The following is a 57,671-nucleotide window of genomic DNA, read 5'->3' as shown; positions in this document are numbered from 1 at the left end:
TTCATCTTCTATTTTCTCTCCTTTATGATTGGCAAGGATCTCATCCAGAATTGCAATGGCAGCTTCATTTTTCCCCTGAAAGGCCAAAAGATCGGCCCTGGCGTATTTTTTTAATGCCACCTGAGCTGTATCTTCAATAGAATTATCTTCGATCAATAAACTAAGTTCCATTGCATCGTTAGCGATTAGCTGAGATGTAGAAGATTTAAGAACGTCCAACTGGGTTTTAGCCCACTTAAAATCTCCTTTAAAATAACTGGTTTTAGCTACTTTAAAACGGGCCTGTTGGGACATCGCGTCATTCTTCATAAGGTTTTGTACCTGGGAGTAATAGATAAGAGCTTCATTGAATTTCTCTTCCAGAACCAGCACATCTGCCAGTTCCATTTTTACCCGGGCTTTATCGAAATTGGATCGGGTTATTTCTGATAGTTCCCTGAGTTGTTCAATTGCCTGCTCCCGCTCCCCAGCCTTAAAAGCAAGAAAGCCTGCATAATCCAACTGAAGATCGAGTGTTTTTAGATCGAGTCCAAATTCTTCAAAAAGCGCCTGATATTCCTTTTCGATCTCTTTAAAATTTGTAGTGGCATCCTTGCCAGCCAGGTTCAGTAGAAATCGCTTTCCCTGTAAGACGATATTTTCTGAAGGCGCTTCTTCTATGGCATAGGCCACGATTTCTTTGGCCGCCTGCGAATCACCCGCTCTTTCAGCGAGAACAGCAAGGTTAAGAATATCCTGCAAACCCGCTTCTCCGCGGCGATAGACCGCCTTTTGTTGAGCAAAGGCTTTATCAAAATCTTTCTGCTGAATGAATAACCACGCCAGCATTTCATTATAAAAAACCTGCGGATTCTCCTGAAGTTTTTTCAGCAATAATTTACGAAAGATCATATTCGCTTCAGCTCCGGAATCTTCTGAAATATAGCGACCAAATTCCCGGTTGGCCACGTGGAACAGATTTGGATTTTCATCAATAAGATCAAGATAATTATCAAACATCTCTTCGATCTTCCCCTGTTCGCCATAGATCCTTGCTAACTGAAGATTGAAATTATGATCGCTGTGAAGCGCCATGCCTTTTTCGTAAGCCTGGGCCGCTTCATCCAGTAAATTATATTTCTCAAAACCCCTGGCTATGCCGTAGGCGAAATTGGGCCGGGCATTTATAGCATCCAGGGCCTCTTTGTAAAATTCATCAGCTTTTTTGGGATCTTCCCTTAATTCGAAATTATGACCAAGTTCTATAAGGAGATTGGGGTTATTGGCCGTGTTTTCAAGCTTTTCCCGAAGCAATTCCTCTGCAGCATCGAAGTTTTCCAATTGCTGGAAAGAAGATATCACGCCATAGAAAAAAACAGGATTCCCCGGGTTTTCTTTCGCTAATTGCTGGTAAATCTTCAGGGCTTTTTCGAATTCTCCCTGGTCAAAGAAATTGCGCGCAAGTTCTTGAGACTGGGCATTCAATTGAAAGACCCCGCATAAAAAAGCGACTATAAAAAGCAAATTCCGCATCTTGTAAAGATAAGGATTTGACTCGTTTTCCGGTGAAATCCAGGAGTTTAATCTATAAGATCAAAGCCGGTATAAGGAACTAGAACTTCAGGGATTTTAATCCCGTTATCGGTTTGGTAGTTCTCAAGAATTCCGGCAAGAACACGAGGCAGAGCCAGAGCGCTACCGTTTAGGGTGTGAACCAGTTCTTTTTTCCCTTCCTTATTTTTATATCTAAGTTTTAAGCGATTAGCCTGGAATGTTTCAAAATTTGACACCGAACTTATTTCTAACCAGCGATCCTGAGCAGTTGAAAAGACCTCAAAATCATAGGTTAGAGCCGAAGTAAACCCAAGATCACCACCACATAAACGTAAAATACGATAAGGCAATTTGAGATCCCGAAGCAACTCTTTTACGTGCTCTACCATTTTATCTAAAGCCACATAAGAATCTGAAGGCTTTTCAATTCTTACCAATTCCACCTTGTCAAACTGGTGAAGGCGGTTTAGTCCGCGAACGTGAGCTCCGTAAGAACCGGCTTCTCTTCTAAAACAGGGAGTATAACCGGTACACGATATGGGGAAATCCTTATCGGTTAAAAGATTGTCGCGAAACATATTGGTGATAGGAACCTCGGCGGTTGGGATCATATAAAGGTTATCCTCAGCCATATGGTACATCTGGCCTTCCTTGTCTGGAAGTTGACCTGTTCCAAAACCTGATGCTTCATTTATCATTAAAGGCACCTGGAATTCGGTATATCCGGCTTCAGTAGCCTTGTCAAGGAAATATGTGATGAGTGCGCGTTGCAATCTGGCGCCTTTACCTTTATAAACAGGAAAACCAGCCCCGGTAATCTTATTCCCGAGTTCAAAATCTATAATATCATATTTTTTAGCAAGCTCCCAGTGAGGCAGAGCTGTTTTCTCCAGCACCGGAATTTCTCCTTCTTTGAAAATCTCTTGATTATCTTCTTCAGAAACTCCTGCCGGCACAGATTCGTGAGGCACATTTGGAATGGTATAAAGCAATTGCTCCAGTTCCTGAATAGTGGCGGTAAGCTTTTCTGAAAGCTCTTTAGAATCTTCTTTTAATTTACCGGTCTTTTCTTTGATCAAATTGGCTTTTTGATGTTCGCCATTTTTGAACATTTTTCCAATCTCTTTTGAAAGCCTGTTAGATTCTGCCAGGATATCATCGAGCCTGGTTTGGGTATTTCGGCGGGTTTCATCGAGTTCTAAAACCTCCTCAAAAACAGCTTTGGCCTCAAAATTTCTTTTTGCCAATGCTTGAATGTATTGTTCTTTGTGATCCCTGATATTATTGACTTGTAACATAGCTTCGTTTCTACCGGTTTGAACCAGCAAATGTAACAAAAGCCCCGAAAAGTTTTAGTCTAATTTAGAAGGTAAAATCCAGTCTTTATGTTTAAAATGCTGCCATTTTTCCGCAGCCATATCAACTTTGGGATCAATAAACTGTCGCGAAGGCCGGCCATTCACCCTCACCCGGGAATCAATATAGACTTCAATCTCTTTTCCTCGTTCTGCATATTCTTCTTTTAAGCGTTGTGCGAATTGCCATATCATATCTGGTTTGGAGTTAATCGCCCGAAGTTGTTTTCGCGAGAGATAGTCAGATTTTTTCACGTATATAGTATCGGTTGTGCCTTTTTCTACCAACTTAAAAGTGCTCCTTCCGCTCTTGGAGCGCAGCATCATACGCCAGCTTAATCGGTGTCCTTCCTCCGTCCAAAGCACATTATCCTTAAAAAACCAGTGACGTAAAGGCAAAGAGATCTGCACTATGAACCAGCCTGAAATAAGGGAAACGATCAGGTTTCGGTATTTAGGCACGATGACCTCATCGCCATCATAATACGGTTTTCTGCGGAAGAGAAACCACTTATTGATCTTTTCTGAAGGAAAAAAGAAAAGACTAAAAGCCAGGGAGAGATAAGGAAATATCCCGATATGAAAAATAAGGCTGTTAAAGAGGTGAAAGAAGATCGCGGCCAGAAAAGCCGGAAGCCTTGTTTTTTTCCATAACAAGGCTGGAATAATGAGCAAATCGAATAATAAGCCGAAATAAGCAATGGCATAACGTACCCATCCCTGCTGAAGGAACTCACCAACAAGCCAGTAATCCTGCTTGCTTTTCATTAAAATTGCCGGAAGCGTCCCATCCAGCCAGTCGGGATACATTTTTGCTATTGCAGCGTAAGTAAAAACGATCCATAGCTGAAGCACGATCACCAGCCATACCCAGCGCGGCATAGATATACTCCTAAGATTTTTATTCCGCCAGGCATCTATGGAGAAGTAGCGATGGGCCGGCAGAAAGACAAAGATCATACAAAGCAACATCAACAAATAGTAATGGTTGTTGTAAGAGGATTTTTGCATCAGGTAAACCGAAGCCCACATAATTCCGAAAGCAAACATACTCAGCCGGTATTTGAAACCGAGCATCACAAAAATCCCAAAAAGCCCCATTACACCATAATACCAAAGCATCCCGTCTCCGGGCAAAGGTTGGAGAAATTCAAAACCTATAAAGTTAAAAGTGAATTGTGGCTCAATAAGGGTACGGCTTATCCAACCCGTCCAGATAGAGCCCCAGGCTTCGATGGTGATAAGCAGACCAAAAAACACCCTGAAAACAATGAGTGCCGAATTATCTATCCGCTTAAAAAGCCATCTATTCAGCATAGTTGTCTTTGATGTACTGCTTTGAAAAAGCCTCGTCCTGTTTCATTGCGTTTTTAAGCGCATTCACAGAATCGAATTTCTTTTCGTCTCTTATTCTAATAAGCATATCAATGGTAAGCCTCTTTCCATAAAGATCTTTGTCGAGATTAAAAAAGAAGGTTTCAATAGTTCTTTCTTCTCCACCCACGGTAGGGTTGGTTCCAATATTCATCATTCCGAAAAATATTTCTCCGTCAATTTCGGCTCTTGCTACGTAAACCCCATTTTTAGGGATGAGTTTATACTCTTCAGCGATATGAAGATTTGCCGTGGGATAATTAAAATCTTTTCCCAGGCCACGACCTTTAACTATGGTCCCAGACAGAGAGAACGGCTGTTGTAGATAGCTATTAGCGCGTTCTACACGGCCTTCCTGCAAAGCTTTTCTTATTTTGGTAGAACTCACCGCTACCTGGTCTACTTCTTCCTTGGTGATCTCTTCAACTTCGAAACCAAACTGCTCGCCAAACTCTTTCAGGTTTGTGATATCGGCGGTGCGGTTTCGTCCAAAACGATGATCGTAACCAATGATTACCCGGCGGGCTTTAAGCTTGTTTACCAGGATGTCTCTCACAAATTCCAGCGCAGTAAGCCGCGAAAACTGATGAGTAAAAGGATGCACTACAAGGTGATCTATTCCCGTTTCAGAAAGTATCTGTTTTCGTTCTTCGATGGTTTGGATAAGCTTAATATCAGACTCCTGCTGCAGAACCATCCGTGGATGCGGGAAAAAGGTAAGAATTACCGATTCCAGGTTCCCGGCTTCGGCAGCATTAACTAAACGTTCTATTATTTTTCGGTGACCAGCATGCACCCCATCAAAGGTACCGATGGTAACTACTGTTTGTCGCTCGCTGCTAAAGGCGTTAGCTCCATTGTGTATTTTCACAGCCTGATTATTTTCCGTTAAAAGTATTCATAGTGTTGTTCACTCCGGCAGTTCCGAAAGATTTTATAAGCTCACGCGATTTTTCAAGTCTTTCGGGAAGTTTCTTAAGTTCGTCTTCCCCCCATTCTCCCAACACATAATCCACCTGCTGCCCTTTGGAGAATTCATCGCTTATTCCAAACCTGAACCGATTATATTTGGTGGTATTCAGAGTATTCTGAATATCTTTCAAGCCATTATGGCCGCCATCGCTGCCTTTGGTCTTCAACCTAATGGTTCCAAAAGGGAGATTAAGATCATCGGTAATAACCAGCAAATTTTCCAACGGAACTTTTTCCTTCTGAAGCCAGTAGTTAACAGCTTTCCCGCTAAGATTCATATAGGTGGAAGGCTTCAAGAGCACAAAGGTTCTTCCCTTATATTTAAAGCGGGCGATATCGCCGAGTTTATCGGTGCTAAAACTGATCTCTTCCTTTTCTGCCAGGAAATCAAGAATTTTGAATCCTATATTATGGCGGGTCTTTTCATATTTTGGGCCAATATTCCCGAGGCCAACGATCAAAAATTTCTTCATGGGGTCCGTTTCTTCTTCCCGGGGCTTTTTGGTACTGAGTAATCTTCCGAAGAAAGAAAGCATAGTTTTGTTTTGGTAAAGATAAAATTATTAAAATTCTTTACAACGAAGCCTTCAAAAAGCACAGGCTGTTCCTAAATAAAAAAAGCACCCCGTTTGGGATGCTTTTATGTTTTTGTTGAAAATGGAAAGATTAATTCTCTCCTCCTTCTTTCACTGCAGCTTCATCTTCAGATTCAGTTGCTGGTACTTCGTCTGCTGGCACTTCATCTTCCTCTTCGTCTTCAATAGCAACGATGTTACGAGATGTTCTTACCTGACAAATTACCGTGTTATCCGGATGTTGAATTTCAAAACTTTCATCGGCTACTTCAGTAACGTATAGTTTCTGACCAATTTTAAGCTTGGTTACGTCTGCAGTAATATAATCTGGCAATTCGTTAGCCAAACCTCTTACCTTCAAACGACGCAAGTTATAACGTAAAACACCTCCATTTTTAACTCCTCTCGCTACACCTTCGGTATGGATAGGAATTTCCATAGTGATTGGTTTATCCTGACTAATCTGGTAGAAATCTACGTGCAAAATAGCATCGGTAACCGGGTGAAATTGAATGTCCTGAAGAATGGCGTTAAATTTATCACCATCATCAAACTTAATTTTCACAGTATGCACATCGGCGGTGTACACAAGCTTATTAAACGAAATTTCTTCTGTTGCAAAATGCAACGGCTTGGCATCTCCCCCGTATAATACGCAAGGAACCTGTCCAGCATTACGCAGGGCCTTAGTGGCTTTCTTTCCTACGCTTTCTCTTTTAGATCCGTTGATCGTAATTGATTTCATTGTTGAAAAATTTTAGGCTGCAAAAGTAAACTTTTTTGCGGCTATTAAAAACTTAAAAATGAATTATTTGGGAAAGCCTTTATTCTTTCGACAAATATTGAACTACATTATAAATTTTGAGCTAATAGACTCATTCTCATGAACCCGTTTCATCACATCTGCCACAAGATCGGCACAGGTTACTACTTTAATCTTCTTGCTTTTCTTTTTAAGAGGAATAGAATCGGTGACGATCAATTCCTGCAGTTTAGAGTTTTCAATACGTTCGTAGGCCTCGCCAGAAAGCACCGGGTGGGTACAAATAGCACGAACGCTTATTGCGCCGCGCTCCATCATCACATCGGCGGCTTTAGTCAGGGTTCCTGCGGTGTCTACCATATCGTCTACTAACACTACATTCTTGCCTTCTACATTTCCAATCAATTCCATATGGGATATTTTATTGGCCTTGGCCCGCTGTTTATAACAAATCACTACATCGCTTTCTAAGGCTTTGGAATAAGCATAAGCTCTTTTTGAACCTCCCATATCGGGAGAAGCGATGGTTAGATTATTTAGATTCAGCGCTCTTAAATGAGGAAGAAATACCGTAGAGGCAAAAAGATGATCTACAGGTTTCTCAAAGAATCCCTGGATCTGGTCAGCATGGAGGTCCATGGTGATAATTCTTGTAGCTCCTGCGGTTTCCAGAATACTGGCAACCATTTTTGCTGCGATAGGTACCCGGGGTTTGTCTTTTCGGTCTTGTCTTGCCCATCCAAAATATGGAATTACCGCTGTGATATGCCTGGCTGAAGCGCGTTTGGCGGCATCAAGCATTAAAAGCATTTCCATAAGATGGTCTGCACCCGGGTGGGTTGACCCGATGATAAAAACCCGTGAACCGCGAACCGATTCTTCAAAAGAAGGCTGAAATTCGCCATCGCTGTAGGTGGAAGTAATTACATTTCCGAGTTTAGACCCATAGGAAGCGGCAATTTTTTCAGCAAGTTCCCTGCTTTGGGTGCAATTAAAGATCTTTGCCTCGGGGTAGAAATTAGACATGGTGTTGTGTTGTTAAGTGTTATTAAAACTGTGCGCAGCAAATTTAAAAATTATATCTGTTTAGAAGCCCTAACGCGCAACTGCTTATGAAATATTTTATACAACTTGTTGAAAAGCGTATAACCCCCCTTAAAAATTAAAATTTCTGGTTTCTAAAATGGAAATTTTTTATACTTTTGCGCTCCACTACGCTCGAGTGGCGGAATTGGTAGACGCGCTGGATTCAAAATCCAGTGACTTCGGTCGTGCGGGTTCGATTCCCGCCTCGAGTACTTTTAAGACTTCAAATGAAGCCAAAACCCCATAAACTTTACTGTTTATGGGGTTTTTTCATTTTTTACGATATCAAATAATATCATTTAAATAGGTATGAAAAGTGTCCTATTCGGTGACCTTTTTGAGTTTCAAAAATAGGTCACCGAATAGGGTGCAATGGTTTGATATACCGATATTTACAGGTGTTTAAATTAAATATAATTGGTTAAATTTAGCCATCTAAAGGAGACCATTATGCAGAATTTACTATCTATTCTCTTCTATATCAAGAGACGAAAAGTTGACAAACAAGGAAAAGTACCCATTTATATGAGAATTACCTATAATGGGAAACGAGCTGAAGTCAGCGCAATGAGAAAAGTGGAATTGAACAAATGGAATTCAAAAGCCAATTGTTATAAGGGCTATTCTAAGGAAGCTAAATTAATAAATAGGAATCTCGATATTATGAGGAATCGTATATATGAGATATATCAAAAACTTCAGGATTCAGGGGAAAATGTTACAGCTACCTTATTAAAGGATATTTATATAGGTAATGACGATTCCAAAAAAGGAATTCTTCAAATGTTCGAGGACCATAATTTCAGAATGAAAAAACTGGTCGGAAAAGATTATTCTTTTAGAACGCTTCAGCGTTACAAGACCACAGAAAAACACTTAACTAATTTCATTTCATCTAACTATAATGCAGAAGATTATCGTGTGAGAGATATTGACACTAAATTTATCAATAGTTTTATATACTATCTCAAAACCGAACTGAACCATTCTCATAATTCAGCTTTAAAATATTTAGCCTATTTCAAAAAAATTGTTCGGGTTGCCGTTGCCAACGGTTGGATCGACAATGATCCTTTTTATAATTTCAAGCTTAAACGCCAGGTTATTGATCGTGAGTTTTTGACGAAAGAAGAAATTATTAAAATAATGGAAAAAGGCTTCACCATCCCCAGGATGGAACAGGTAAGAGATATCTTTCTTTTCTCTTGTTACACCGGTTTGTCATACTCTGATGTTTCCAAACTTACTTCTAATGATATTATTATAGGTGTTGATGGCACCCAATGGATTAAAGTTAAGAGGACAAAAACCAAGTCTCTTAGTAGTATTCCACTTTTAACTGTTCCGGAAGAGATAATAAAAAAATATAAGAATTTTGAAAATCCTAAAGGAACATTGCTTCCTGTATTTTCAAATCAAAAAACCAATAGTTATTTAAAGGAAATTGCCGACGTGTGCGAAATTAATAAGAACCTGACTTTCCATATGGCAAGACATACATTCGCTACAACAGTTACACTTTCAAATGGGGTACCTATTGAAAGTGTAAGCAAAATGCTTGGTCATAGATCATTAAAAACCACCCAGCATTACGCAAAAATTTTAGATAACAGGTTAAGTGAGGATATGAATAATCTAAGAGGACGAATGGCTGCCAAAGAGAACAAATAAAATATAACCAGGTTTTTTTCTATTCATCCTACACGCTTCCATTCTTAAATGTTGTGGACTACCCCTGAATATAAGAATTTTCCTACAAATCGTTTATCAAAGAAGGCATTCACCAAGTATTTAAGTTGTTGGGCTGAAAGTTTTTTGCAGTGCCTCCTTTCTTCTTATGTTCGCAAGGCCATAACATAAGTAGGTTAAGTTCATGGTAGATTTGGGGCAAAAAGGTGGATGATTTATCCGCCTTTTTTTATGTTCAATTTTCTGGAATCTGAATCAAAAAATAAATAGCAGAAAACCATCTTTCGTCCTGATCTATAACGGGATAATTTTATGCTGAATTGAATAAATTTTAGGCGACTATTTCGAGAATTTGTCATAATTCTTCAGTTTCCCTCATTTTTCTATGAGATTTCCATTTTTAGGTTCTAACCCTAAAAAGGTCATTTTATACCAAATGATATCTCTTACCGTTACAAAAATACATTTCGATATATCAAATTACATTATTCTTATTCAAATTAAATTATTGGTATTTTATATTCATTTTTTAATTCATTTTTGTAAATTTATTTAACTATTAACCAGTTATTATAGCTAATGATTTAATTTCATCAATGAAGAATCCGAACTCATATATCAGAGTTGGAACTCAGTATTACAAATTGGTAAAAACACCCAGTATTTCAGGCCAGGTAAATGAATCCCTGGTTTCCTGGAATATTGAGACCATTAGACAAGATCATGGTAAAACCTATCTGGCCGCAATTCCAAAATTCGATGGCTTTACCTGTATTCCTGATCATATAAACTTTAAATATTCACATTATAACTTCTATAATACCTATGCCCCACTTAGCCATAAATTAGAAGAAGGGAATTGCCTAGTATCCCTGGAATTCGTCCGCCATATCTTTGGCGATCACTATGAGTTGGGCCTGGATTACCTGCAGCTTTTATTTATAAAACCTATCCAGATCCTCCCCATCCTTTGCCTGGTCTCCAGAGAACGCTCTACCGGAAAAAGCACTTTTCTGAAGTGGTTAAAGCTCATATTCGAAAACAACCTTACCTACCTCACCAATGATAGCTTTACCAGTCAGTTTAATTCCGATTGGGCCAATAAATTGCTGATCTGTATTGATGAAGTGCTATTCAATAAAGAAGAGCTTACCGAAAGAATCAAATATCTAAGTACCACCAATATCAATAAGCTTGAGGCCAAAGGAAAAGATAAACGTGAAGTGGAGTTCTTCGGAAAGTTTGTCCTGTGCAGCAATAACGAAGAGAATTTTATTAAAATCGATCATCACGAAACACGGTTTTGGGTCATCAAAGTCCCTTGTATCAAAAAGGAACATACTGACTTTTTAGAAACTCTGAGAGCAGAAATCCCGGCTTTCCTGTTTTACCTGAAAAATCGAAAACTATCAACTAGCCACCAAACCCGGATGTGGTTTTCTGCTGAACAAATAGAAACACCTGCATTACGCAAACTGGTTCAGCATAATAAAAACCGGATTGAAAAAGAGCTAGCCAATATTCTATTAATGGTCATGGAAAATCACGACCTGGAAGAGGTCAACATTTGTCCTATGGATGCCCTGAATGCCATAGGTAAAACCAGGCTTCGCACCGATCTTACACAAATACGAAAAATACTAAAGAAGGACTGGAAGCTAGAGAGCCAGCCCAATTCTCATAAGTATCAAAAGTTCACCATTTGGGGTGATGGAAGCACCACTTTCACAGATGGCAAAGGGCGCTATTTCACTATAAATAAAATGTTTCTGACAGAAAATTTTCCAGAGCAGCAACCTGGCTGAATTAGGGCTCCCGAAGGAAAAAATGATGAACTGATGACAAAATGATGCCGGAGAATCGCCAGTGTTTACAGGGGCTCCCGTGCGCTGTCATCATCTCATCAAAATGAAGGCTGCTTTTGAAAGAAAAGGGTTTTAATTCCTTCTATTTTTTGATGATTGATGACAGAATAAGATTAGACCAGTGATAGCAAGGGTTTAGGCTGTCATCAAAATGTCATCAAACTGTCATCAAAAACTAATGATGCCGAAAATGAGATAGGAATTCAAAATCACAAACAGAACTAATACTATTTAAAAAAAATGCTGATGAAAAAAGAAAGATTAAGCTGTGAAAAAGCCCGCAACATTTGCATCGTCAAAAGCCTCGCAAAGTTGGGGCACTTTCCCAGCCGCACAACGGAAAAAGAAGCCTGGTTTCTGAGTCCCCTACGGTCAGAAACACAGGCCTCTTTTAAGGTTTCTAAAATACGCAACAGCTGGTATGACTTCGGAATAGGAAAAGGAGGGAATCTAATTGATCTGGTATGCCTTATGAACGACTGTGAGGTTAAAGAGGCTTTACAATTATTACAGCAAGATACAGTAACCCCCTATTTCAATCCACCCAAAAAACAGCATTTAAAAAAAAGAAAAATTCAAATTACAGCTGTGGAACCTCTGAGTCATGCTGCATTAATAAATTATTTAAAATCCAGGAGAATTCCCGTTAAAATAGCACTGCGGTATTGTTATCAAGTTCGGTACCGTTGGAAGGACAAGCAATATTTTGCCATTGGCCTTGAGAATCATAAAGGCGGTTGGGAACTCAGAAATAAATACTTTAAAAATTCAAGTAGCCCAAAAACCTTTTCCTTTTTTGAAAGAGGATCTAAACAGCTACTTATAACGGAAGGGATGTTTGATTTTCTTTCCCTGGCTTCTATGGATAAGGAGCTGGTCAAGAAGTCAGATGCTGTTGTCCTGAATTCTTTAGCTTTTATTGAAAAGATAAAATTATTGATTCCGAAATATAAACAGGTACTTCTCTACCTGGATAATGATCCTGCAGGAATAAAAGCCACCGGGATGCTTTTAAACCTTTACCCCAATATCACCGATAAAAGTGATTCTTATAAGCCTTATGAAGACCTGAATGAAAAATTAAAAAATGAAAGGCTCTGAAGAATTTAATAACAAAGATGATCTTCAGAAAAAAATAAAACCTGATGATCAATATTTCCTTCCAATACCTCTGGAGAGTCAGCAACATGAGGTTTCTACAGAGGATTCCAGGGAAGTAAAAACTTCAGAATCCGGTAGGAATTTGGAAGGCAATTCAAGATGTGTGTCTGTGGACACAATCTTGATTACTCCCGGTGGTCGCAATAAAAAAAAGATGTTTAAGGGGAAAAGTGAGCTGGTGAAATTCAGATGCACGATTTATGAAAAAAAGCTCCTTAAGATCAAAGCTAAACACAGCGGAATTACCATTAGTGATTATTGTAGAAGAGCGGTTTTTGAAAAGGAGATCAAAGAGCGACTTTCTGATGATCATATTGAGATCTATAAAACCCTGTTGAAGTTTCATAACAACTTTAAATCCATCGGGAATATGTTCCGAAGGAAAGATCCTAAGCTGGCCAAAGAGGTTTATGCTCTTGCCAATACTATTAAATCTAAACTTAAAGACTTTAAAAGATGATCGGTAAAGGCAAATCCATTTCCCACACCCGGGCTTCAATGTCATATGGTTGGAACCAGGAGAAGGATGCTAAGATAGTTTACTCTCAAAATATTATAGGGGAGACTCCTAAAGAGGTGGCCGAAGAATTCAGGTTTATCCAGGAGCTAAATCAGAATTGTGAGAAGAATACGCTCTCCTTTGTGATTAGCCCCACCATCGATGATGGGAAATACCTCCAGAAGAAAGATTTATCGAAGATATGTGAGGATTTCATGAAGGAGATGAATCTAAAAGATCGCCAGGCGATTGCTTTTGTTCATCAGGATAAATCCCATAAACATATTCATCTGTATGTTAACCGCATTGATTTTCAAGGTCAGGCCTACAAGGATAGTTTTATAGGAAAACGAAGTCAGCAGGCTGCAGAGAAAGTAGCGGAAAAAATGCAGCTAACTACGGTGAAACAGGTGCAGTGGGAGAAAGAACATAACCTCCTGGCCATTAGAACGGAGATTAAGAGACGGCACGACTTAACGATAAGGCAGTTTAAGCCACGTACTTTCCCCGCCTATATTAAAGCAATGGAAACCAACGGGGTTAAGGTTATTCCTTCGATCAATAAAGCGAATAAACTTCAGGGGTTTAGGTTTGAGTTTGATAATTATAACCTGAAAGGAAGTGAGATACACCGTTCGATGACCGGGGGTAATATTGGAAAAAGCCTGGCTTCAGAGAAAAGTATGTCCAGCTTCCTTAAAGAAAATACTCAGCTCAACCTGGCCGGGAAAACGGTAGAGCTTTCTACCGGGATGGTTAAAGCTATAGCAAAACAAATAATTAAGAAAACAATCTCAAAAGGTCTGGATATGGGAATGTGATAATAAATTAAAAGTTATGACCAAATTAGAACAACTTAGTGAATTGCTGGTTGCAGAAATCAGCCAGTTTGAAAAAACGGTGGAAAAACTGGAGAAAATTCAACAGCAAAAAATTGCAATAGATACCAGGGCGACCGAACTGTTATTTAAAAAGCATGAAGAAAAGGTGAAAGAAGCCCTGGAGCATCACTCCAGAGAAATGAAAGACCTTAAATTATACCTGCAAAATGCAAAAGCCTATCCCGTCTGGGCTTTAATCCTGTTTTGTAGTTCACTAATAGTTAATGGAATCTTGATCTATGTGTTTTTTACTTAACCAGTAAAATTCGAAATAAAATTATTCTTTTAATTCCCTAGAATAGAAATACTTCATGTATCCCCTTTAAAAATTAATAAAAAGGTATTTTAGTCTCTATATAACGAGTTGGCATTCATTAAAAACGAAAAATCGACAAGTAACTTCAATGAAAAAATCTGAAAATGAAAAAGTTCAAAAATTTTTGGGCGAAATAAAGTTAATCGATGCTGAAAAATCTGATACTCTCATTGAAATACGCGAAATCATTTTTACTCATTTCCCAAAAACTGACGAAAGGATAATGTATGGTGGCATTGTATTCTTTCTAAATGATGAAATGTTTAGTGGATTATTCTTAAACAAGAAACATATCACCCTTGAATTTTCTAAAGGATTCCTAATGGAAGATCCTAACAGAACCCTTGAAGGAAAAGGTAAATACCGAAGACACCTTAAAATATTTACAAAAGAGGATATCTTAAGCAAAGGAGTTTCCTTCCTTGTAAAACAAGCAGTATAAATTGACTTAAAAACCTGAAAAAATATGGATTCACTTTCACCGAACATTTTTGTTAACGACATAGACAAGACGATTGATTTTTATAAAACCCTAGGATTTAAAGTTGCTATGACCGTTCCTGATGAAGGCAACTTTGTATGGGTGATGATGACTTGCGGGAAAGTTAATTTTATGTTTCAAACATTCGAGAGTTTGGGTTCAGAATTACCAGAAATATCAAGACAAAATGGAGGTTCATTATTGCTGTACATCCAAATAAAAGAAATCAGACAATTTCACGATAAAATAAAAGACAAAGTGAAAATCATAAAAGGACTTGAGAAAACATTTTATGGTGCAACAGAATTTTCGATTTTGGACAATAATGGATATATATTGACTTTCGCAGAAAATGAAGAATAAATAACGAAATGCCAACAGCGTGTGTATCCAACTTATGGAGAAACAGAAGATTTTTTGTTGTTTTTTAAAGTTTGTCAGACTGTCTAGGGATATTGTTTAATTTTCAAAGGAATAAATAAAATGAAAAATTCAAAAAATATGAATGCAGAAACCTTTAAAGGTGCGGGTTACGTCATCGGAGCGATTATTGGATTTGCCGCAGCTATTACAGCATTTGTTATCACAGAAAATATTGCCATATCGATACCATTACTTGTGGGACTCGCTATTCCGTTAGGGATGGCTATTGAGCAAAAATTTCAGGTTCAGGCCAGAGAGAAAGACACACGTAGGAGGAAATTATGGTTTACACTCCTTGCGGTTGGCATCTTGTTGTTTGTCTCAATTGTTTTAATTACAAAATTCATATAGTGCATCCGTCTAAGCAAAGAGAGAGATTAAAATGGATTACTGGTTGCAATGAATAAACATTAGGGGATATTGCAAAAAATAATTTTTTATTTATTCCAAGAATAGTCTTCAAAAGAAAGGTTTATCTCGGGAGATTATTTTCTAATCTTATTCTGCATATAATCACGAATTACCGTGTATGAATGAAAAACCATTATCTCATCTTCCAACCTGATACTGGAAAATGGTCATTTCTAAAGATACAGCTTTAAAAAACCGATTGCTGCATTCCAAAACACACAATTTAAACTTGCCGAATGCGCTACACAATTACAGGTTCACCAGGCTTTTTTAGATCGCTGTACATTATTATAAAACATCAACTAACTGCTGAAAGTGCTTCAATGGCGAAATATTCAGCAACAGAAATGCACAATAAAGTAGTTAATGAATGCCTGCAGTTATTTGGAGGTTATGGTTATATGTGGGATTATCCAATTGCACGCATGTACGCAGATAATAGATTTGCCAGAATTTATGCCGGAACCAATGAAATAATGAAATTATTGATTGCACGAGGTTTGTTTAAGGAATTATTCAAACAATTGAAGGCTGAAAGAAAAGAATAAAGCAGAATGAATTATAGTTATTCTTAAAGATTATAGTGCTATTTGAGTGATAATTATCATTCTTTTTAATAATAAGGTCAGTTAACTTTAACTTTATGAAAACCTCACTATTCCTAAAATTGACGTTGAGTATTATGGTTTTCATAGTGCCATTCTTGACCGTATATGGTCAACAAGAGCTCTCTGCAAAAGACATTGTCAAGAAGGCAGATGAGAACATGCGTGGTAAAACCTCCCAGGCAGATATTACCATCAAGATCATAAGACCTACCTGGAGCCGGGAAATGCATATAAAAGCCTGGAGCAAGGGAGATGATTATTCCATGATTTTAGTTACAAGTCCCGCGAAAGAAAAGGGCACTGTTTTTTTAAAGCGAGTAAAAGAAGTATGGAACTGGATCCCGTCTATTGAGCGCAATATCAAATTGCCGCCCTCTATGATGTCTCAAAGCTGGATGGGGACTGACTTTACCAATGACGACCTGGTAAGGGAAGCTTCTTCAGTATCAGATTATGATCATACACTGCTGGGAAAAGAAACTATTTCCGGTAAAGAATGCTATAAAATTCAAATGATCCCTAAACCTTCAGCAGCCATTGTATGGGAAAAGGTAATCGTTTGGATAGATACGGTTGATTTTTTACAGTTAAAAGCTGAATTCTACGATGAGGATGGGGAACTGGTAAATATTATGAGGTCCAGTGATATCAAAGAAATGGGAGGGAGAAAAATAACTTCAAAAATAGAAATGTTCCCGGTTGATAAAGAAGGAAACAGTACGGTGATCATTTACAATGATATTGTTTTTGACGATCCTATTAAAGATAATTTCTTCACCACAAGAAATATGAAACAGTTAAAGTGATGTTATTAAAACTGGCCTGGTTAAATATCTGGCGTAATAAACGCAGAACGATCATCACCGCGACCTCTGTATTTTTCGCGGTGTTGCTGGCCATTACTTTTCGGTCCTTAACCGATGGCATCTATGATAATATGATCCATAACGTGGTGAGTTATTCAACCGGTTACCTGCAGATCCAACAGACAGGCTATTGGGATGAGCAATCTATTGATAACACATTTGAGGAGGATGAAAATTTGTATCAGGAGTTGCTTAAAAATCCGAATGTAGAGAATATTATCCCCCGTTTACAAAGCTTTGCCCTGGCATCTTATACAGATAAAACAAAGGGCGTTCTTGTTTTAGGAATAGACCCGGACAAAGAAAAAGGGGTCAATAATCTTCACGAAAAGATCACTGAGGGGAAATTCATAGAAGCTCCCAATGAAAATGCGGTTGTTTTAGGGGAAGGTTTGGCCTCTAAGCTCAAATTAGGAATAAATGACACCCTGGTGCTTTTGGGCCAGGGTTATCATGCAAGCAGTGCCGCAGCGAAGTACAGGGTGAAAGGCCTGGTGAAATTAGGAGCTATAGATTTGAATAACAGTGTGGTGTATATTCCACTCAAGCAGGCACAATATATGTATGGCGCGGAAGATCGCTTATCATCGGTGTCTATCATGCCCAATAAAACAACAGATCTGCAAGGCTTGAAAAGATCTATACAAGAAACAATAGATCCGGAGAAATATGAGGTAATGACCTGGAAAGAAATGCTGTCTGAACTTGACCAGTTTATAGAAGCCGATAAAACAGGACATTTTATCATTATTGCTGTCCTGTATATTATTATCTCCTTCGGATTATTTGGCACCTTGCTAATGATGCTTTTTGAAAGAAAACACGAACTGGGAATCCTGATTGCCATAGGAATGAAAAAGCATTTACTGGCCATTATCCTTTTGCTGGAATCTGTAATGATCTCATTGATTGGATGCTTTGCCGGTATCATTGGAGGAATTCTGGTCGTAAAATGGTTCACCATATATCCAATTCGTTTAACCGGCGAAATAGAGCAGGTATATGAAGATTATGGCATTGAATCCATTCTATACTTTTCCAGTGAGGAGAAGATTTTTATTGTTCAGACTTTAATTGTTTTGGTCTTATCTATCCTATTGGCTTTTTACCCGGGCTATAAAGTGATGAGATTAAAACCTGTTGAAGCCATAAATAGTTAGTCATGTTGTTTCAGATTGCTTGGCGGAATATATGGAGGAACACCTCCCGAAGCTTAGTGGTGGTAAGCTCAATCATTATTGGAATATGGGCAGGAATCTTTATTCTGTCTTTTTCCTGGGGCTTGTATAAGAACAATATCAACGAATCTGTTTATAAGCAATTATCCCATATTCAAATACACAATCCGGACTTTAAACAGGAAAATGACCCTAAATTCACGATACCGAATTCCGATTCGATCTTAAAACAATTAGAGTCTGATAACCGAATTGCATCCGTAAGTTCCCGGGTTATTGCAACCGGGATGATAACATCTACAACCACTGCCAGTGGTGTAACCATATACGGGATCAATCCGGTTTCAGAAACTAACCAGATAGGATTAGACCAAAACCTTATTGAAGGCGTATATTTTGGATCCGGCAAGGACAATGAAATCCTGATTGGCCAGAAACTGGCTAAAAAACATAAGCTGAAACTTAAAAGCAAAGTGGTATTAACCTTTACCAATGTGAACTCTGAAATAGTTTCAGCAGCTTTCAGGGTTGGAGGGATTTACAGATCTAAGAACATTTCTTTAGATGAAGTGAATGTGTATGTAAAGCAGGAGCATTTACGGGAGTTGCTAGATTTAAAGCCTTCTGAGACGAATGAAATAGCCATTTTAATAAAAGATGAAGAACAACTGGACAGCATTACAAATTATAGCAAAACGCTGGTTCCTAATGCGAAGGTCGAAGACTGGAGACAGCTAGCTCCTGAACTGGACCTTATTATAGAATCCTTCAACCTGTATACCTATATCATTAGCGGGCTCATTTTGCTTGCTCTAACCTTTGGTATAGTAAACACGATGTTAATGTCTGTATTAGAGCGAATTAGAGAACTAGGGATGTTGATGGCAATTGGCTTAAACAAGCGGAAGATATTTTTCATGATCATGCTGGAAACCATTTATTTAACACTGATGGGTTGTCCCATTGGTCTGCTCATGGGCTGGTTAACAGTGACCATATTAGGAAGAACAGGAATAGATATTTCTATGTTTTCTGAAGGCCTGGCATCCTATGGTTTCAGTTCAATGATCTATCCGGCCTTAGACCAGGAAAAATATATGATTATCGTGACCATGTGCCTTATCACGGCCATATTATCGGCAATTTATCCTGCCTATAAAGCCCTGCAATTAAATCCTTCTGAAGCAATACGTAAAATTTAAAGTGATGGCAAAGACAATTATAGACGCGCATAATGTGACTAAAACATATAACCCGGAGAAAGTGCCGGTTTACGCGGTTCAGGATGTACACGTACATATAGAGGAGGGGGAGTTTGTCGCCCTGGTTGGCCCTTCAGGATCAGGTAAATCTACATTACTGAATATGATGGGTGGCCTGGATGAACCCACAAAAGGAAGTGTAATCATAGACGGTGTTGAATTAACCGAACTTTCAGAGAACAAATTAATAGATTTCAGACTGCACAATATTGGCTTTGTATTTCAGGCGTTTAATCTGATCCCGGTGCTTACTGCAAAAGAAAATGTGGGTTTTGTATTGCAATTGCAGCATATGCCCAAAAAAGAGCGCGAAAAAAGGGTATTAAGCTTACTGGAAGAAGTAGATCTTGAGGATAAGATAGATAGTAAGCCAGGAGAACTTTCGGGCGGACAGCAACAACGAATTGCCGTTGCCAGAGCATTGGCTTCAAAACCAAAAATAATACTGGCAGATGAACCTACGGCAAACCTGGACTCCAAATCGGCTGCTAATTTACTGAACATTATGGCCAAACTTAACAAAGAAGAGAATATCACTTTTTTGTTTTCTACCCATGACCAGAGAGTGATCAAAAAAGCTAGACGCGTAATAACACTGGTTGATGGTAAGGTAGATTCAGATGTACAACAAACGCCCACCTGATCGCCATGAAAAGGTTTTTGCTAACATATCTGTTACTATTTACCTTAACTATATATGCTCAGGAAAAGGAGGAAAAGCTATTTCTTACCGGTTATATTAAGAACCTGCACGAATTTAGTTTTGTAGACAGACTGGAACAGTTGCAGTGGACAACGCTTTTACACAACAGATTGAATTTTAAATATATCCCTTCAAATTCACTCACAGCAAGGTTAGAAGTCAGGAACAGAGTCTTTTACGGTGACAATGTTCAGAATATACCCGGTTTTTCGGGATACATTTCGCAGGACAATGGTATTGCAGATCTTTCCTGGAATATAATTGACAACAGAGACCTTCTTTTTAATTCCACCATAGACAGGGCTTTAATTAATTACACCAATGGCGACTGGGATATTACTGTAGGAAGACAGCGCGTTAACTGGGGGATGAATTTGATCTGGAATCCCAATGATATCTTCAATACCTATAATTTTTTAGATTTTGATTATGAGGAACGACCAGGCAGTGATGCGATAAGAGTTCAATATTATACAGGTGATTTTAGTAAGATTGAAGTCGCTGCCAAAAAAGGAAAAAGCGCCGATGATAAAATAATTGCGGCAATGTATAAGTTTAATAAGGCTTCTTATGATATACAGCTGATCACGGGCGTTTACAAAAAGGACTGGGTAATTGGAGCCGGTTGGGCTGGAAACTTAAAAGAAGCTGGTTTTAAAGGAGAGATCTCATATTTTGTTCCTTATGAGGGGTATTTGGATTCAGAAAATGTGTTGAGCAGCTCGGTATCTGTAGATTATGGTTTTAAAGAAGGATTGTACATATACGGTTCGGTTCTTTATAACAGTAGTGCCGAGAGTTCGTCTGGCAACGTAGAAAACTTGTTGTATACCAGTTTAAGCGCGAAAAATTTAATGCCATTTAAATATTCAGGTTTTCTGCAACTGGCAAATGAATTCACCCCAATTTTCAGATGGGCATTTAGCAGTATTTACTCACCAACCAGGCATTCAGCAATTATAATACCAAGCCTGGATTATTCTGTCGCCACAAACTGGGATCTTAATTTCACAGGGCAGTCTTTCTTTGAATTTGAAGATTATCAGACATTAGGGAATATTCTATTTGTGAGACTTCGCTGGAGTTTTTGAGGTAGGGGAAGCTTTCACCTTGGTTCCAATTAATAAAGAACTATTTGAAGGTTTAAGAGGTACACCACCTTGGAATACTATAAACATTGAGTTTCTAGATGAATGTTTAGAAATAGAAGCTTACATTCCAATACAGAATGATTATAAAAATATGGAGTTTCACAAAAAGAAGATGCAATGAAAAAAATAATTTTAAGTACAATCATCTTATTGATGGCTATATGTCAAACGATAGCCCAGGACAGTATTCAAAAGCCAAATGAAATTGTATCCTTTCTTGAGGGCAAATGGCATAATTACTCCATTCTTGTTTCATCCAACCAAGCCGTTTCAAAGCAGGATTACAAAGAAACAATGCATATTAAAAATGACTCCACACTGACTATAACGGCCCATGATTTTAAAGACGGAAAAGATTTAACCAAAGAAATGCTCCTGATTATTCATGGAGACAAGATCATAATGCAGCAAGGTGATTTTAAAGCTAGCGGTAAACGCGAAGGAAATGTTTACTATCTCAAAGGAACCTTTGAAGATAAAGAGTATAGATTCAGGCTTTACACAATGGGTGATAAATATATTTTCCATAATGAAGTATGGGCAGATGGAAAAATTGAAATGATAAATATGTCATATCTTGAAAGAGAGTAGTAGTTTGATAAGCTATATAAAAATGTATAACCCTAAAACTATGCATACAACATTAAACACCAGTTATTACATATCGATCGAACTAAAAAGATTATAAAATGAGTAAGCAATATTTTTATAGACAAACTAACAGCTTTGCTTTAGCAAATAATCCAATGCAAAAATAAGTGAGCCCACGCGTTGTATATGCTCTTCGCATTTAGTGAGTGTGATTATCGACCTCACCTTACGGGTGTACAAGCACCCTCGTAATTATTTCCTCAATCTATTATAAGTTCAATGCCTGCTTTTTCGGCCTTGTACTTTATTTTAGTCATTAAATCATAATAGCTCCAGTTTCTCAGTACAAATTCCTCCTCTTTGGCTATCCCGATCTTGTCCTGCTGATTTAATAGAATTAGCGTCCCGGCCTGGTGTTTAATGCAAAAGTTGATTAACCTCCTGCTGTATACGTGGATGCGATGATGTACATAATTACGCTCCGTATTACAAAACTTGGTTACTGCTTTTGTTTTTCTTTTGCGCCCTTTGCCTGATCTGGAATAGGTTGCTCCAACCCGTGCTCTTTTACAGGCTGCTTGTATCGCTAACCTTCGGTGTAAAAACTCTTCCCTGGTGCCAATGCTAAGTTTGGCTTTACCGGTTTTCACTACAATGGGATATTCCAGAGACAAAGAAGCCTCCGCGATTACTTCCGGTTTTAGGCTTTGCTTTTCTTTTTCAATTTCAAAAACCGGAAGCCAGAAGATTTTGCCATCTTTCAATTTGATATGGGAAGTACAAAGCTTGATTTCCCCTTGTACTACTCGCTGCAACAACTTTGGTTTGTCTGTATAATCTGTTCCTAAATAAGTTCGAAATGGTATTTGAAATAAACGAAAACAAAAGACCTTTTTCTCTTCATTATAGGATAATCCGCTGATGCCCTCCAGGCTAAACGGAAAAGCCATGTCCCTCCTGAAGTTCTTTAGTGAGCGTTCGCCTCTCCAGTATTCCGGCCTGTTTTTATTGAAGGAAGAAATTAAAGTCCTGTTCAGGTTTGACAATATGTTTGTAGGGATTTCACCTTTAAAGCGATCTGATACCACCCGGTAGGTGGTATTGATTCGGGAGCGTTGCAAGATTCCGTCCTCGTCTTTTTTTTCATCAGCCAATTTATACTTTATCCCCTCTGATAAATAAAAAAATTCTTTGATCATTTCCTGCACATAGAGATGGGAAACGATAAGATTGGCGGCTCTGAAGCAGCGGTTCTGCCACTGGTAAAGTTTATCCAGGGCCTCCTTTCTTTCTTCTTTGGTAGGCAGGTCCACCACTAGCTGAATCTTTCGTGTGAGTTTTAGCGTAGCCTTTTCCATATTAAGCCGATTGTGGTTGCTGTTGGTGTTTCTCCTGCATGAGTTTATATGCGGCCATAAACTCACTGTGTACTTCCTTTTGTGATAGGTTAAGCGCTGCAGCAATGGAAGCAAAAGAATAATTCTTTTCACATCGTAATTTCAACACCTTTTCCTGTTCTGCAGTCATTTCACCCTGGACCTTTATTGCTGTAGCAGGTTCCTCTTTCATTTCAAGCGTGTCTCCCTGATTGATAATGTTCTTGATATCCTGGATAGCCCTCTTTACTTCTTTGCTGGTTTCGGTGATGCTTGTTCCCATCACCTCTGAAATAGCTTTATACTGAAAGCCATATTTCAAACAAAGTTCTATTAAATGTTTTCTTTCTGAAGTCAATAATGGCAATACGCATTTAATCCTATCAAAGGCCTTTTGTTGGGTCTCGTGGTCTTTTCGGTGTTGAAGATCATTATTGGGATCATAGCCGGCTAAATAATCCTGGTAGTTCTCATAACTTTCCAGGGAATTGACGCTGCTGAAAAATTTATTTTTAGGTCGGGTATAATATGTATAGCATTCCCTTTTCATCACCATTCGTAAAAAAAAGAAAATATGCTTAGGGGTTTCTATGTGATCACGATGAATCCATAATTTTAAAAAGGTATCCTGAACCAGAGTTTCCACGGCAAAATCATCATCCAGAATTTGCCGGCCCACCCAGAAAATATTGCGGTGATACTTGGTATAGATAAGTTCGAGACCATCAGGATGGCCTTGTTGTAACAATTTGAAAATATGCTGTAACATAATATGCCCTATTAATTTTTATAGTGATTTAAATAACTATTTGTTAAATCTAAGCCCAGACCTTTCTTTTACGACGCCAAATTGTAATCGTTGATGAATTTTTATTTATCTGAATTCAATGCCTTTTCTACTTGCTCCAGTTTTGTGTTATACTCTGCTATTAATTCATCTGCATAAATGGGGGTTCTATCACCTCTAAGACAATATCTTATGTAACGTGGAGTTACCTCATATTTACAAGCAAGGGCTCTAACTACGCTGGTGTTATAAGTTTTCTTCATAAATTACGTAAGTTTGTCTTTTGACTAATTTGTTCCTGTATTTGGAACAAAACCAAATATATAAACATTTTGTTTACAAAACAATAGATTTCGGTATTTTTATAAACATTTCGTTTACTTTTTATGAATAAATCTAAAATGCTTGACCAGATAAAGGATAATTATGGATTTAAAAAGGATGCAGAATTAGCAGAATTTTTAGAGATCACCAGACAAACTTTATCTAATTGGAAATCAAGAAATTCCTTTGATGCTGAATTATTGTATTCGAAATGTCCAGAACTGAATCCCGCCTGGCTATTAACCGGTGATGGTCAAATGTTACAAAAAGATTCAACTGATTCAATTAATAAAGAAACTGATCCAGAAGTTCTGCGGGAGAAATTAGTTAATCTTCTAAAGCAATTAGATGCTTTGGAAAAGGCAAATAACGCTTTAGAAGACGCCAATGAATCCTTAAAAGAGACTAAATCAATACTGCAGAAACGTATTGCAGAGCTGGAAGGCAAATAAAAAGCTAGAGCTCACACTAACCGATCCCGAAAGCTATTTAATTTAGATTACCTCTGAAAATTGATTTATCCCTTGTCAAACCAACCATAACTTTCTCTTTTTACTTTTTTCCGTAATTTCCTCTTATCTTAATGGTTTATATTTAGCAAAACTGAGTTTATCCCAGGATTTTTATTTTTAAAAAGCTAGATTATGTGGTATATAACGAGTTGTGAGGCTTTTAAAAAAGACTTCAAGTAATGAAAAAAGACAATTCAAAATGGAAAGACTTTCTCTTAAAATCGAGTTTGCCTTTAGAATATGAAGTCAAACAAAAATTAAAAGATCTTGGTTTCTGGACCGAATATGATTTTTCCTATTTAAGAAACAATGAAAACAACGTTCTAACGGAGTTCTCATACGACATAGATGCTACCAAGGAAATTGGAAACCATAGTTTCGAGTTAATGATTGAATGTAAATTTCGGGACGACTCAACCAATTGGCTTTTTCTACCAGAAAAATATAACGATAGTGACAGGGGAATCGGAATGAACAGTTTCTTGAATACTAATGATTTTTTCTATAAGTATGATTATCCTGACTTTTTTAAAGTCTTAGGGTTTAAGGAAACAGCTAAACTTTGTTCAAAGGGGATTGAGATAAATTCCACTGGACAAAACCCAAAAACTATAACCCAAGCCGTATCTCAATTGAGCTTTGCATTAATTGAAAAAGCAATCTCAGCTTTTAAGAAACAAATTGAGCATAGCGAATTGGATGGACATTTTATCTATCATCATATACCTATCATTGTAACAACTGCGAATTTATATAGATTGAAAAATGATATTTCCATTTCGGATATCAGAAGCTCCACAGACATTATTCAGGTCGCGGAAAAAGAAAAGATGGTTTTAATGGAACCTCCTTTAAGTGTCGCTAGACGAGAATATGCCTTGCAAAAACTTGCAGAATTTGAAAAAAAGTTTTCCAGGGATAAACTTAATAGAATGATGAATTCTCAACTCAAAAAGAATAGTCGAGACTATGAATTCCATAGAAATCATCTTGCAAACTATCCGGAAGGAGTTCTGGTAATTCACCATTCCTCTGACCACAATAATTTTGAACCTCTTTTAGAGACTTTAGAAGAAATCAATAGACCAAAAAAAGAAACTATTGAACGATTGGACAAGGAATTTAAAACGAAAATTCCTGCCTTAAATGCATTCAGATAATAAAGAAAAACGGCTCAAGACATTGCATAAAAAGCAATGCTTAAACCTGTCTCAAATCGAAGTCTGTGCTCACTTGCAATGCCTGATTGTCTTACGGACAATCACGCTTGCCAGCTCGCGCTATTTTTATATGAGACGTTGACAACAATTACAAAATGAACGTAGAACATCAAAAGATTTTAAACTTACTAAGTGCTTATTTAGAGAAAAATTCCCAATTACGATTTACTCAAGCACTATTTAATTTAAATATTAATCAGAAACCAGAATCGTCTGATCCTTTCAGTGGTGTGTTGAGAGATAATTATGGAGATAAAGATTCTTCAGTATTGCAACGAATTCTTGACCAGTTGGACCAGTTTGAAGAATAAAAAATTTATAATCAGATATTAATCATTTAAATACCATTTAATGTTTAACAAACCCTTTCTTGACCTTACCCAATTCGCCCACACCAAAACACAGGAAAAATTCTACAACAGCAATTCAATAGATGCAAATCCTTATTTTATTGGGTTTGGGAATCCTGATTCAGACATACTTTTTATCGGACAGGAGATGGCGATTGATCCAGTAAAACATCCAGTTACTCTTGAAATGGAATCTTACCGCAATCCAGAACATTGGAACACTATAATTGAGGAGAAAATTTCAGATAAAAATTATTCCTTTAAAGGCAAGAATGGATTTTTAAATCCTCGAAGACCATACGACATTAAGGCAACTGGAACTTGGCAATCATATGAAAAATTAGTGAAAAAAATATCGGATTTGAATCTTAACAAGAACTTGGAATTTTTTCAGCACTGTTTTATAACTGAGTTAAATACAACGACTTCAAAAAGACAAATGGGGTTTAAAGATTGTGATGAAAGGGAAATCTTAATTAAAAACCAATTCTATAAAAGTTTCCCTATTACAATATTAGCTACAGGTTCTTACGTCAAAAAGGAAAAAATTGAAAATTTATTTAATGTAAAACATTCCAAAGAAAATTCAGATTCACAGAGATATAAAAAGTTTGAAGTATACTATAGTCAGAATAAAGAGAGAATTTTAATAAACACAAGACAGTTGAGTCAATTTTACTTTAGCGGAGAAGAGAAGAATCTTTACTTTCAGAAAATTGCAGACAAGGTGAAGTAACTGTTGCCAATCGAGTAGACGGCTCCGCCGTTAATTGACGGAGTGCGCCTCTCACACCATATAGCAGTTGATTTTTATAATAGGTGAAACTTTCAATTAACTATAAAGTAATGAGATTATGTAAGTAGGATAGGGAATAAGACCATACTTTACTATCTTAAAAATTTATTAAATTATTATATTGCCAGTTAAAGTAGCTACCCCTACCTCGCTGTCTTATAACATCTATTTCTCCGGGATGAAAAAACTATTTATTAGGAACTTCAGTTTACACCATCTTGTTTTGGTGATCAATCTGATGACCTCTTTCGGAAAAATTCTATTCAGACCCCCTAACTAACCAAATATGAGTCTATTTCAGAACTCTGTTCTCAATAAATACCTGAAAGCATTAGATAACGAAAAGATCGAACGAGCATACGAGCTCTTTTCAGCGCATTTCCATAATCCGGTGATCCAGGAGAATATCAGGAGCTCCAAAGAAGAACAATACCAGGGAGAATTCCTTATCGACCTCTTTGTGAATGCCTTGGGCTATGTCAAAAATCCCACGCCCGATTTCAACCTCACCACCGAACTCAAAAACATCAAAGGTTCAAAAAAGACCGACGGCGCTATTATAGACGGCAAAAAAGCCCTGGCGGTGATCGAACTCAAAGGTACCGGCACTGCCGACCTCAGCAAGGTGGAAACTCAGGCCTTTGGCTACAAAAATAATCAGCCGGGTTGTAATTATGTGATCACTTCCAACTTTGAAAAGCTTCGGTTTTATATCGATAACGCGGTGGATTTTGAGGAATTTAACCTTTTTCAGCTAACCAAAGAACGCTTCGAAGTGCTGTGGCTCTGCCTTTCAGCCGACTATCTTTTAAAAGAAATTCCGAAGAAGATCAAAAATGAATCCTTAACCCAGGAGGAAAACATCACCCGGCAACTCTATAAGGATTACGCGCTTTTCAGAAATGAGATTTTTAATAGTATTCATAGTGAAAATCCGCAATATGACAAGCTGATCTTATTCAAGAAAACGCAGAAATTACTGGACCGTTTTCTCTTCATTTTCTTTGCTGAAGACCGGCTCCTGCTGCCACCAAATTCAATAAGGTCTATTCTGAAACAATGGACAGATCTCAAGGAGAAATATGATGAATATTTTCCGCTTTATGAAAGGTTCCGGAAGTATTTCGGCTATATGAATACCGGCCATAAAGGGCATCAACACGAGATCTTTGCCTATAACGGCGGACTCTTCGCCCCCGATGAGGTACTGGATAACATTAAGATTGATGACGATCTGCTTTACAAGCACACCCTCAAGCTCAGCAATTATGATTTTGAGTCTGAAGTGAGTGTGAACATCCTGGGCCATATCTTTGAACATTCGCTGAATGATATTGATGAGATCCAGGCTGAAATTCAGGGGGAAGTCACCGACAAGTCCAAAAGCAAACGTAAAAAAGACGGGGTTTTCTATACGCCCAAGTACATCACAAAATACATAGTAGATAATACTGTAGGCAAGCTCTGTGAAGAGAAGAAGGCCGAACTTGACCTGCAAGAAGCCGACTATGAAAAGGAACGTAAAGGCCGTAAGAAAGCCACGCTAAAAAAACTAACTGAAAAACTGGAAGATTACCGCAGCTGGCTCCTGCAACTCACCATTTGCGATCCCGCCTGTGGTAGTGGTGCTTTTTTAAACCAGGCCCTGGAGTTTCTCATTGCCGAACACGGCTACATAGATGAACTGCAGGCCAAACTCTTTGGCGATGCGATGGTGATGAGCGAGGTGGAAAACGCCATCCTGGAAAACAATATTTACGGGGTAGATATCAACGGGGAAAGCGTGGAGATCGCCAAACTCTCGCTCTGGCTGCGCACCGCTCAGAAAGGTCGGAAATTAACATCCCTCAACAACAACATCAAAACCGGGAACAGCCTCATAGACGATCCCGAAGTAGCCGGAGAAAAAGCCTTTAACTGGCAACAGGAATTCCCCGAAGTCTTTGCCAAAGGTGGCTTTGATGTGGTGATTGGAAATCCGCCTTATTTGAGAATACAGGGTTTAATTGATGCATACCCAGCTTTGGTGAATTTCTACGATTTAAATTTTCGGGCTGCTACCGGCAATTATGATATTTATACTCTTTTTATTGAAAAATCAGTATCATTTATTAATGTTAAAGGGATTATCACATTTATATTACCTCATAAATTTCTAATCACAGATTTTGGTAAAGGAATTAGAAGTTTTTTATTAGAAAATAATGCTGTTAAAGAATTAGTTCATTTCGGATCAGAATTAGTCTTTCAGGACGCCACAACGTATACCTGCATTATCACCCTTTCGAAAGAATCTAAGACTTATTTTGATTTTAAACAGGTGGCACCAAAAGATCTCTTCAGTGATAATTCTTCAAGTAAAATATATTTTAAAAAACTAACTGAAGGACAATGGATCCTTAATGATGGAAACACTAGTCTAATCTTAGAAAAACTTAAAAAACAGCCTCTCAGATTAAATAATGTATTTGACAGGTTTGTACAAGGAATTATTACGGGAAAAGATGCTGTTTTTTGTGTAAAAGGAGAATTTAATGGTAATCATTTGAAAGTTGAATCACTGAATGGGAAAGTTTTTTTACTTGAAGAAGAAATTCTAAAACCGCACCTGAGAGGGGAAGATGTGAGCAAGTATAAAAAACTTGTTAATAATGAATGGCTAATCTTTCCATATCAAATTATTGGAGGAAAAGCAGAACTGTATAGTCCCTCTGAAATGTTAGAAAAGTTTCCGAATGCGATGGAATACTTAAAACAATTTGAATCGATTTTAAGACAAAGGGAAAAAGGCAAATTTAATAATGAAAATTGGTATCAATTTAGTCGAAACCAAGCCATATCAGTTCTTGACCAACCTAAAATTATTACTCCTGAAGTTTGTTTTGGGGGTAGTATGACTTTAGATCTCAATAATTTTTATCATAACAGTAAGTGCCATACATTACTTTTAAATAAAAATTCAAGTTATTCACTCATCACTATTTTACCTATACTTAATAGTAAGTTATTCTGGTTTTATTTATCCAATACCGGGAATGTGTTAAGGGGTGGATACATAGGGGTAAAAAGAAAAGTATTAGAACCTTTCCCTGTACCATTGGCAACTTCCATTAATCCCTTATTAATGGGCAATTTTTCTAACACTGCTCTTGACGTTAATGCTAAATTACAACAGCAAGTCACAGAATTTTTAGAATTACTTCAATCAAAATTTCAAATCGAAAAATTTAGTAAGAACCTCCAGTCCTGGTATATCCTCGATTTTAAAGGATTTTTAAAGGAGCTTAAAAAAGTGAAAGTAAAACTTAGCCTTAGCGAAGAAGCTGAATGGATGCAATATTTTAATGATCAAAAACAAAAAGCCCAATACCTAAAAGCCGAAATAGACAAAACCGACCGCAAAATAGACCAGATGGTATATGAGCTCTACGGCTTGACGGAAGAGGAAATAAGGATCGTTGAAGAGGCGGTGTAATCAAGATAAAGGATTGTAGGATCCTGGTATATTTAGGGTATTAAAACGAATTAGGTATAATTTTAAATGTATGAATGATATAAATTTAGAACAACCTTTACTTTTCAATTTTGATGACGAAACTGAAAATGAAAGTATTGATTTCAGATATGTAATAACTAGTTATGGAGCTGATTACCCCATAGATAGTTTAATGAAACGAATAAAAGATAAGGTAATTTTTATTCCTCCCTTTCAAAGACAGTATGTTTGGAGTATAAATGAAGCTTCCAAATTTATAGAATCTTTAATATTAGGTCTCCCTGTTCCAGGAATATTTCTATCGAAAGAAAAAGATACTAATAGATTACTTGTGGTTGATGGTCAGCAACGATTAATGAGTTTATATTATTTCTATACAGGCTATTTTCAACAAACTCCTTTTAAATTGCAAAATGTCCAAGACGATTTACTTGGCAGAACATATAATACATTAAAAGCTCCTGATAGATTAAGGTTGGATGATTCAATTATTCACGCAACAATAGTTCGACAAGATGAGCCTGATGAAGATGAAAGTAGTGTTTACCAAATTTTTGAAAGATTAAATTCTGGAGGTAGAGATTTAAAGCCTCAAGAAATTCGAGCTTGTATTTATTATGGCGAATTCAATGAATTACTAAATGATTTAGTAGGCCAGCATTCTTGGAGGTCAATTTTTGGAAAAAAACCTGATCAAAGATTAAAAGAGCAAGAACTCATTTTAAGGTTTTTTTCACTTCTATATGATCGGGAACATTATGAAAAACCATTGAAAGGTTTTCTAAATTCGTTTATGTCAAAACACCAAAATTTAGATAAAATCCCAAAAGAGGATTTTATTCAAACATTTACTTCAACTTATGATTTTATAACAAAGTCGATTGGAAATAAGCCTTTTAGAATAAAAAGAAATTTAAATCTAGGAGCTTTTGATGCCATTTCTATTGGAGTTGCAGAAAGATTAAAATCTGGAGATATAGAAAATAGGGCTGAGTTTGTCGAAGCTTATAATGATTTGGTAGCCAATAAGGATTTTATCTCAATTGTTCAAGGAGGGACATCTGATGAAAAAAATGTTGAGTCACGTATTGATTTAGCCATTAAAGCCTTTAAAGACCTGAAATAATGAGTTTTTATAAGCTTAAAATTTATGAAAAGCAATTAGATCAATTATTTTCCGAAGTTTCCCAAATTGAAGATGGTGAAATTAATAAGGCTCATCTTTCAAGATATTTATGTGTTAGAACTTCTGGATATTTAGAAAATGTGGTTCGAATTTTAATTGCGAATTTCTGTGATGGATCCTCTCCACAACCAGTGAAAAATTATATTGGTAAAAGGACAAAGTACATTACAAATTTAGATTTCAAAAGATTGAAAAATTTATTATCCGAATTCAATTCGGAATGGAGTAATGAATTTGAAGAGAAGGTTTCTGACCAGCAGAAAAGCTCAATGAATTCAGTAATTTCCAACAGAAATAATATTGCCCACGGGAATCAAGATAGTATAACTTATCTTGATATGGCTAGATATTATGGTGATATTAAAGAGGTAAGTAAAATATTAGTAGATATTATTAAAAAATAATATAAATATTTATAACCATCATAGTTTATAGGTCGTTGGAGGATGATTGGGAAATTGATGTTTTATCAATTAAGTACTGAAAATTTATGAATATGCAATTTTATGATATACTAAAATTGGCCGGGGTGCTTTTTATACCTCTGGCAGGTCTGATTTATGTTCTATTTAAATTTTGGATAATGAAAGAAATCCAATATTCCATAAAACATACTTATGACCGCCAATTGGAGGATTACAAGAATATAATAAGTACTAGGACAAAAGCAGCTTTAATAGCAGAAGTAATGGCGGAATGGTTGTCCTTTCCTGAAGATCATAAGCATTTAAATAAATTAAGCTTTGAAGCGTTTTTATGGCTGCCAAAGGGTATAGCTGAAGATTTAAGTGATTTGCTTAATCATAAACCAACTGCTAAATCCACGAGAGAAATCCTTGGAGCAGTTCGTATTCATCTATTAGGAGAAGAACAAAAAATAGATCCAAATGACATAATTCATTTTCCTAATAAGAAAACCGATAATAGCTAATTTGATTTATTGGTGTGAAATGATCAAGCCGGCGCCTTGAACTTCAAGTTATATGATTTGAAACCAGCGTAGATTAAAAATTTTTAAATTAATTAAGTTATGAAATCTTATTCCAAATTTTTTTTATTTTTTTTATTGATTATTACCCTGAATACATTCGCACAGCAAAAAAGTTATAACCATTGGGAGCAAGAAATAGCTACTGATGATTTTGGTGATTTCAAGAATTACGAATATTATTATGGTGCATATGAAGCGCCTGATTACCAAGTTCAAGCTGCATTGGAGTTAACTCCTGACTACTTAAGAATTTATAGAATGGATTCTGACGGAAGTTTAATAAGATTTAAAACAGGAAACACCATAAAAATAAAAGATGAGTCCGGCGATATAACTACTTCAAAAGAAGGATTAAAAACCGAACAAGGTGGAATTAATTTTGACTCCTATTCTACGATTTATAATATTATTAAAAGTTCAAAAGACCAAAGGCTTAAAATTGCAATTTATGATAACTATGATAGACTTGTTAGTTCGTTTGCAATATGGTCGATTCAACCTGACTGGTATAGAAATTAATTCTCTAATGAATAAATTTCCCTTCCTTTTAACCAAATATTCTGTTTCATTTTTAAACAAGTGTAAAAATTAAACCGGTGAGACGGCTCCCTCGCTTCGCACTAGATAATCTATATTTATAAAGTTAAAATTTGAGCCTCTAATTACAAGAAAATGTACTTAATCGACAAAAATAGTAACCGAATAACCAAACTTAAACAAAAGACTTTCACTGAATTAAGATTTAGAGAAAGGGATCATTTACAAGAATGGATCGCAAATAACCCGGCATCTCTTGGTGAGGAATTATTAATAATTCAGAAAGAGTTTTGTGGTTTTACAGAAACAAATGAAAGGCTTGATCTATTGGCCTTGGATAAACTTGGCAACATCGTAGTAATCGAGAATAAACTAGATGATTCCGGAAAAGATGTCACCTGGCAGGCCATTAAATATGCTTCGTATTGTGCCAGTTTGACCAAACAGGATATTATTAAAATTTATCAGGACTATTTAGGCTCATCTGCAATTGCACAGGATAAGTTATGTGATTTCTTTGAGGGAAAAGATATAAGCGAAATTGTATTAAATCAAGGCTTAAATTCCCAGCGATTAATTTTGGTAGCGGCAAACTTTAGAAAAGAAGTAACTTCATCTGTTCTATGGTTATTGAACTTTAAAATCCGTCTTCAATGTTTTAAGGTCACTCCATTCGAGTATGATGAACAACTATTCTTAAATGTAGAACAGATTCTACCCACGAAGGAAACAGAAGATTTTGCCATCAGTATTTCCACCAAAGCCCAGGAAGAAATTGAGGTGCAGGAAACATTAAAAAACAGGCATCACGTCAGATTAAAATTCTGGGAGAACTTCATTAATTATAGCAATTCAAAGAATAACCTTTTCTCCAACAATTCCCCCTCAAAAGAGAGTTGGATTGGTAAAGGGATTGGGATGAGTGGCGTTAGCTTAAATTTAGTAGTAAGTAGTAATTACTGCAGAAGTGAGATTGTTTTTAATCGCGGTAGCAAAGAGGAGAATAAAGAACTATTTGATTTCATTTACAAGATGAAGGACCAAATTGAAGCTGATTATGGAGGTGAATTGACCTGGGAAAGAATGGATGAAAACGTTACTTGTCGTATCAAAGATCAATTAGATGGTTTAAGCTATTTTGAAGAAACTGATTGGCCTACTATCAATGAATTCTTAATAGATTCTTCAGTAAGAATGGAGAACGCTTTTAAAGAACCAATTAGAAAATTAAACCTCTATTCTAAAAATAGATAGGAACGACTAGAAATACGTGTAATAATATTAATTGAAAACTTCTTGAATGTCCTTTAAAAGGTATTTAGAGATTAAAGTGTAATTTTATAAGATTTCTTAAACATAGTTACTATTATAAAGTTTATATATTTGTTGTAAGATGAAAATTCCAATAAAAATAGAGCCTGACAGAATAAAGGATGCTTTAATGCAAGTATTTTATAGTTCAGATTTGTCTTATGAAATATTAATAGGGTATGTTCATAAGACCCTTACTAATAATGGATTCAGGTATGTAACCCCTTTTCAAGAACAATCTAAAATTAATGGGCAGCAAATTAATTTTAATCCGACACATTTATTTGTAGGACCTAATGATCAAGTGAAAATTCAAATTCATCCAAATCATTCTTTAACCTTTAATACTATTTCTTCTTATATTGGTTGGACCAAATATAGGGAGTTGATTGAAAATGTTCTGAGGATCCTTATAGATGCGAATAATATAAATTCATTTAGTAGGGTAGGGATTAGATATATCAGTGAGTTTGAAAATATTGATATATTAGATAAAGTTAAATTTGGTTATGATCAATCATTTCCGGGTACAGAAATTGATACTAGTACATCAAATCTAAAATGGCGAGATGAGGGGTATTCAATCTCTTTGAATTTAACTTCTAATTTACCTGTTAATATAACAAAGGAAAAACAAGCACCAATTACATCCATTTCATTAATAGATATTGATGTAATAAAACAAAATTTTGAAATTAAAGATATTGGGCAATTAATGAAAACAATAGATGATTGTCATTTTAAACAAAAATCTGTCTTTTTTTCATTGCTTAACCAAGATTTCTTAAATGAATTAAATCCAGTCTATTAGTATGGAAACCTTACTCAATTCAGCAAATATACATTCTAATCGTTTTACAGAGGATAGTTATAGAAGGTCTTCAAGGTCAAGTACACCCTTGTCTTTAGATCAACTGTTCTATCATTCTGGAAGTTTTTTGAATTATCCTTTTAATATTGAAAAAATACTAAAAAAGGTGGTTTCGGATTTCTCCTACGAACTAGACAAAAAAAAATGGTTTATAGATGTGGTTTCGAAAGAAAATTTAATTGAGAAATTTATTTATTCGATTTCTAAATTAATAAAGCTAAACCCTTCATTTATGGGAGTGGAATTAACATCTTCGGATTCATTATTTATTTTCTCTAAAATAGCTGGAGTTAATACCCACTTAGAAATTTTCTTTGATAAGGATAATAAAGAAGATAATTCTCGAGGTTATGATGTAGTTGTAAATGCTTATCAGGATAATGAACATATTCTTTCCCAAATGGGGAATATTGATGAATCAATACGGCATTTAGAATCAATCCTGCCTAGAGAAACAACATCTTTATTAAAATTAATCCATCAAAATGATTCTTCAATATCCCGATATTCTCTTACCGAAACAACAGTATAAGAAAATTGAATTAAAGAAAATTCTTGATAAACATCTTCTACGTAAAACATTCTCAAATGTTCTTATTAATTCATCAACACAACTTTTAAGTGATGAAACCATAGTTGACCAAAGTAAAAATTTGGTTGATTATTCAACCAATTTATTAGGGCAATATAAAGTTGAACATCTGGGAATTAAAATAGTTGGAGAAAAACAAGAATATTATAACTCTAATTGGGATTTTACTAGCTCTCCGGATGAGCCGAAATTGGATATAGATTTTCTAAATGAGGATGAATTTGGTTTTTTTGTTTTACCAGTAGACGCCGTTGAAGGGATTAAAATTCCATATAAAAAAGGTGATAAATCTGATCATTTAAGTGTATCAAGGGTATGTCATTGTCCAACCAATTCTAATTTCTGGCATTTTGAAGTTCGATGGTTTACTAAAGAAGACGGAACTAATACCTGGATTGAACTACCTAAATCTTCTAAAAAAAAGTGGCAAAAATTAATTTTAGGTGCTATAAAATCAAAAATAAGGGAAGCCTATATCCCCGAAGAACCTCTTAGCACTCATCTACCGGAAGTCGATTTTATTCAAAATTAATTTTCTTTTACGATTTTAAAATATTTATTGCTGTGTAAACTTTGATCCAAGATCCTATTGTTAGATTTGGTATCAGTTAATGTAGTAGTAGGGACCAATTTCTTTTCTGATTTTGGGGCATCATTTACCGATCTTTTAGGTGGTCTTTCCGGTACATATCGAAATAAACTTGAGAAAATATATAAAGTTGGTTTAGATAAATTAAAGCTAAAAGCAACCAATATTGGAGGCAATGCAATATTGGGATAAAAATCGATTTGGATGAAATCTCATGAAAAGAAAAATCAATGTTATTGGAACTGCTGTTAGGGTGGAGTTTCAAAAGAGAAATAGAGAAATTAAAGAGACGGTTTCTAACGAAAGCTACAAATGAACGAAACTTGTTAAAAGAAAATATTACTAATTACTCACGCCAGCTCGCATTATTTTATACGAGACCTTAGCTGAAATGGTTTAAAAAATTCATCTATAATGTTATCATTTCAAGAAGCTATTAAAAAATCGGATAGTTATTCAACAATACACTTAGTTTTATTAAATGAATTTAGTATTGCTTGTGTCCCTTCAATTTTCACCTATACATCATTATTTTAGTGAATATCCGCAGCGATAAAACACCTCCTCGACCTCGCAAATGAATTCCAACAAGATGACATCAGGACCAAACAACTTGGTTTAACCGAAGATGAACTGGCATTCTATGACCTCTTGTCTGCCAACGAAAAATTGCTCAACCAAACCGGACCTATCCAGGACCTGGTGCATAAAGTAGTAGACTTTATCAAGAAAAACCTCCAGCTCGATTGGACCAAAAAAGAAGATGCCCGCGCCGCCATTCGCCTGGCAGTGAAAAAGGAATTACGGGGTAATCTGCCGTTCTCTGAACTGGATAATTTGCCAAAGGGAGTCATTGAACAGGCAGAGGGGGCAGCGGAGGCTTAGGAATAAAAACAGAGGCGGAAATCGCCAAGCTGTAACTAACTTAGAGGCGCAAAAGGTTTGGAGAGAAAGCTAACAAAACTATTTATTCTTCTTTATTTTAATTAATGTTCATTATAATTGAATGTTCATTGTCACTGAACACTTTAAAATAATGAACACAACGAACAATGTATTGGAACAACGACTTTATCTACGAGGCTGCTTCTAAACTGGAAGAACGAATCAATAAGGAATTGAAATTTGTCCAGTTTTTTTTAGAAAAAACTGGACAAATTATTGCTTTTAGAAAAAACTGGAAGTCGTATAAACCATTGTATAATAACCAATTCGATCAATTAAAACCCGATATTCAAGGTTTTCACCTTTAAAGATTTAGGTATAGTGGTAAGAAAATGAATCTAAATTTTTTGGAAAAGCCTATTCTCGAACATTTCGAATAGTTAATTTTAAGTTAAAGGTGTCTAATTCGGAGGCACTCCAAAACCTCCTAACCGAAATACTTTGTAAATACGGGATAACAGGGATTCTAAACACTCCCGCCTCGAGTACTTTTAAGACTTCAAATGAAGCCAAAACCCCATAAACTTCACTGTTTATGGGGTTTTTCTTTTTTGAGTAACAAAATGGTGACAATAAAGGATCATTCCTAAATGTTGTGGACTATTCCTGAATATAAGAATTTTCCTACAAATAATTTTCCAAAGAAGGCATTCACCAAGTATTTAAGTTATTGGGCTGAAAGTTTTTTGCAGCGCCTCTTTTCTTCTTATGTTCGCAAGACCATAACATAAGTAGGTTAAGTTCATGGTAGATTTGGGGCAAAAAAGGTGGATGAATAATCCGCCTTTTTTATGTTCAATTTTCTGGATTCTGAATCAAAAAATAAATAGCAGAAAACCATCTTTCATCCTGATCTACATCTTTTTCTAATTCACCGTCAAAAGGAAAATCCTCTGGATGAAAAAAGAAATACTTGAAAATGCTGATCTATAACCCGGGATAATTATATGCTGAATGGCAAAATTTAAACCGAAACGCTGCCCCTTAACAATCCAACCAAGCTTTATTTTGTGAAAATATGATGCTGGGTTGCAGTAAAATAATCGCAAAAGACCTGATTTAAGGGTTGCTTTTTCCGGCTTGCCTTTACGCCCAAACAGGGATATAGTTCAATAATATTACTGGAAATATTTTTTACCGAATTTGAAGCTAAAGTATGAATTTCCCCTATATAATCCTTGGTAATCTCTTCTCCGCCAGCGATCTTTTCTTCAATATTTTCTGAATATTTTGCGACTTTTTGATTGGCAGCAGAGATACTTTTTTCTAAGTTTTTTAAGCTATCCAAAGATTTTTCAGAGTTGGCTTCATCCAAAAAATGTTCGGCAATCCCAATATAATTAATCCAAAGCGTGAGATCAGCAAAAGCTGAAAATGGAATTTTAAAAATGTCCTGTGGCTGATAAAATTCATTATAAATAAAACTAAAGCGTTTAGGGATTAAAGCATTTTTTACTTCAAAAGAATGAGTGACTGAAGCTTTTAAGCCCATAGTGTTCCAATCTTCAATAATCTGAACTTCCTCTTTAGGTAATACAAACGAGCGTACTTTTGGTGCTCCATCCTCGTTTAGCAAAGCCTTACCATTTTCATAAATTTTAGCATTAAGCGTAAAATGACTTAAGTAAGAAGCACCTGTGGCATAACGCCAGATTCCGGAAATCTTATAATTATCGCCTAGTTTTTCAGCCGTTCCAAAAATGCCTCCACTACCTCCCAAAATTGTAGTTCTTGGTTTTTGAAAAATTTCCTTTGCTGTTTCAGGTTCTAGATTTCCTATAAAGTAATTGGCACCACTACATAAAGTTACCGTCCACCCCAAACTGCCATCTATCCCGGCCAATTCCCGCAATTTTGTAAGTCCTTCAGTAAAGGTAAGTTCTAATCCTCCATATTTTTTAGGCACCCAAATATTCCAAAGGTTTTCTTCTGCGATCCAGGTTAAAACTTCTTCAGGAAAAATGTTTGCATCAAAACATAAATTCCTAAGCGCTTGCAGCTTGTTGTCTTCCTTCATCCTTCATAATTTTTCGCCATTTAAAATATCCAGAAGTTCCTACTATAAAAAGGAAAATCGTCAATCCGGCATAAATATATAGTTCTTTATAAATAAGCAAAGGGATGGAAATGGTATTACTGATATTCAAAAAAATCCAGTTCTCCATTTTTCTTTTGGCCATAAGCCACATCCCGGCCCAGGCAAATCCGCTCACGCCGGCATCCCAAAACGGAACATCAGAATTAGTATGGAACCGAAGCCAGTAACTCATTGCCGTAAAACACCCCAACACAACTCCAAGGGCTTTTAGATGTTCAGATTTGCTAGCGCGAGAAATTGGGGTTTCTTCTTCCTGCCTTCCAAACCTCCAGTAAAACCAGCCATAAATACTCATTACCAGGTAATAGAGATTTAAAATAATATCTGCATATAATCTTGACCGGTAAAGCACCCAAAGACTTATAAGTATAGCAGCGATGCCGAATAAATAATTATGGATATTATTTTTCCTCGCCAATAAAACCTGAACTACTCCAAAAGTAGTACCCAGGGCCTGCAACCAAGTAAGATTTATAAAGAAATCCTCTATCATCGTTTTTACTTTAAGCAATGAAATGAGGTGATGAAACTGAATTGAAGTTACAGGAATGCAACCTCAGCTTAGAAATCCCTACGCCGGCATTATCCGGATCAGGTACAGAGTAAAAACTCCCGGGTATCATCTCAGCCTGCCTTTTGGCAAGCACCCCATTTTCAATAAGAATCAAAGGTAAGAAAATCCTAACTTAAGGTATTCGATATTAATCATATTATCCCCTTAGAACAGCTTACTTTTTCGATCCTGCAATTAAAACTTCACGGAATTCTTATAAAATTTTCGCTACACTAAAACCAATCTGGGCACTGGAAATTAAATGGAGCAACAGATACTATGATAAGGCAACCGAACTGAAAAATTTACTGAAATTCTGCGAAATCAATAAACTGCAATCAGCTTTAGTAATCACTATAGACGTCAAAGAAAATAAAACAGTAAGGATATCAATCTTCAATTTATGCCGGGCGCTACTTATGCCTACAATGTTGGTAAAAATACATTAGATAAAAAGCTGTAAAAGTTCGATTGAGACGACACATATAATAGATGACGAACATCTACATGTCGGTAAATTAAGCAAATTCCCGTTTAATATTATTTGATTAAAGTTGATAGATGTTATTTGAAAATCAGTGATTTCAGTTCACAGATCGTCAACGTTTTGAGATTAAGAAGGTAAGAACCCAGTAAATATAGGCCTTCCGGCAGGGGCAGATCCCTGGCGAGGCTGCCAAAAATAAAAGCCCCAAAGCAGAATTGCCTTGTGGCTTTCGTTTAATATTGGATTAAGCTGCTTTACGCGGGTATATTTGTAATGTCCTCACTTTTGGGGTGGACTTTAGCATCTGCTCATGTGCAAGGAAATAATAGATCACAAAAAAGAGAAAATACATCACCATGGTTTTCTGCCTGATGATTATTCCCAAATTAGACATCACAAAAGTCATTGCAAAAGAACCCAGCAAGAACAATAACAGGCTCATCTTAACCTTTACAGGTGCAATCTTAATAAAATTGAAGAAATTCCTTTTAAACAGCTTCACTGCCAGTAGCAGGTAGATAAAATTTTCAGCAGAAACGATGATTCCAAAGAATCCAGGCGCGTCAAAGAATAAGGGCCTGAACCAGAAAGTGAAAAACTTCTCGAAAAGGGAGTATTCGCTCATCGCAACTCCAGAGGTTGCCTGCCCTAAACTATCGGCTCTTTTATCGGTAAACGCAATAAAATCACTAATTAGATCCTGGGAATTTCCAAGGTTTACCACTCCAAGGATCTGGTCTCTAAAGATCAAAAGCACCGCGGTAATTAGCCCTGTATATACCAGTTTCTTTTTCCATTCAATATGTTTGTTACTGAGTAATATCCCCAGTATTGCCACAACCGCTACCAGGAGAAATATATGTGGTCTGATACAAAAGATTAAAAGAGAACCAAAAAAGAGTCCTTGCCAGCGTTGTTCAGAATTCTTGACGGCATAGGCAAACACCATAAGTCCTAGAAAAATTGGTGCGCCTTTTCCCAATGAGGCAGTCCAGAAGTGCATATTAGGAAGGAAAAGCAGTAATGGCAATAAGTTGATCTTTTTAAAAACCTTGATCTTATGCGGCATATTCTCTCTAAAAATAAGATATGCATATACGAAGCCCAGGTACCCAATCCAGGTGAAAAGTAACATCATCATTTCATAGCTGAAACCGAGATAGTTTATAAATGGATAGGATACAAAATCTATGAAACCGGTTCCGGTTGTTGCAAAATCCATCCATTCTTTTCCTTCTTTTTGCGGAACCTGGAAATACCTGTGTGAGTCTGATGGATTAAAAGAAGCATAGACATAGTAAATAGTACCAAAGATGAGGTGATAAAAGAATAGGCTGTTCATTAGCCTGAAAGAGAAAAAGCTATGTCTTCTCTTAAGACGCTTAAATATTACCTGGTTAAGCAGGTATAAAAAGGGAATCAGAAATATAACTTGTGCAATATCAAAAAGCAGGTTTATATCTATATCGTTCAACATCTATTCAATTTGGGTTCAACTCTTTAAACCAACTATCTTACCATCTTTTGTTTTTCTTGGCTAAAAAGCACATAAACTGCTTGATTGTAACTCCTTAAATGTGATTTCCTGGGTTTTGTATGCCATGAATGAATAAGTATTTTTTTTTGAGATGCTGAAAATTGGTGTGGAATTCCACAGTTTTTTGTAGAACTTTCTGACGGCTTGAAAATAACAGATGCTTAACAGTAATTGTGATAGCAAATTCTTAATTTCAATAGAGTATAATTAAAATGAATGATGATGGAAAAACTGAAATTAAATTTCGTTTACAGTTTCTTGTTCGCTTTGATATTTGTGAGCACAACATTTGCCCAAACTGAAGATCAGGAACGATTGATAGATGACGCGGAAAGAGCTAAAACAGCCTTTATAGCCGATAATCCTGAGGTGGAAGAACTATTTGATCTCTCGGCCGGGTATGTGATCTTTCCCAATGTAGGAAAAGGCGCCTATATTCTTGGCGGAGCAGCCGGAAATGGTGTGGTTTACCAAGATGGAAATCTTATTGGTTTTGCTGAATTGAGGCAGTTGGATATTGGGTTTCAGTTAGGAGGTCAGGCCTTCAGGCAGGCTATTCTTTTTCAAACCCAGTCTGAACTGGATAAATTCAAGGAAGGAAATTATAAACTTTCTGGCAATGCTTCAGTAGTAATTATTGAAGAAGGAGAAGCTAAAAGTGTAGAGTTTGAAAATGGAAGAGCTATCCTGACCATGCCAAAAGCAGGAGCCATGATAGAGGTTTCTGTAGGGGGTCAGAAATTTGATTATAAAGACCTCAATTAAGAAATTCAACGGCAAAAAAACCGGAATGTGTTGCATTCCGGTTTTTTTTTGATAAAGGTTTAAAAATTAAATCCGAGACTGAACATAAAGCGGTTACCATCGTCACCCAGATAATAGCCGAAATTTGCGGTTAAAGCATTGAAGCCATTTATAAAGAATGAACCTCCGTAATTGTTGTGCCAGTCGTCAGATTCCGGTTCCTCACTCCAAACCCTTCCATAGTCATATCCTGCGCTTAGCCCGAATCTAAGAGGTATATAATTAGTCCGTATCTTGGAAAGTCCCACCCGGATATCTGTACTATGGAAAAAAGCAGCTTTCCCGTTAAAACGTTCGTTGCGGTAAGCTCTAAGACTATGGTTTCCGCCGAGGGTAGCTCCGTGATAGAATTCATAATTGTCACCAAAGATCATCTCCCCGCCTACCTTGGTCGCAAGAGTAGCTATTCCGCTGGAATGAAGTGGGTAATTAATCCCTAAAGAGGGCTTAAGGTAACCGAATTTGTTATTGTGTTCATCAATACTAGCTTTGTACCCTGTAGTCAGACTAAAATCCATTCCCCGACTAGGGAAGGAAGGATTGTCCTGGTTAAAATACCGGTAATACACTTCGGCTCCTCCATAGAGTTGTTGCTCAAAAAGTTCGCTGTTTTCATCAAAAGACTGTCCTACAAATTCATTTTCATTATAGGCAACCTCCATGGATTCAAGAATTCCTTTTAGGTAAAAACTGCTACCGCGATTATTTTCTCTTATCAAAGAAGGAGTAAAACTCACCTGCTGAATCCTTACCCTGTTAAAATCCATATCTACCTGGTCTTCATCGTAAAAACTGTCGTTACCGGTTCCGAAGTAATTCAGTGTATAGTTAGGGCTGGTGTATTTCGCTTCAAGGCCAAGGTTCCAGTTGGGGAAGATATGTGCAAATTCACCGGTATATTCCGCAGAAAACCCATCGGTAGCAAAGAAATAATTGAGTGAAAGACTATGTTTTGCTGTAAAGGGATTCCTGGCCAGGCCATAGGTGGTGTAGGTGTTTTTAACTCCCATTTTAAAACCTGCATCTGGATCGAAACCTATGCTGGGGAAAAATACATTGGTGGAATTATTGCGTTTTTCGGGGTCATAATTATTTATGTTGTAATTATCGGTTAGCATTTTGGAACCGGTTTTCTCAAAACTGTTCTTTTTGCTTTTATAATCGTATGTCTTTGTTTTGCGTGAATTATCAAAATTATAAGTATCGTTGTTTTTGCCACCCACAATTTTAAGTTTAATCAGGTCATTTCCTTTTCCTTCGATCTTAAAATCGTCTTCTCCTTCCAGACCATAGACCCAGATCTCTTTGGTCTCTGATGAAGAATACGAACGCCGAAACTCTGAACCATCGCCACCCTCTACCTTAATTTGAGTTACACCATTCGGTTTTCTTGTAATTATAAAGGAATCGTCTTCTTCAGTTCCTGTGACTACATCGTAACGGACTAAGAATTCATAATACCGATTTGCAATGTCTTCCAGATTATCACGTCTGGCTTTAAGTGCTTTTTTTATATTTTCTATGCTTTCATCCCGGGTGTCTTCGGGAAGTGCAGCAAAAGCCGCTTCAATTTTTTCATCGTTTAAATTTTTCTGAATAAATTCCACTTGTTCTTTCCATTCGGGCCAGGTAGCGTCTCTTATAAAAGCTTTGTCTAAAGGATATGCTGCTTTATTAAACCATTTAACGTCCGCAATGTCTGATTCAAAGGTTTGGAAAGCTCTCATTTCAGGAAAACCAAATTTTAAAAGTCTCACCATAAAGCCATCATATTTTGAGAAAGCCTGATCCCTGTCCCGGGGAATGGGTTTATATATTTTAACCGAGTCGTTTTCTTTAAACTCTGCCCAGCGCCACTGGTCTTGGTGCCGGTCCCAATCTCCAATAAGCATATCGGCAAGACGGGCTCGTATGTAAGTTGGCTCGTGTACGTAAATGTTTTTTGTTTCTCTTAACTCAAGCAAAAGGTCCGAAGTACTTAGTATACCATCAGCATTTCCAAAATCTTCAAACTCCTTATTGTGATCTCCTACGTGTTCTTCCAACATATAGAGCTTGTCTCCATAATCTTCGTTATAAATACCAATGTTTTTCTGCTTAGGAACATAATAAAGTTTGGGATTAGCGTGATAAAGATCAAGGTCTTCCATGATATCGTTAACGGCAAATGGGGCATATGGGTGGGCCGTGGTGTAAAAATCCTGGACAATTCGTTCGGCTACAGTATTTTCCATATAATCGTGGATATAATGGCCTTGAATATTTGCCTGGATAAACCTGAGGGCACTTTTCCTGATTTCCCTTAGCGAAAATTCATTTTCATTATCGTCGAGCAGCCTAAGGGTTCGCGATTGTCTACCTCCACCTTCATTGATGGCTATGGGATTTCCGGGCAGGGTATCTAAAAATAATACCGGCACTTCTATTTGCCTACCGTAGATGTCCCGGTAATGCTCACCCCACATTTTCTTATAAGGATAAGATTTATTCACCTCTTCTTCAGTATAAACTGAAGCTTTATAAGTGGATTCAAAGTCTTCTTTGGAATGATATGAGACTTCGTCTTCACTTATTCTTTCACGTTTTATATACTGGCTGTGCAGAAGCTGAGGTCCGGAAGCGGCAGATTCGTAAAATTCTACCACCGAGCTGCCATCCTTATAAACATTCAGCTTAGCGAATCCGGGTTTTTTAGAAGCGAAATCCTTATCTCCTTCAGGTTTTGATCTTTGGAGTTTACCCATTGCCCCACTAATAATCTGGGGAGTGTTGTTATCTTTTATATATTGCATATTCCTGTCGTTTCCCGAAACAAAGATCACATCTTCAAACTGTCTTGAGAGGGTTTCCAGCCTGTCGCGTAGTTCTTTTCTTAGTGGATTTTGGTAGGATTGCTCGGTAAAACCAGCGATTTTATTGATAAATCCGTGGCGGGTGTTAGACATCACTGGGTGGTGGATACTCACAATTATAGTTTTCCCCTGCTCATCTTTTAATTCATCTTTTAATTCAATAAAAAACTGCTCCCTGGTTTTAATCTCGCATTTGTCATTGATGTATGGATGCTTGTCCCATTCTTCCAGAAACCATTGAGAATCTACCATTGTCAACCGCACATCATCGTTAAGATCTTCCCCCTCAATAGGGCATCCATCATTTGGCCAGAATTCTGCTTCGCTGTTATCCTGAAGAAAGGACTCCATATCGTCTATATTCTGATGGCCTTCTTTGTTCCATTCATTTACGCCGGGGTTGTAAATAATATTTCCGTTGAAACCTTCCAGGGGGTTCATAAGTCTTTCCTTCAAAAATTCTTCTGTTTCTTTCCGGGCTTTCTTTTTGGGAGGATAGCCTCCCTTTGGGGTAATGTTTCCCACAATTACTACTGAAGCTTCCTGATCATTTTGGGAAGCCTCGTTTATTTGCTGCAGAATTAATTTGGAAGATAGGCAATCATCCAGCCCCGTATTTGCAGTAAAATAAACCGAATGGGAAATTTCCTTAACATTCTGGCTATCCTGGGCAGAAGAATTTATAAAAATTAGAACCATTATCAGGCATAACCGAGTCTTGATTATGCTAAAAGATTTGTATTTCATAGATTGGGAGCTTGAATTAATTTTAACATTTTTCAAGTTTCAGAAAAAAAATTCTGCAATCCATAAATTTTAACTGATTATAACATTTTGAGATATCGGTCTTTAAATTATAAATCACCCAATAAACTTTAAATAATTCGGAAAACAAGACCATTTTAAATGAGTGAAATACAATTCGTTAACACAAAGATGCATCGCTGAAAAAAGTAGGGAATTAATTGATAATTCTTATCTTCACCCACCCTAAACAAAAAAGCTCATGCATAGTAAATCTTATCTGATTTTAACCACGATTGTTTCAGCCCTGGGAGGATTATTATTCGGTTATGATACCGGAGTAATAAATGGCTCCCAATATTATTTCAGCCAGTATTTTGATCTTGATGCAGTCATGAAAGGTTGGGTTGTTGGTAGTGCCCTCTTAGGATGTTTTGTAGGTGCAATTATCGCCGGGCCCATAAGTAATTTTATGGGGAGAAAGTATTCCCTTATCCTCTCCAGTATTCTCTTTTCTTTATCGGCCTGGGGCTCGGGGTTGCCCGCATTTCTTCCGGAGTCGGTATCGCTTTTGGTGGTGTTCAGGCTTATTGGTGGGCTGGGAATAGGACTTGCCTCTATGAACGCGCCAACTTATATCGCAGAGATCGCCCCAGCAAAAATAAGAGGTACCCTGGTTAGTTATTATCAACTGGCAATTGTAATTGGTTTTTTTGTTGTCTTTCTTGCAACCTATTTTATTGGAAGCACCGCTACCGAAGCCGAAAATATCCAAAACGGTTGGCGTTATATGTTCTGGTCTGAACTTATACCCAGTTTGTCATTTCTAATCCTTCTGTTCTTTGTGCCTAAGAGTCCGCGCTGGCTGGCCTTAAAAGGTCTGAAATCCCAGGCTTTAGAAGTGCTTACAAAAATTCACGGAAAAGAAGTCGCAAATATTGAAATACAGGAGATCGAGAAATCTCTGCAAAAAGAAGAAGGCAGTAAGAAAGTGAACATTTTCGCAAAAGGTATATTTTCTATTATAGTTATAGGAACAGTGCTTTCTGTATTGCAGCAATTCACAGGAATCAATGCCGTGCTCTATTATGGTGCCGATATTTTTGAAAAAGCCCTTGGTTTCGGAAAAGAAGATGTGCTGGCCCAGCAAATTCTTCTGGCCGGGGTAAACCTGGTCTTCACCTTTGTAGCGATGGCTACCGTAGACCGTTTTGGTCGAAAACCTTTAATTTATATAGGCTCAGTAGGGATGATCGTTGGATTTCTTCTACTCGGGGTTTCACTTATGACCGGTAATGTTGGCCTTGTTTCCCTAATTGGGGTGCTAATGTTTGTTGCAGCTTTTGCAATGTCTATGGGACCGGTAGTATGGGTTGTGCTTTCAGAAATGTTCCCCAATAAGATCAGGTCTATAGGGATGTCTATTGCCGTTGCAGCACAGTGGGCAGCTAATTATGTGGTTTCCCAATCTTTCCCCATCATTGCGGAAAGCGAAGTGAACAATAATGATTTCTGGAGTGGATCTTTACCTTACTTTATCTTTTCGGTATTTATCCTGGCGATCATATTCTTTACGATGAAATATATTCCCGAAACTAAAGGTAAATCCTTGGAAGAACTCGAAGATATGTGGGAAATACCAGATGAACTGAAAAAAGCTTAATAGTCTTTGATTTATACAGAAAAGCACTGCCACTCCGGCGGTGCTTTTTAGTTTAGATTCCTCTTCTCTATAAAGAAACGCTTTAACAATGCTGAAGCTTCTTCTTCAAGAATCCCGTGTTTTATCTGAGTTTTAGGATGAAGTTTCCCCCCATTTTTGCGGTAACCACGCTGGTGGTCTTCCGCGGCGAAAACCAGTTTCGATAGTTGGCTCCAATAAAGAGCCCCGGCACACATTTGGCAAGGCTCAAGGGTGACATACATCGTACAATCAACAAGGTATTTTCCGCCCAGGAAATTAGCTGCTGCAGTGATAGCCTGCATTTCGGCATGGGCGGTCACATCGTTCAGGGTTTCGGTGAGATTGTGTCCCCGGGCGATTATCCTGTTGTTGATCACCACAACGACCCCAACAGGGATTTCCCCTTTTGTATAAGCCTCTTCGGCCTCTTCTAAGGCTTTCCGCATAAAATATTCATCATCAAAAGGACTCAGCATTATTCCTGTATTTTTCCGAAAGATAAAAATATTAGAACGTTTGTATTTAAAATACTCACCATAATTACAAATTCATACCCTAACTTTGCACGCATGCCAACACCCATGTTAAATACGGTAAACAGCCCCAAAGATCTTCGGAAATTACCTCAGGAAGACCTTTCCCGTTTGGCTGCAGAGCTTCGCAAATTCATTATAGATATTGTTGCTACTAAAGAAGGTCATCTAGGTGCAAGCCTAGGGGTTGTGGAGCTCACCATCGTCCTGCATTATGTATTTAATACGCCAGATGATCTGCTGGTATGGGATGTAGGCCATCAGGCTTACGGTCACAAAATTCTTACCGGGCGCAGGGACCAATTCCACACCAATCGGCAGTTAGGCGGTATCAGTGGATTTCCGAAGCGCTCAGAAAGCATTTACGATACTTTTGGGACGGGGCATTCATCCACTGCAATTTCAGCGGCACTGGGAATGGCTATTGCCTCAAACCTTGAGGGGAAAAAAGAAAAACAACATATTGCCGTGGTAGGAGATGCGTCCATAGCCAGCGGAATGGCCTTTGAAGGACTTAACCACGCCGGCGTGACCGATGCTAATTTGCTGGTAATCCTGAATGACAATGCCATAGGGATTGACCCCAGTGTAGGAGCTTTAAAGCAATACCTTACCAAGGCCAGGGTAGGCTATAAACCCAAGCAAGACAATATAATTGAAGCACTCAATTTTAGGTATTTTGGCCCGGTGGATGGTCATGATATTCCTGGGTTAATAAAAATTCTCAGGAAGCTTCAGAAGATAAATGGTCCAAAATTCCTTCACGTGTTCACCACAAAAGGAAAAGGACTAAAAAAGGCTGAAGAGGATCAGGTGAAATATCATGCTCCGGGTAAATTTAAACCTGAAACCGGTGAGCTCCTGCCTAAGGCCACCGAAAATTTGCCTTTAAAATATCAGGATGTCTTTGGACTAAGTTTGGTAGAACTTGCTGAAAAAAATGAAAAAATTATAGGCATCACTCCGGCTATGCCCACGGGTAGCTCCCTTAAATATATGATGCAGGCTTTTCCAGACCGTGCTTTTGATGTTGGAATCGCTGAACAACACGCAGTAACCCTTGCAGCCGGAATGGCAACCAGGGGATTCCGGGTTTTCTGTGCAATTTATTCCACTTTTCTTCAAAGGGCTTATGATCAGGTTATCCACGATGTTGCAATACAGAATCTCCCGGTAATTTTTTGTCTTGATCGTGCGGGACTGGTAGGCGAGGATGGGGCGACCCACCACGGGGTATTCGATATCGCTTATCTTCGAAGTATTCCCAACCTGATTATTGCGGCACCCGCCAATGAAATTGATCTTAGAAACCTGCTGTATACCGCGCAGTTAGCACTTGATTCTCCTCTCGTTATTCGATATCCGCGCGGAAGAGGGCAGTTAACAGACTGGCAGCAACCTTTTGAAGCATTAGAGATTGGAAGAGGAAGGTGCCTGAAAGAAGGTAGTGAAATCGCTGTTTTAAGTATTGGGAATATGACCCGAAATTCAAAGTTGGCTATAGAGAAGATAGAGGCCGAACATAAAGATAAAATCGGTCATTTTGATATGCTTTTTGTAAAACCTCTGGATGAGACACTACTGCATAGGATTTGCAAGAAATACACAAGTATTATTACCGTGGAAGATGGGGTTGCTAAAGGAGGCTTTGGAAGTGCAGTCCTGGAATTTGCTTCTAAAAATGATTATCGACTAAAGATCAGGTGTTTAGGAGTTCCGGATAAATTTATTGAACACGGAAGTGTAGATGAATTACAAGAAAAGTGCGGAATTAACGTTGAAAATATACGTGAGGTGATTTTTTCTCAACTCTGAATTTTTTATTTTTGCAAATCCGAATAATCCGAAGAATCCAAATTATCCAATGAAAATCCTATTCCTGAGCTTTTTAGCGTGTCTTTTTGCGCTAAATGCTTCTGCCCAAATAATTCCCAATCCTATAAAACCATCTGATACTATAAAAGTTGTAAAACCTGCACCGGTTCAGGATACTCTTTTGGTTGTTCTGGATACCATAACGCTGGAACCTCCGATGCTTGTTTTCTGGACCGAAAAAAATGCAGTAGGTTTAAATTTTAACGAAGTAGCTTTTATTAATTGGAACGCGGGTGGTAATAACTCAATTTCGGCTTTGGTTCACGGAAATTTTGAACGAAATTACACAAAGAAATTACTGTCATGGAAAAACCGCGGTTCTTTTAAATACGGTTTAAATGCCCAGGAAGACCGGGAGGTGCGAAAAACCGATGATGAATTTCGACTGAATTCTTCCTTTGGTTACCGAAAGGATTCCATCTCCAATTGGTATTATTCAGCTAAATTCACCTTTAATACTCAAATTGCTAATGGGTATAAATATCCTGAAACCGACAAGCCTATTTCGAAATTTATGGCTCCGGGATATCTCTTTGTGGGTGTTGGTAGCCAATATTCCAGCCACGATGAATCTCTGGATGTTTATATTTCTCCCTTAACCCAGAAATCCACTTTCGTACTTGACCAGCGTCTTGCCAATGAAGGGATGTTCGGAGTCCAGAGAGCTCAATATGATGACCTGGGGAATTTAATTAAGGAAGGGGAAAGCGTAAGAACAGAAATAGGTTTTTTAGTAACGAGTAATTTCGCCAAAGAGATTTTTACAAATGTTAAACTGGATAACCGGATAAGTCTCTATTCAGATTATCTCAATAAATTCGGGAATGTCGATGTAGACTGGGAGGTAAATGCAGACCTAAAGGTGAACGACTTTATAAGAGCTAACATAGGAACTCAATTACGGTACGACGATGATGTGAAATATAAAGAAGACACCAATGGCGATGGTAACCTGGAGACATTTGGTCCCCGGGTGCAATTCAAACAGTTACTTGGTGTGGGCGTTATCTATGAATTTTAACGCTATAAGCTTAAACCCTTATACCTTTCAAAAGAGGCTACGGTTAGTCCGTCGGTAAGTGATGCTGTATAGGAACATATTTCCATAAGGATTTTATATACCGAAGTTTCATCCTGCAAATGCTGAAGTTTAGGCACCGATTTTAATACGAGTTTGTTGAAATTAGAGCTCTCTTCTTCCTGTGTTGGTAAAAAAGCTTTTGTATATGTGTTCAAAAGGAATGAGAGCATCTTATAGCCGGCAATTTCTTTGTTAATCACCTCCTCGCTCTGATAAATTCGCTCAATGCTTATTTTTATGATGTCTTTAATTTGGGCTTCATAACCGCTCTTATCAAATAAAGCATCGTGGAATTTTCCTTCGAGAATAGCCTCTTCGTTTTGTAAAAAGGTCTCTACAGCTTCAGAAATAAGAGTGTTTATTGCCAGTGCCCGCAAATAGGCAAGCCTGTCTGATGTATTTTGAAGTGTATTGTATTTCTGGGTGTTGATATTGTTTTTAACTAGTTTTATAAGGTACTCCAGGGCATAATCTTCATCTATGAGTCCTAAATTGATACCGTCTTCAAAATCGATAATGGTATAGCAAATATCATCGGCTGCTTCTACCAAAAATGCCAGGGGATGTCTGACATAGCCTAGATTTCTATTTTTCCCTGTTTGAATCAGACCTAAATCCCGGGCCACCTCCTGAAAGCTGTCGCGTTGCAACTGGAAAAATCCAAACTTCTTATCGGAAATATTAGAGGTAGGTTTATGCGGAAGGGACTCTTTGGGGTATTTAGTGAAGGCTCCCAGAGTTGCATAAGAAAGCCGGAGTCCACCGGGAATTCCCGGTCTGGTTTCGGTTAGAATTTTAAAACCATTGGCATTCCCTTCAAATTTTACCAGGTCGCGATATTCTTTCTCTGTAAGTTGTTCCTTAAAACGTCTGCCTTTACCATGACTAAAATATTCACCAATGGCTTTTTCTCCTGAATGTCCAAAAGGAGGGTTTCCAATATCATGCGCCAACGAGGCCGCTGCAACGATAGCACCAAAATCATTCATCCGGTAACCGTGAATTGTTTCCAAATGCGGGTGCTTCTCCAGGATTTTCTGTCCGGCCAGGCGCCCCAGGGAACGTCCTACCACAGAAACTTCCAGGCTGTGAGTAAGACGGGTATGAACAAAATCGGTTTTGGAAAGGGGGATAACCTGAGTTTTATCCTGTAAACTTCTAAAAGCAGAAGAGAAGATTATGCGATCATAATCTACCTCGAAGCCCAATCGGGTCTCATTTTGTTCTTTTCTAAGGCGTTTATTGGTATCTCCGAAACGTTTTAAGGAGAGAAGTTGTTCCCAGTTCATCATTTGTGTTGGTGTTTAGGTTGCGTAGGTAGCGCAGTCTGCTCAAAAATAATAATTCCAAAGACTTCGTAAGATGGAATTAGCTCTTATTTTCGATTGTTTTAGTGGGAATGAGTTTTGGAAAAGGCTCTGATTAAAAAAAACCTGGGGGGGCCTAATAAAATCTCAAAAAACGCCACGTTGGGGGTCGTAGCGTTTTTGAGGCTTTACAAATCAGTTTTAAAACTGATTTTATCAGAATCATTATCTATTTTTCGTCCTGCCTGTTGAAATTTTCCTACACGTTGTTCGGCCAGGCTTGGTCGTTTGTCTGTTTGAGTAGCAGTTTCATAACCTAATTTTTCAAAAAGGTCATCGCTAAGCAATTTGAGGTAATGCTCTATATGTTCAACGGGCATTCCTATCAAATTCACCGGTAAAGTTTTTAAGAGGAAATCCCCGATCAAATTCTCTGTTTCCAGTATGATCTCCCTTATTTTTTCAGAAGAAATATCTTTTTTGATCTTTTCTGAATAAAGGTTTATTGCAAGATCGCGATGGTATGCTTTATCACGTGAAATGAGTTCACAATAATAATTAAGTCCCGCCAGGTCTTTACGTTTTTTAAGCCATAAAAGAGAGGAGAGTGCTGCAGGAAAGAAAATAGCATTCAGTGCGGCTGAAGCAACCAGAGCTTCGGCCAGAGAACCTGAACTTGTCCATTTTTTGATGTGATTTTCAACAATTTTAAGCTGCGGATTAACTTCAGAAAAAAGTCGCTCTTCAGTTTTTGGACGATTCAGGAATGCACGGGTGAGCATTGAAAAGCTTTCCAGGTAAACATTTTCTGAAACTGCCTGGAAATCAAAACAGAAGTTTGCTTCCGGTATATCTCCGTTAAGTTTTCGGGTAATATTCTGGGTTAATAAATTTTGTGAACCGGCCAGGAATGCCATTAAGTTTCTAACGAAATGCACCTCGTTGGTATTTAACTTTTGTTCTTTTATTTCCAGTTTATGGTCGGCAATATCGGTATGGGTTGTCCAGAAACGAGACTCTATTTTTTTATACCAATCCCAAATATCGTTATGTTTAACAGGGAAAATGATGAAACGATTTTTATCGTCTTTCAGCGTGGTTTCCTGTAGGGATTTTGACATATTTTTTGGTGTAAACCTTTTTGGTTCTTAGGTTCACAACAAATATGGTGAAATGTTTTGAAAATCAGCTAAGTAAAGATTAAACGTTTTCAACAAAGTTTTCAACAGAATAACTTAATAAGTAATTTGAAATCCCAATTATAGCAGTGGTTTCGATATAATACATTACAAATGTTAAAAAGTAAATGATGGGATAAATGTTATAATCCCTGAATACTATCCTATTTCGGGGATGAATCCATTTGTTCTTTCATTTTCTCTAAATAGTGGCGAACCACTTTTCAAAATGGTCCCCAAGAAAGGGAACCGGTTTGGTTTTGTTATTAATCGCATTAATTAGTCCCATAATCCATAAATACAGCAGGAAAATTGAACCGAGAAAACTTAATATCCATCCTAAGATTGGGATCATTCCTATAATGAAAAGTCCCAGGCTAATTATTACAAGCCCCAGGGATTGTTTAATATGAAAAGTGGCAAATTTATCTTTTTTATCATTGTTTAGCACAAAAGCTACCACTAGGCCAATTATGGTTAAATAGGCAATAATGGCTATAGTTTTAGGATCAAAAGTGCCTTTAGCTTCGTTGGTATTCGTGTTAGTGTTTTCCATGATTCCCGGTTTTTATTTAGCTGCACCCAGGGCTGTATAATTTTCCTTATTTATCGTAAAAGGTTTTTTCTCCAACCCGGTACAACGCATATTCGCATTTCGGTTAAGATTTTTCTTATCTACCATTTGCATTTCCATCATTAAAGCATCGCCGTCTTCCAGCCAATCAGCATTCCAGCCTTTTGGAATATTGCTTTTTTCATCACTATACATATTGGCGAAACTTATGGGTGCTTCCTGTGTGACGTAGAAGGTAAACTTGTGTTCTTCGGTTTCGGTTTCATAACCCTGGCATTCGTAACCCAGGATATTTTTCGTACCGATCTTCTTTAATTCTGCATTTTCATAAGGATTGGTTTCGTCTTCAGGATTGGTAAGATTATCTATTTTGCTGGCGGTAATAAAATTATTTTCGCCAGAACCGAAATATATAATACTAAGCTTTCTGTCCATGTCCAGGATCATAAACATGCTTTCAGCCTGCGGCATTCGCATCCCAAAATAAGGCGCATCTTCTTTTAAAAGATAAGTCATATCTATATTTCCGTCCCTGGTTTCCATGTTTAACTGGTATTCCCAGTTAAAATCGTAAGATTGCGGAACTTCACTAATATCTACGCGATTGGCACCCATTGGGATCGGACTATTTTTTAAATCAGTCTCCCACATTTTATTGAGTGACTTTTCGGCTTCAGAGGCTGCTTTGTTGGCAATATTTTCTGTCACCTTTTCTTCGACTTTTTGCTCTACTTTCTTTTTCAGATTCTTTAAAAATTGCGCTTCGGCTGAAAATCCAAATAACAGCACGCTTAACATTGAAATGATTAAATTTTTCATCGCTTTAGCTTTTTTGGTTAGAATAATAATTTCGGAGTATCTCCTTGATCAAATGGGGCTGTCGAATTTTTTCCAGTATTGGGGCATACTGACTTTAAACCGGAAGGGCGGTTTTTGAAGCGAAGAAGTTAAGAAAATATTTCAGAACAAAGAAATATGATGCTGAAAAATAGCGCTTTAGGTATTATTTTTCCTTCTGAATTTGCTGTACGGTTTCTTCGAGTTCCTTGTACCAATCTGCCCCAAATTTCCTGATTAGGGCATCCTTTGTGAATTTATAAACCGGCACTTGAAGCTCTTTTCCTAAACTACAGGCATCATCACAAATTTGCCAGTGATGATAATTTACCGCAGAAAAACTGGAATATTCCTGTACCCTTACCGGGTAAAGATGGCAGGAAACAGGTTTTTTAAAATCGATAAGACCTTCGTTATGGGCTTTTTCTATGCCACAAAGAGCAGTGCCTTTATCATCAAAAGTAACATAGGCACAGTCGGCTCCATCGATAAGTGGGGTTTCGAGTTCGCCGTTTTCGGTGGTAATATAGGTGCCTTGAGTCTCGATAGCTTCTATGCCCTCTGGTCGAAGAAAAGGCTTCACTTTCGGGTATATCTCCTCCATAATTTCCCGTTCCTCTGGTTCTACCGGGGCGCCGGCCTCTCCGTCTACACAACAGGCTCCTTTACAGGCCGAAAGATTACAAACAAAATCTTTATTGATGATCTCCTCTGAAACTATGGTCTTCTTTATCTGAAACATGTGGCAAAGATAATTGTTGAAATCAGTTTCTGAAATAATCAGTAAGAAATAAATTTATAATTTCATTAAGTATAAGTGTCTGGTGCCATCTGGCAAGGATTCTTGCGTTAACCTAAAAAAGCAAAAAGATGCGCAATTCTTTTCATTTTTGGTCAAAAATTATAATGGCAAAACTTTATAAAGAATTAATAAACAAAACCTTGACACTCTGTTTTTAAAAATTACTTTTGCACAAAATTTTTCAAAGCTGAAGTTATGTTGGATTTATTGAATTTTAAGCAGATTTTTACCGCGGGAATGATACTTTTTGCGGTAATTGATATAATTGGGAATATCCCGATTATCATAGATCTTCGAAAAAAAGTTGGTCATATTCAAAGTGAAAAAGCTTCTATAGTAGCCGGAATTTTAATGATTGTTTTCCTTTTCCTGGGAAAAGAGATACTTAATTTAATTGGTATCGATGTAAATTCTTTTGCGGTAGCCGGTGCTTTTATATTGTTTTTCCTGGCTTTAGAAATGATCCTGGGAATAAGCCTGTATAAAGATGATGAGCCCGAAACGGCTTCTATTGTGCCCCTTGCTTTTCCGTTAATTGCCGGGGCGGGTACGATGACCACACTGGTTTCTCTTCAGGCAGAATTTGAAACCATAAATATCATTGTGGCCATCTTAATCAATCTTATCGTAGTATATGCAGTGTTGAAGGCTTCAGCTAGAATCGAAAGAATTTTAGGAAGTCAGGGTATTAGTGTGATAAGAAAGGTATTTGGCGTTATCTTGCTGGCTATTGCCGTTAAATTGTTCGCCACTAATATTCAAAGTTTATTTGTATGAAATACCCATGATTTAGCCCACGCAAACACCGATGAGTTTTTTGCTTAAATTTAAGTGATGTAAAAACTTATTGGAATGAAAGCAATTGACTACGAGCAGGTTATTTCCGTGGGATGCGGAATAGATGTGCACAAGGATGTTATTGTTGCTACGGTTAGAAGCAATAGCAAAGATTATCAGACCAGGCAGTTTACTGCCTATACAAGTTCTTTGACAGAGTTACGAGATTGGTGTAAGGAAGAAGGGGTTACTCATGTGGCTATGGAAAGCACCGGCGTCTATTGGAAGCCGGTTTTTAATATCCTGGAGGAAGATTTTGCGA

At 37.3% G+C, this 57,671-nt stretch carries 58 protein-coding genes, 1 tRNA gene and 1 riboswitch (1 of these 60 running past the window's edge); of the genes, 39 read left to right on the top strand and 20 right to left on the bottom strand.

Annotation, left to right across the window (positions count from 1 at the left end):
• From BM266_RS00295 to BM266_RS00265, 7 genes are all read right to left on the bottom strand, one after another.
• A protein-coding gene (locus BM266_RS00295) for a tetratricopeptide repeat protein (RefSeq protein ID WP_093404413.1) crosses the window boundary here: on the bottom strand, positions 1 to 1,512 show its 5' portion. The gene continues 270 nt to the left of window position 1, outside the view; 1,512 of the gene's 1,782 nt are visible here — the first part of the coding sequence; it begins with the start codon at positions 1,510 to 1,512; the stop codon falls past the left edge of the window.
• A gap of 47 nt (positions 1,513 to 1,559) precedes the next feature.
• Positions 1,560 to 2,831 carry a serine--tRNA ligase gene (gene serS, locus BM266_RS00290; RefSeq protein WP_093405282.1) on the bottom strand — a complete coding sequence of 424 codons (1,272 nt, stop codon included), beginning with the start codon at positions 2,829 to 2,831 and terminating at the stop codon, positions 1,560 to 1,562.
• Positions 2,832 to 2,885: 54 nt separating this feature from the next.
• Complete coding sequence (locus tag BM266_RS00285; protein WP_093404411.1) at positions 2,886 to 4,205, bottom strand: HTTM domain-containing protein; 1,320 nt, start codon at positions 4,203 to 4,205, stop codon at positions 2,886 to 2,888.
• Positions 4,195 to 5,133, bottom strand: coding sequence for a bifunctional riboflavin kinase/FAD synthetase (locus BM266_RS00280; RefSeq protein ID WP_093404408.1), 939 nt, complete (start codon positions 5,131 to 5,133; stop codon positions 4,195 to 4,197). The genes BM266_RS00285 and BM266_RS00280 overlap by 11 nt, the downstream gene beginning before the upstream one ends.
• Before the next feature lie 7 nt (positions 5,134 to 5,140).
• Entirely contained in the window at positions 5,141 to 5,770 is a 630-nt protein-coding gene (gene pth / locus BM266_RS00275) for an aminoacyl-tRNA hydrolase (RefSeq protein WP_093404405.1), read from the bottom strand.
• Positions 5,771 to 5,900: 130 nt separating this feature from the next.
• Positions 5,901 to 6,554 (bottom strand): 50S ribosomal protein L25/general stress protein Ctc, encoded by a 654-nt coding sequence (locus tag BM266_RS00270; protein ID WP_093404403.1) that lies wholly within the window; start codon positions 6,552 to 6,554, stop codon positions 5,901 to 5,903.
• Between the two features lie 102 nt (positions 6,555 to 6,656).
• Entirely contained in the window at positions 6,657 to 7,598 is a 942-nt protein-coding gene (locus tag BM266_RS00265) for a ribose-phosphate pyrophosphokinase (RefSeq protein ID WP_093404401.1), read from the bottom strand.
• Between the two features lie 190 nt (positions 7,599 to 7,788).
• Between BM266_RS00265 and BM266_RS00260 the strand changes: the two genes are divergently transcribed.
• The 17 genes from BM266_RS00260 (at position 7,789) to BM266_RS00180 (ending at position 21,743) form a co-directional block, all read left to right on the top strand.
• Positions 7,789 to 7,870, top strand: a tRNA-Leu gene (locus BM266_RS00260).
• Between the two features lie 238 nt (positions 7,871 to 8,108).
• On the top strand, positions 8,109 to 9,329 hold the full coding sequence (locus BM266_RS00255) for a site-specific integrase (protein WP_093404398.1): 1,221 nt from the start codon (positions 8,109 to 8,111) through the stop codon (positions 9,327 to 9,329).
• A gap of 614 nt (positions 9,330 to 9,943) precedes the next feature.
• Positions 9,944 to 11,152 carry a primase-helicase family protein gene (locus BM266_RS00250; RefSeq protein ID WP_093404395.1) on the top strand — a complete coding sequence of 403 codons (1,209 nt, stop codon included), beginning with the start codon at positions 9,944 to 9,946 and terminating at the stop codon, positions 11,150 to 11,152.
• A 306-nt stretch (positions 11,153 to 11,458) separates the two neighbouring features.
• Positions 11,459 to 12,313: a toprim domain-containing protein gene (locus BM266_RS00245; protein WP_093405279.1), complete on the top strand. Its 855-nt coding sequence runs from the start codon at positions 11,459 to 11,461 to the stop codon at positions 12,311 to 12,313.
• Positions 12,300 to 12,833 carry a mobilization protein MbpA gene (mbpA, locus tag BM266_RS17290; RefSeq protein ID WP_245760354.1) on the top strand — a complete coding sequence of 178 codons (534 nt, stop codon included), beginning with the start codon at positions 12,300 to 12,302 and terminating at the stop codon, positions 12,831 to 12,833. The genes BM266_RS00245 and mbpA overlap by 14 nt, the downstream gene beginning before the upstream one ends.
• Positions 12,830 to 13,693, top strand: coding sequence for a relaxase/mobilization nuclease domain-containing protein (locus BM266_RS00235; protein ID WP_093404392.1), 864 nt, complete (start codon positions 12,830 to 12,832; stop codon positions 13,691 to 13,693). The genes mbpA and BM266_RS00235 overlap by 4 nt, the downstream gene beginning before the upstream one ends.
• A gap of 16 nt (positions 13,694 to 13,709) precedes the next feature.
• Positions 13,710 to 14,009, top strand: a complete 300-nt coding sequence (locus BM266_RS00230) for a DUF6730 family protein (RefSeq protein ID WP_093404389.1) — start codon at positions 13,710 to 13,712, stop codon at positions 14,007 to 14,009.
• Between the two features lie 148 nt (positions 14,010 to 14,157).
• Positions 14,158 to 14,511 (top strand): DUF1801 domain-containing protein, encoded by a 354-nt coding sequence (locus BM266_RS00225; protein ID WP_093404386.1) that lies wholly within the window; start codon positions 14,158 to 14,160, stop codon positions 14,509 to 14,511.
• A gap of 24 nt (positions 14,512 to 14,535) precedes the next feature.
• Positions 14,536 to 14,913 carry a VOC family protein gene (locus tag BM266_RS00220; RefSeq protein ID WP_093404384.1) on the top strand — a complete coding sequence of 126 codons (378 nt, stop codon included), beginning with the start codon at positions 14,536 to 14,538 and terminating at the stop codon, positions 14,911 to 14,913.
• A gap of 120 nt (positions 14,914 to 15,033) precedes the next feature.
• The gene (locus BM266_RS00215) at positions 15,034 to 15,324 is read left to right on the top strand and encodes a hypothetical protein (protein ID WP_093404381.1); all 291 of its coding nucleotides are present in this window, start codon (positions 15,034 to 15,036) and stop codon (positions 15,322 to 15,324) included.
• Between the two features lie 296 nt (positions 15,325 to 15,620).
• On the top strand, positions 15,621 to 15,932 hold the full coding sequence (locus tag BM266_RS00210; RefSeq protein WP_245760353.1) for an acyl-CoA dehydrogenase family protein: 312 nt from the start codon (positions 15,621 to 15,623) through the stop codon (positions 15,930 to 15,932).
• 95 nt (positions 15,933 to 16,027) lie between these two features.
• The gene (locus BM266_RS00205) at positions 16,028 to 16,798 is read left to right on the top strand and encodes an outer membrane lipoprotein-sorting protein (RefSeq protein ID WP_093404379.1); all 771 of its coding nucleotides are present in this window, start codon (positions 16,028 to 16,030) and stop codon (positions 16,796 to 16,798) included.
• Positions 16,798 to 18,018: an ABC transporter permease gene (locus BM266_RS00200; protein ID WP_093404376.1), complete on the top strand. Its 1,221-nt coding sequence runs from the start codon at positions 16,798 to 16,800 to the stop codon at positions 18,016 to 18,018. Before BM266_RS00205 ends, BM266_RS00200 begins: the two co-directional genes overlap by 1 nt.
• A gap of 2 nt (positions 18,019 to 18,020) precedes the next feature.
• Positions 18,021 to 19,238, top strand: coding sequence for an ABC transporter permease (locus BM266_RS00195; RefSeq protein ID WP_093404374.1), 1,218 nt, complete (start codon positions 18,021 to 18,023; stop codon positions 19,236 to 19,238).
• A gap of 4 nt (positions 19,239 to 19,242) precedes the next feature.
• Positions 19,243 to 19,941, top strand: coding sequence for an ABC transporter ATP-binding protein (locus BM266_RS00190; protein ID WP_093404371.1), 699 nt, complete (start codon positions 19,243 to 19,245; stop codon positions 19,939 to 19,941).
• 5 nt (positions 19,942 to 19,946) lie between these two features.
• Positions 19,947 to 21,092: a hypothetical protein gene (locus BM266_RS00185; protein WP_093404368.1), complete on the top strand. Its 1,146-nt coding sequence runs from the start codon at positions 19,947 to 19,949 to the stop codon at positions 21,090 to 21,092.
• Positions 21,093 to 21,269: 177 nt separating this feature from the next.
• Positions 21,270 to 21,743, top strand: a complete 474-nt coding sequence (locus tag BM266_RS00180) for a hypothetical protein (protein ID WP_093404366.1) — start codon at positions 21,270 to 21,272, stop codon at positions 21,741 to 21,743.
• A 260-nt stretch (positions 21,744 to 22,003) separates the two neighbouring features.
• Here the strand turns inward: BM266_RS00180 and BM266_RS00175 are convergent, their stop codons facing one another.
• From BM266_RS00175 to BM266_RS00165, 3 genes are all read right to left on the bottom strand, one after another.
• The gene (locus BM266_RS00175; RefSeq protein WP_093404363.1) at positions 22,004 to 23,101 is read right to left on the bottom strand and encodes a hypothetical protein; all 1,098 of its coding nucleotides are present in this window, start codon (positions 23,099 to 23,101) and stop codon (positions 22,004 to 22,006) included.
• 1 nt (position 23,102) lies between these two features.
• Positions 23,103 to 23,888 (bottom strand): RNA polymerase sigma factor, encoded by a 786-nt coding sequence (locus tag BM266_RS00170; RefSeq protein ID WP_093404361.1) that lies wholly within the window; start codon positions 23,886 to 23,888, stop codon positions 23,103 to 23,105.
• A gap of 101 nt (positions 23,889 to 23,989) precedes the next feature.
• Entirely contained in the window at positions 23,990 to 24,169 is a 180-nt protein-coding gene (locus BM266_RS00165) for a hypothetical protein (RefSeq protein ID WP_093404358.1), read from the bottom strand.
• A gap of 123 nt (positions 24,170 to 24,292) precedes the next feature.
• Between BM266_RS00165 and BM266_RS00160 the strand changes: the two genes are divergently transcribed.
• From BM266_RS00160 to BM266_RS00085, 16 genes are all read left to right on the top strand, one after another.
• On the top strand, positions 24,293 to 24,682 hold the full coding sequence (locus BM266_RS00160) for a helix-turn-helix domain-containing protein (protein ID WP_093404354.1): 390 nt from the start codon (positions 24,293 to 24,295) through the stop codon (positions 24,680 to 24,682).
• Positions 24,683 to 24,921: 239 nt separating this feature from the next.
• On the top strand, positions 24,922 to 25,902 hold the full coding sequence (locus BM266_RS00155; protein ID WP_093404351.1) for a hypothetical protein: 981 nt from the start codon (positions 24,922 to 24,924) through the stop codon (positions 25,900 to 25,902).
• A 155-nt stretch (positions 25,903 to 26,057) separates the two neighbouring features.
• Positions 26,058 to 26,273, top strand: a complete 216-nt coding sequence (locus BM266_RS00150) for a hypothetical protein (protein ID WP_093404349.1) — start codon at positions 26,058 to 26,060, stop codon at positions 26,271 to 26,273.
• A gap of 40 nt (positions 26,274 to 26,313) precedes the next feature.
• Positions 26,314 to 27,048 carry a hypothetical protein gene (locus BM266_RS00145; RefSeq protein ID WP_093404347.1) on the top strand — a complete coding sequence of 245 codons (735 nt, stop codon included), beginning with the start codon at positions 26,314 to 26,316 and terminating at the stop codon, positions 27,046 to 27,048.
• 346 nt (positions 27,049 to 27,394) lie between these two features.
• On the top strand, positions 27,395 to 30,583 hold the full coding sequence (locus BM266_RS00140) for an Eco57I restriction-modification methylase domain-containing protein (protein WP_093404344.1): 3,189 nt from the start codon (positions 27,395 to 27,397) through the stop codon (positions 30,581 to 30,583).
• A 70-nt stretch (positions 30,584 to 30,653) separates the two neighbouring features.
• Positions 30,654 to 31,730 (top strand): DUF262 domain-containing protein, encoded by a 1,077-nt coding sequence (locus BM266_RS00135; RefSeq protein WP_093404342.1) that lies wholly within the window; start codon positions 30,654 to 30,656, stop codon positions 31,728 to 31,730.
• Positions 31,730 to 32,194 (top strand): HEPN domain-containing protein, encoded by a 465-nt coding sequence (locus BM266_RS00130; protein ID WP_093404339.1) that lies wholly within the window; start codon positions 31,730 to 31,732, stop codon positions 32,192 to 32,194. Before BM266_RS00135 ends, BM266_RS00130 begins: the two co-directional genes overlap by 1 nt.
• 179 nt (positions 32,195 to 32,373) lie before the next feature.
• A complete protein-coding gene (locus BM266_RS00125) occupies positions 32,374 to 32,721 on the top strand; it encodes a hypothetical protein (RefSeq protein ID WP_139220578.1) in 348 nt (115 codons plus the stop codon).
• 99 nt (positions 32,722 to 32,820) lie between these two features.
• Positions 32,821 to 33,300: a hypothetical protein gene (locus BM266_RS00120; protein ID WP_093404334.1), complete on the top strand. Its 480-nt coding sequence runs from the start codon at positions 32,821 to 32,823 to the stop codon at positions 33,298 to 33,300.
• A 153-nt stretch (positions 33,301 to 33,453) separates the two neighbouring features.
• Positions 33,454 to 34,572 (top strand): DUF4268 domain-containing protein, encoded by a 1,119-nt coding sequence (locus BM266_RS00115; RefSeq protein WP_093404331.1) that lies wholly within the window; start codon positions 33,454 to 33,456, stop codon positions 34,570 to 34,572.
• A 139-nt stretch (positions 34,573 to 34,711) separates the two neighbouring features.
• Complete coding sequence (locus BM266_RS00110; RefSeq protein ID WP_093404328.1) at positions 34,712 to 35,440, top strand: TIGR04255 family protein; 729 nt, start codon at positions 34,712 to 34,714, stop codon at positions 35,438 to 35,440.
• Position 35,441: 1 nt separating this feature from the next.
• Positions 35,442 to 36,032: a hypothetical protein gene (locus BM266_RS00105; protein WP_093404326.1), complete on the top strand. Its 591-nt coding sequence runs from the start codon at positions 35,442 to 35,444 to the stop codon at positions 36,030 to 36,032.
• Positions 35,986 to 36,624, top strand: coding sequence for a hypothetical protein (locus tag BM266_RS00100; RefSeq protein ID WP_093404323.1), 639 nt, complete (start codon positions 35,986 to 35,988; stop codon positions 36,622 to 36,624). Before BM266_RS00105 ends, BM266_RS00100 begins: the two co-directional genes overlap by 47 nt.
• Before the next feature lie 57 nt (positions 36,625 to 36,681).
• Positions 36,682 to 36,873 (top strand): heavy metal-binding domain-containing protein, encoded by a 192-nt coding sequence (locus BM266_RS00095; protein ID WP_175494735.1) that lies wholly within the window; start codon positions 36,682 to 36,684, stop codon positions 36,871 to 36,873.
• Positions 36,874 to 37,221: 348 nt separating this feature from the next.
• Positions 37,222 to 37,566 (top strand): type I restriction enzyme endonuclease domain-containing protein, encoded by a 345-nt coding sequence (locus BM266_RS00090; protein ID WP_317040936.1) that lies wholly within the window; start codon positions 37,222 to 37,224, stop codon positions 37,564 to 37,566.
• A gap of 167 nt (positions 37,567 to 37,733) precedes the next feature.
• Positions 37,734 to 37,934, top strand: coding sequence for a hypothetical protein (locus BM266_RS00085; RefSeq protein WP_093404318.1), 201 nt, complete (start codon positions 37,734 to 37,736; stop codon positions 37,932 to 37,934).
• A gap of 695 nt (positions 37,935 to 38,629) precedes the next feature.
• Here BM266_RS00085 and BM266_RS00080 read toward each other — a convergent pair.
• The 3 genes from BM266_RS00080 to BM266_RS00070 all read right to left on the bottom strand — a co-directional run bounded on the left by BM266_RS00080 (position 38,630) and on the right by BM266_RS00070 (position 42,241).
• The gene (locus tag BM266_RS00080; protein WP_139220577.1) at positions 38,630 to 39,643 is read right to left on the bottom strand and encodes an acyl-CoA dehydrogenase family protein; all 1,014 of its coding nucleotides are present in this window, start codon (positions 39,641 to 39,643) and stop codon (positions 38,630 to 38,632) included.
• Entirely contained in the window at positions 39,612 to 40,217 is a 606-nt protein-coding gene (gene pnuC / locus BM266_RS00075) for a nicotinamide riboside transporter PnuC (protein ID WP_093404315.1), read from the bottom strand. Before pnuC ends, BM266_RS00080 begins: the two co-directional genes overlap by 32 nt.
• 58 nt (positions 40,218 to 40,275) lie before the next feature.
• Positions 40,276 to 40,385: riboswitch (TPP riboswitch) on the bottom strand.
• Between the two features lie 623 nt (positions 40,386 to 41,008).
• On the bottom strand, positions 41,009 to 42,241 hold the full coding sequence (locus tag BM266_RS00070; RefSeq protein ID WP_175494734.1) for a hypothetical protein: 1,233 nt from the start codon (positions 42,239 to 42,241) through the stop codon (positions 41,009 to 41,011).
• A gap of 276 nt (positions 42,242 to 42,517) precedes the next feature.
• Here BM266_RS00070 and BM266_RS00065 point away from each other — a divergent pair, with 276 nt between their 5' ends.
• On the top strand, positions 42,518 to 43,066 hold the full coding sequence (locus BM266_RS00065; protein WP_245760352.1) for a lipid-binding SYLF domain-containing protein: 549 nt from the start codon (positions 42,518 to 42,520) through the stop codon (positions 43,064 to 43,066).
• A 59-nt stretch (positions 43,067 to 43,125) separates the two neighbouring features.
• Here the strand turns inward: BM266_RS00065 and BM266_RS00060 are convergent, their stop codons facing one another.
• A complete protein-coding gene (locus tag BM266_RS00060) occupies positions 43,126 to 46,704 on the bottom strand; it encodes a bifunctional metallophosphoesterase/BamA family protein (RefSeq protein ID WP_093405268.1) in 3,579 nt (1,192 codons plus the stop codon).
• 259 nt (positions 46,705 to 46,963) lie between these two features.
• On the opposite strand from BM266_RS00060, the gene BM266_RS00055 reads away from it, so the two are divergent.
• Positions 46,964 to 48,364, top strand: coding sequence for a sugar porter family MFS transporter (locus BM266_RS00055; RefSeq protein ID WP_093404313.1), 1,401 nt, complete (start codon positions 46,964 to 46,966; stop codon positions 48,362 to 48,364).
• 47 nt (positions 48,365 to 48,411) lie between these two features.
• Here the strand turns inward: BM266_RS00055 and BM266_RS00050 are convergent, their stop codons facing one another.
• Positions 48,412 to 48,861 (bottom strand): nucleoside deaminase, encoded by a 450-nt coding sequence (locus BM266_RS00050; protein WP_093404310.1) that lies wholly within the window; start codon positions 48,859 to 48,861, stop codon positions 48,412 to 48,414.
• Positions 48,862 to 48,954: 93 nt separating this feature from the next.
• On the opposite strand from BM266_RS00050, the gene BM266_RS00045 reads away from it, so the two are divergent.
• Positions 48,955 to 50,733 (top strand): 1-deoxy-D-xylulose-5-phosphate synthase, encoded by a 1,779-nt coding sequence (locus tag BM266_RS00045; RefSeq protein ID WP_093404308.1) that lies wholly within the window; start codon positions 48,955 to 48,957, stop codon positions 50,731 to 50,733.
• Between the two features lie 49 nt (positions 50,734 to 50,782).
• Positions 50,783 to 51,814 carry a DUF3078 domain-containing protein gene (locus tag BM266_RS00040; RefSeq protein WP_093404305.1) on the top strand — a complete coding sequence of 344 codons (1,032 nt, stop codon included), beginning with the start codon at positions 50,783 to 50,785 and terminating at the stop codon, positions 51,812 to 51,814.
• Between the two features lie 2 nt (positions 51,815 to 51,816).
• Here the strand turns inward: BM266_RS00040 and dgt are convergent, their stop codons facing one another.
• The 5 genes from dgt to BM266_RS00015 all read right to left on the bottom strand — a co-directional run bounded on the left by dgt (position 51,817) and on the right by BM266_RS00015 (position 56,512).
• Positions 51,817 to 53,163, bottom strand: a complete 1,347-nt coding sequence (gene dgt / locus BM266_RS00035) for a dGTP triphosphohydrolase (RefSeq protein ID WP_093404303.1) — start codon at positions 53,161 to 53,163, stop codon at positions 51,817 to 51,819.
• A gap of 206 nt (positions 53,164 to 53,369) precedes the next feature.
• Positions 53,370 to 54,302 carry a ribonucleotide-diphosphate reductase subunit beta gene (locus tag BM266_RS00030; protein WP_093404301.1) on the bottom strand — a complete coding sequence of 311 codons (933 nt, stop codon included), beginning with the start codon at positions 54,300 to 54,302 and terminating at the stop codon, positions 53,370 to 53,372.
• A gap of 259 nt (positions 54,303 to 54,561) precedes the next feature.
• The gene (locus BM266_RS00025) at positions 54,562 to 54,915 is read right to left on the bottom strand and encodes a DUF4870 domain-containing protein (protein ID WP_093404299.1); all 354 of its coding nucleotides are present in this window, start codon (positions 54,913 to 54,915) and stop codon (positions 54,562 to 54,564) included.
• 12 nt (positions 54,916 to 54,927) lie between these two features.
• Positions 54,928 to 55,752 carry a DUF4412 domain-containing protein gene (locus BM266_RS00020; RefSeq protein ID WP_093404296.1) on the bottom strand — a complete coding sequence of 275 codons (825 nt, stop codon included), beginning with the start codon at positions 55,750 to 55,752 and terminating at the stop codon, positions 54,928 to 54,930.
• Between the two features lie 184 nt (positions 55,753 to 55,936).
• A complete protein-coding gene (locus BM266_RS00015) occupies positions 55,937 to 56,512 on the bottom strand; it encodes a DUF3109 family protein (RefSeq protein WP_093404293.1) in 576 nt (191 codons plus the stop codon).
• Between the two features lie 255 nt (positions 56,513 to 56,767).
• Between BM266_RS00015 and BM266_RS00010 the strand changes: the two genes are divergently transcribed.
• On the top strand, positions 56,768 to 57,349 hold the full coding sequence (locus tag BM266_RS00010; RefSeq protein ID WP_093404290.1) for a MarC family protein: 582 nt from the start codon (positions 56,768 to 56,770) through the stop codon (positions 57,347 to 57,349).
• A 75-nt stretch (positions 57,350 to 57,424) separates the two neighbouring features.
• Positions 57,425 to 57,671: IS110 family transposase (locus BM266_RS17560; RefSeq protein ID WP_139220576.1), on the top strand; the 247-nt coding region annotated here is incomplete at its 3' end.

The sequence above is a fragment of the Salegentibacter flavus genome (genome assembly GCF_900115145.1).
In the GTDB taxonomy this organism is placed as follows: domain Bacteria; phylum Bacteroidota; class Bacteroidia; order Flavobacteriales; family Flavobacteriaceae; genus Salegentibacter; species Salegentibacter flavus.
This window is presented reverse-complemented; position numbering and strand designations above follow the sequence as displayed.

Excerpts from the sequence above, each read along its gene's own strand:
- serS (WP_093405282.1), bottom strand. The coding sequence starts at position 2,831 with ATGTTACAAGTCAATAATATCAGGGATCACAAAGAACAATACATTCAA.
- BM266_RS00285 (WP_093404411.1), bottom strand. The coding sequence starts at position 4,205 with ATGCTGAATAGATGGCTTTTTAAGCGGATAGATAATTCGGCACTCATT.
- pth (WP_093404405.1), bottom strand. The coding sequence starts at position 5,770 with ATGCTTTCTTTCTTCGGAAGATTACTCAGTACCAAAAAGCCCCGGGAA.
- BM266_RS00270 (WP_093404403.1), bottom strand. The coding sequence starts at position 6,554 with ATGAAATCAATTACGATCAACGGATCTAAAAGAGAAAGCGTAGGAAAG.
- BM266_RS00265 (WP_093404401.1), bottom strand. The coding sequence starts at position 7,598 with ATGTCTAATTTCTACCCCGAGGCAAAGATCTTTAATTGCACCCAAAGC.
- BM266_RS00255 (WP_093404398.1), top strand. The coding sequence starts at position 8,109 with ATGCAGAATTTACTATCTATTCTCTTCTATATCAAGAGACGAAAAGTT.
- BM266_RS00250 (WP_093404395.1), top strand. The coding sequence starts at position 9,944 with ATGAAGAATCCGAACTCATATATCAGAGTTGGAACTCAGTATTACAAA.
- BM266_RS00245 (WP_093405279.1), top strand. The coding sequence starts at position 11,459 with ATGAAAAAAGAAAGATTAAGCTGTGAAAAAGCCCGCAACATTTGCATC.
- mbpA (WP_245760354.1), top strand. The coding sequence starts at position 12,300 with ATGAAAGGCTCTGAAGAATTTAATAACAAAGATGATCTTCAGAAAAAA.
- BM266_RS00235 (WP_093404392.1), top strand. The coding sequence starts at position 12,830 with ATGATCGGTAAAGGCAAATCCATTTCCCACACCCGGGCTTCAATGTCA.
- BM266_RS00230 (WP_093404389.1), top strand. The coding sequence starts at position 13,710 with ATGACCAAATTAGAACAACTTAGTGAATTGCTGGTTGCAGAAATCAGC.
- BM266_RS00225 (WP_093404386.1), top strand. The coding sequence starts at position 14,158 with ATGAAAAAATCTGAAAATGAAAAAGTTCAAAAATTTTTGGGCGAAATA.
- BM266_RS00220 (WP_093404384.1), top strand. The coding sequence starts at position 14,536 with ATGGATTCACTTTCACCGAACATTTTTGTTAACGACATAGACAAGACG.
- BM266_RS00215 (WP_093404381.1), top strand. The coding sequence starts at position 15,034 with ATGAAAAATTCAAAAAATATGAATGCAGAAACCTTTAAAGGTGCGGGT.
- BM266_RS00210 (WP_245760353.1), top strand. The coding sequence starts at position 15,621 with ATGCGCTACACAATTACAGGTTCACCAGGCTTTTTTAGATCGCTGTAC.
- BM266_RS00205 (WP_093404379.1), top strand. The coding sequence starts at position 16,028 with ATGAAAACCTCACTATTCCTAAAATTGACGTTGAGTATTATGGTTTTC.
- BM266_RS00200 (WP_093404376.1), top strand. The coding sequence starts at position 16,798 with ATGTTATTAAAACTGGCCTGGTTAAATATCTGGCGTAATAAACGCAGA.
- BM266_RS00195 (WP_093404374.1), top strand. The coding sequence starts at position 18,021 with ATGTTGTTTCAGATTGCTTGGCGGAATATATGGAGGAACACCTCCCGA.
- BM266_RS00190 (WP_093404371.1), top strand. The coding sequence starts at position 19,243 with ATGGCAAAGACAATTATAGACGCGCATAATGTGACTAAAACATATAAC.
- BM266_RS00185 (WP_093404368.1), top strand. The coding sequence starts at position 19,947 with ATGAAAAGGTTTTTGCTAACATATCTGTTACTATTTACCTTAACTATA.
- BM266_RS00180 (WP_093404366.1), top strand. The coding sequence starts at position 21,270 with ATGAAAAAAATAATTTTAAGTACAATCATCTTATTGATGGCTATATGT.
- BM266_RS00175 (WP_093404363.1), bottom strand. The coding sequence starts at position 23,101 with ATGGAAAAGGCTACGCTAAAACTCACACGAAAGATTCAGCTAGTGGTG.
- BM266_RS00170 (WP_093404361.1), bottom strand. The coding sequence starts at position 23,888 with ATGTTACAGCATATTTTCAAATTGTTACAACAAGGCCATCCTGATGGT.
- BM266_RS00165 (WP_093404358.1), bottom strand. The coding sequence starts at position 24,169 with ATGAAGAAAACTTATAACACCAGCGTAGTTAGAGCCCTTGCTTGTAAA.
- BM266_RS00160 (WP_093404354.1), top strand. The coding sequence starts at position 24,293 with ATGAATAAATCTAAAATGCTTGACCAGATAAAGGATAATTATGGATTT.
- BM266_RS00155 (WP_093404351.1), top strand. The coding sequence starts at position 24,922 with ATGAAAAAAGACAATTCAAAATGGAAAGACTTTCTCTTAAAATCGAGT.
- BM266_RS00150 (WP_093404349.1), top strand. The coding sequence starts at position 26,058 with ATGAACGTAGAACATCAAAAGATTTTAAACTTACTAAGTGCTTATTTA.
- BM266_RS00145 (WP_093404347.1), top strand. The coding sequence starts at position 26,314 with ATGTTTAACAAACCCTTTCTTGACCTTACCCAATTCGCCCACACCAAA.
- BM266_RS00140 (WP_093404344.1), top strand. The coding sequence starts at position 27,395 with ATGAGTCTATTTCAGAACTCTGTTCTCAATAAATACCTGAAAGCATTA.
- BM266_RS00135 (WP_093404342.1), top strand. The coding sequence starts at position 30,654 with ATGAATGATATAAATTTAGAACAACCTTTACTTTTCAATTTTGATGAC.
- BM266_RS00130 (WP_093404339.1), top strand. The coding sequence starts at position 31,730 with ATGAGTTTTTATAAGCTTAAAATTTATGAAAAGCAATTAGATCAATTA.
- BM266_RS00125 (WP_139220578.1), top strand. The coding sequence starts at position 32,374 with ATGAAAGAAATCCAATATTCCATAAAACATACTTATGACCGCCAATTG.
- BM266_RS00120 (WP_093404334.1), top strand. The coding sequence starts at position 32,821 with ATGAAATCTTATTCCAAATTTTTTTTATTTTTTTTATTGATTATTACC.
- BM266_RS00115 (WP_093404331.1), top strand. The coding sequence starts at position 33,454 with ATGTACTTAATCGACAAAAATAGTAACCGAATAACCAAACTTAAACAA.
- BM266_RS00110 (WP_093404328.1), top strand. The coding sequence starts at position 34,712 with ATGAAAATTCCAATAAAAATAGAGCCTGACAGAATAAAGGATGCTTTA.
- BM266_RS00105 (WP_093404326.1), top strand. The coding sequence starts at position 35,442 with ATGGAAACCTTACTCAATTCAGCAAATATACATTCTAATCGTTTTACA.
- BM266_RS00100 (WP_093404323.1), top strand. The coding sequence starts at position 35,986 with ATGATTCTTCAATATCCCGATATTCTCTTACCGAAACAACAGTATAAG.
- BM266_RS00085 (WP_093404318.1), top strand. The coding sequence starts at position 37,734 with ATGTATTGGAACAACGACTTTATCTACGAGGCTGCTTCTAAACTGGAA.
- BM266_RS00080 (WP_139220577.1), bottom strand. The coding sequence starts at position 39,643 with ATGAAGGAAGACAACAAGCTGCAAGCGCTTAGGAATTTATGTTTTGAT.
- pnuC (WP_093404315.1), bottom strand. The coding sequence starts at position 40,217 with ATGATAGAGGATTTCTTTATAAATCTTACTTGGTTGCAGGCCCTGGGT.
- BM266_RS00070 (WP_175494734.1), bottom strand. The coding sequence starts at position 42,241 with ATGTTGAACGATATAGATATAAACCTGCTTTTTGATATTGCACAAGTT.
- BM266_RS00065 (WP_245760352.1), top strand. The coding sequence starts at position 42,518 with ATGATGATGGAAAAACTGAAATTAAATTTCGTTTACAGTTTCTTGTTC.
- BM266_RS00060 (WP_093405268.1), bottom strand. The coding sequence starts at position 46,704 with ATGAAATACAAATCTTTTAGCATAATCAAGACTCGGTTATGCCTGATA.
- BM266_RS00055 (WP_093404313.1), top strand. The coding sequence starts at position 46,964 with ATGCATAGTAAATCTTATCTGATTTTAACCACGATTGTTTCAGCCCTG.
- BM266_RS00050 (WP_093404310.1), bottom strand. The coding sequence starts at position 48,861 with ATGCTGAGTCCTTTTGATGATGAATATTTTATGCGGAAAGCCTTAGAA.
- BM266_RS00045 (WP_093404308.1), top strand. The coding sequence starts at position 48,955 with ATGCCAACACCCATGTTAAATACGGTAAACAGCCCCAAAGATCTTCGG.
- BM266_RS00040 (WP_093404305.1), top strand. The coding sequence starts at position 50,783 with ATGAAAATCCTATTCCTGAGCTTTTTAGCGTGTCTTTTTGCGCTAAAT.
- dgt (WP_093404303.1), bottom strand. The coding sequence starts at position 53,163 with ATGAACTGGGAACAACTTCTCTCCTTAAAACGTTTCGGAGATACCAAT.
- BM266_RS00030 (WP_093404301.1), bottom strand. The coding sequence starts at position 54,302 with ATGTCAAAATCCCTACAGGAAACCACGCTGAAAGACGATAAAAATCGT.
- BM266_RS00025 (WP_093404299.1), bottom strand. The coding sequence starts at position 54,915 with ATGGAAAACACTAACACGAATACCAACGAAGCTAAAGGCACTTTTGAT.
- BM266_RS00020 (WP_093404296.1), bottom strand. The coding sequence starts at position 55,752 with ATGAAAAATTTAATCATTTCAATGTTAAGCGTGCTGTTATTTGGATTT.
- BM266_RS00015 (WP_093404293.1), bottom strand. The coding sequence starts at position 56,512 with ATGTTTCAGATAAAGAAGACCATAGTTTCAGAGGAGATCATCAATAAA.
- BM266_RS00010 (WP_093404290.1), top strand. The coding sequence starts at position 56,768 with ATGTTGGATTTATTGAATTTTAAGCAGATTTTTACCGCGGGAATGATA.